The organism is Catalinimonas alkaloidigena (assembly GCF_900100765.1).
GTDB classification, from domain to species: Bacteria; Bacteroidota; Bacteroidia; order Cytophagales; family Flexibacteraceae; genus Mooreia; species Mooreia alkaloidigena.
The window spans coordinates 57,672-103,448 of record NZ_FNFO01000015.1; the positions used below are offsets into that span (position 1 = coordinate 57,672).

46 protein-coding genes (1 of these 46 cut by a window edge) are annotated in these 45,777 nt (G+C 51.9%); 31 read left to right on the forward strand and 15 right to left on the reverse strand.

From position 1 onward, the window contains the following. The 23 genes from BLR44_RS26345 to BLR44_RS26455 form a co-directional block, all read left to right on the forward strand. Positions 1-340, forward strand: partial view of an ArdC family protein gene (locus tag BLR44_RS26345; RefSeq protein ID WP_089688107.1) — the end only. Its footprint begins 830 nt before the window's first position; 340 of the gene's 1,170 nt are visible here — the last part of the coding sequence; its start codon lies off the left edge, out of view; the stop codon is at positions 338-340. 160 nt (positions 341-500) lie between these two features. Beyond that, complete coding sequence (locus BLR44_RS26350; RefSeq protein WP_089688108.1) at positions 501-782, forward strand: hypothetical protein; 282 nt, start codon at positions 501-503, stop codon at positions 780-782. A gap of 26 nt (positions 783-808) precedes the next feature. Then, positions 809-1,699 carry a hypothetical protein gene (locus tag BLR44_RS26355; RefSeq protein ID WP_089688110.1) on the forward strand — a complete coding sequence of 297 codons (891 nt, stop codon included), beginning with the start codon at positions 809-811 and terminating at the stop codon, positions 1,697-1,699. 489 nt (positions 1,700-2,188) lie between these two features. Then, positions 2,189-2,359, forward strand: a complete 171-nt coding sequence (locus BLR44_RS29000; RefSeq protein WP_176956226.1) for a hypothetical protein — start codon at positions 2,189-2,191, stop codon at positions 2,357-2,359. A 19-nt stretch (positions 2,360-2,378) separates the two neighbouring features. Next, positions 2,379-3,494: a hypothetical protein gene (locus BLR44_RS26360; protein WP_089688112.1), complete on the forward strand. Its 1,116-nt coding sequence runs from the start codon at positions 2,379-2,381 to the stop codon at positions 3,492-3,494. 925 nt (positions 3,495-4,419) lie between these two features. Further along, positions 4,420-4,851, forward strand: a complete 432-nt coding sequence (locus tag BLR44_RS26365) for a hypothetical protein (protein WP_089688114.1) — start codon at positions 4,420-4,422, stop codon at positions 4,849-4,851. A gap of 324 nt (positions 4,852-5,175) precedes the next feature. Beyond that, the gene (locus tag BLR44_RS26375) at positions 5,176-6,744 is read left to right on the forward strand and encodes a relaxase/mobilization nuclease domain-containing protein (RefSeq protein WP_089688118.1); all 1,569 of its coding nucleotides are present in this window, start codon (positions 5,176-5,178) and stop codon (positions 6,742-6,744) included. 36 nt (positions 6,745-6,780) lie between these two features. After that, complete coding sequence (locus tag BLR44_RS26380) at positions 6,781-7,413, forward strand: ParA family protein (protein ID WP_089688120.1); 633 nt, start codon at positions 6,781-6,783, stop codon at positions 7,411-7,413. Between the two features lie 92 nt (positions 7,414-7,505). Further along, positions 7,506-7,922, forward strand: a complete 417-nt coding sequence (locus tag BLR44_RS28765; protein WP_143017489.1) for a hypothetical protein — start codon at positions 7,506-7,508, stop codon at positions 7,920-7,922. A 3-nt stretch (positions 7,923-7,925) separates the two neighbouring features. Then, on the forward strand, positions 7,926-8,384 hold the full coding sequence (locus BLR44_RS26390; protein WP_089688124.1) for a hypothetical protein: 459 nt from the start codon (positions 7,926-7,928) through the stop codon (positions 8,382-8,384). Between the two features lie 37 nt (positions 8,385-8,421). Beyond that, the gene (locus tag BLR44_RS26395; protein WP_089688126.1) at positions 8,422-8,748 is read left to right on the forward strand and encodes a DUF4134 domain-containing protein; all 327 of its coding nucleotides are present in this window, start codon (positions 8,422-8,424) and stop codon (positions 8,746-8,748) included. An 8-nt stretch (positions 8,749-8,756) separates the two neighbouring features. Continuing rightward, entirely contained in the window at positions 8,757-9,068 is a 312-nt protein-coding gene (locus tag BLR44_RS26400) for a hypothetical protein (RefSeq protein ID WP_089688128.1), read from the forward strand. After that, positions 9,046-11,628, forward strand: coding sequence for a TraG family conjugative transposon ATPase (locus tag BLR44_RS26405; RefSeq protein WP_089688130.1), 2,583 nt, complete (start codon positions 9,046-9,048; stop codon positions 11,626-11,628). The genes BLR44_RS26400 and BLR44_RS26405 overlap by 23 nt, the downstream gene beginning before the upstream one ends. Beyond that, the gene (locus BLR44_RS26410) at positions 11,625-12,296 is read left to right on the forward strand and encodes a hypothetical protein (RefSeq protein ID WP_089688131.1); all 672 of its coding nucleotides are present in this window, start codon (positions 11,625-11,627) and stop codon (positions 12,294-12,296) included. The genes BLR44_RS26405 and BLR44_RS26410 overlap by 4 nt, the downstream gene beginning before the upstream one ends. Beyond that, positions 12,290-12,967: a hypothetical protein gene (locus BLR44_RS26415; RefSeq protein ID WP_089688133.1), complete on the forward strand. Its 678-nt coding sequence runs from the start codon at positions 12,290-12,292 to the stop codon at positions 12,965-12,967. The genes BLR44_RS26410 and BLR44_RS26415 overlap by 7 nt, the downstream gene beginning before the upstream one ends. A 4-nt stretch (positions 12,968-12,971) precedes the next feature. Next, entirely contained in the window at positions 12,972-13,598 is a 627-nt protein-coding gene (locus tag BLR44_RS26420) for a hypothetical protein (RefSeq protein ID WP_143017490.1), read from the forward strand. Between the two features lie 4 nt (positions 13,599-13,602). Next, complete coding sequence (locus BLR44_RS26425) at positions 13,603-14,592, forward strand: TraJ family protein (RefSeq protein ID WP_089688137.1); 990 nt, start codon at positions 13,603-13,605, stop codon at positions 14,590-14,592. A 10-nt stretch (positions 14,593-14,602) separates the two neighbouring features. Further along, a complete protein-coding gene (traK, locus tag BLR44_RS26430) occupies positions 14,603-15,217 on the forward strand; it encodes a conjugative transposon protein TraK (protein WP_089688139.1) in 615 nt (204 codons plus the stop codon). Between the two features lie 67 nt (positions 15,218-15,284). Beyond that, on the forward strand, positions 15,285-15,563 hold the full coding sequence (locus tag BLR44_RS26435) for a hypothetical protein (RefSeq protein WP_143017491.1): 279 nt from the start codon (positions 15,285-15,287) through the stop codon (positions 15,561-15,563). Beyond that, a complete protein-coding gene (traM, locus tag BLR44_RS26440) occupies positions 15,550-16,698 on the forward strand; it encodes a conjugative transposon protein TraM (RefSeq protein ID WP_089688142.1) in 1,149 nt (382 codons plus the stop codon). Before BLR44_RS26435 ends, traM begins: the two co-directional genes overlap by 14 nt. Before the next feature lie 12 nt (positions 16,699-16,710). Further along, on the forward strand, positions 16,711-17,643 hold the full coding sequence (locus tag BLR44_RS26445) for a DUF4138 domain-containing protein (protein ID WP_089688144.1): 933 nt from the start codon (positions 16,711-16,713) through the stop codon (positions 17,641-17,643). A gap of 197 nt (positions 17,644-17,840) precedes the next feature. Further along, complete coding sequence (locus tag BLR44_RS26450; RefSeq protein WP_089688146.1) at positions 17,841-19,847, forward strand: type IV secretory system conjugative DNA transfer family protein; 2,007 nt, start codon at positions 17,841-17,843, stop codon at positions 19,845-19,847. Beyond that, positions 19,816-20,202 (forward strand): helix-turn-helix domain-containing protein, encoded by a 387-nt coding sequence (locus BLR44_RS26455; RefSeq protein WP_089688148.1) that lies wholly within the window; start codon positions 19,816-19,818, stop codon positions 20,200-20,202. The genes BLR44_RS26450 and BLR44_RS26455 overlap by 32 nt, the downstream gene beginning before the upstream one ends. Here the strand turns inward: BLR44_RS26455 and BLR44_RS29450 are convergent. Then, positions 20,156-20,833, reverse strand: coding sequence for a M23 family metallopeptidase (locus BLR44_RS29450; RefSeq protein ID WP_410493133.1), 678 nt, complete (start codon positions 20,831-20,833; stop codon positions 20,156-20,158). The genes BLR44_RS26455 and BLR44_RS29450 overlap by 47 nt on opposite strands. Positions 20,834-20,908: 75 nt before the next feature. Between BLR44_RS29450 and BLR44_RS26465 the strand changes: the two genes are divergently transcribed. The 3 genes from BLR44_RS26465 (at position 20,909) to BLR44_RS26475 (ending at position 23,622) form a co-directional block, all read left to right on the forward strand. After that, on the forward strand, positions 20,909-21,922 hold the full coding sequence (locus tag BLR44_RS26465; RefSeq protein WP_089688153.1) for a DUF4099 domain-containing protein: 1,014 nt from the start codon (positions 20,909-20,911) through the stop codon (positions 21,920-21,922). 18 nt (positions 21,923-21,940) lie between these two features. Next, the gene (locus BLR44_RS26470; RefSeq protein ID WP_089688155.1) at positions 21,941-23,002 is read left to right on the forward strand and encodes a toprim domain-containing protein; all 1,062 of its coding nucleotides are present in this window, start codon (positions 21,941-21,943) and stop codon (positions 23,000-23,002) included. 155 nt (positions 23,003-23,157) lie between these two features. Then, the gene (locus tag BLR44_RS26475; protein ID WP_143017492.1) at positions 23,158-23,622 is read left to right on the forward strand and encodes a hypothetical protein; all 465 of its coding nucleotides are present in this window, start codon (positions 23,158-23,160) and stop codon (positions 23,620-23,622) included. Positions 23,623-23,738: 116 nt separating this feature from the next. Here BLR44_RS26475 and BLR44_RS26480 read toward each other — a convergent pair whose 3' ends face one another. From BLR44_RS26480 to BLR44_RS26490, 3 genes are read right to left on the reverse strand one after another with little or no spacing between them, the layout of a single operon-like run. Beyond that, positions 23,739-24,515 carry a LytR/AlgR family response regulator transcription factor gene (locus tag BLR44_RS26480; protein ID WP_218127201.1) on the reverse strand — a complete coding sequence of 259 codons (777 nt, stop codon included), beginning with the start codon at positions 24,513-24,515 and terminating at the stop codon, positions 23,739-23,741. 25 nt (positions 24,516-24,540) lie between these two features. Beyond that, positions 24,541-25,998: a sensor histidine kinase gene (locus tag BLR44_RS26485; RefSeq protein WP_089688161.1), complete on the reverse strand. Its 1,458-nt coding sequence runs from the start codon at positions 25,996-25,998 to the stop codon at positions 24,541-24,543. Between the two features lie 26 nt (positions 25,999-26,024). Then, complete coding sequence (locus BLR44_RS26490; RefSeq protein WP_143017493.1) at positions 26,025-27,077, reverse strand: GNAT family N-acetyltransferase; 1,053 nt, start codon at positions 27,075-27,077, stop codon at positions 26,025-26,027. 484 nt (positions 27,078-27,561) lie between these two features. On the opposite strand from BLR44_RS26490, the gene BLR44_RS26495 reads away from it, so the two are divergent. The 5 genes from BLR44_RS26495 to BLR44_RS26515 all read left to right on the forward strand — a co-directional run bounded on the left by BLR44_RS26495 (position 27,562) and on the right by BLR44_RS26515 (position 34,108). Continuing rightward, a complete protein-coding gene (locus BLR44_RS26495) occupies positions 27,562-27,894 on the forward strand; it encodes a LytR/AlgR family response regulator transcription factor (RefSeq protein ID WP_176956228.1) in 333 nt (110 codons plus the stop codon). Positions 27,895-28,170: 276 nt separating this feature from the next. After that, the gene (locus tag BLR44_RS26500) at positions 28,171-28,983 is read left to right on the forward strand and encodes an SDR family oxidoreductase (protein ID WP_089688168.1); all 813 of its coding nucleotides are present in this window, start codon (positions 28,171-28,173) and stop codon (positions 28,981-28,983) included. Positions 28,984-29,729: 746 nt separating this feature from the next. Further along, positions 29,730-30,257 carry a LexA family protein gene (locus BLR44_RS26505; protein ID WP_245706181.1) on the forward strand — a complete coding sequence of 176 codons (528 nt, stop codon included), beginning with the start codon at positions 29,730-29,732 and terminating at the stop codon, positions 30,255-30,257. Continuing rightward, on the forward strand, positions 30,250-31,545 hold the full coding sequence (locus tag BLR44_RS26510) for a Y-family DNA polymerase (RefSeq protein ID WP_089688170.1): 1,296 nt from the start codon (positions 30,250-30,252) through the stop codon (positions 31,543-31,545). Before BLR44_RS26505 ends, BLR44_RS26510 begins: the two co-directional genes overlap by 8 nt. Before the next feature lie 550 nt (positions 31,546-32,095). Next, positions 32,096-34,108: a copper-translocating P-type ATPase gene (locus tag BLR44_RS26515; protein WP_245706182.1), complete on the forward strand. Its 2,013-nt coding sequence runs from the start codon at positions 32,096-32,098 to the stop codon at positions 34,106-34,108. Between the two features lie 449 nt (positions 34,109-34,557). On the opposite strand, the gene BLR44_RS26520 is transcribed toward BLR44_RS26515, so the two are convergent. The 11 genes from BLR44_RS26520 to BLR44_RS26565 all read right to left on the reverse strand — a co-directional run bounded on the left by BLR44_RS26520 (position 34,558) and on the right by BLR44_RS26565 (position 45,413). Then, complete coding sequence (locus BLR44_RS26520) at positions 34,558-35,004, reverse strand: hypothetical protein (RefSeq protein ID WP_143017494.1); 447 nt, start codon at positions 35,002-35,004, stop codon at positions 34,558-34,560. Between the two features lie 196 nt (positions 35,005-35,200). Beyond that, positions 35,201-35,941: a potassium channel family protein gene (locus BLR44_RS26525; protein WP_218127202.1), complete on the reverse strand. Its 741-nt coding sequence runs from the start codon at positions 35,939-35,941 to the stop codon at positions 35,201-35,203. Positions 35,942-36,356: 415 nt separating this feature from the next. Further along, entirely contained in the window at positions 36,357-37,646 is a 1,290-nt protein-coding gene (locus BLR44_RS26530) for an amylo-alpha-1,6-glucosidase (protein ID WP_262482309.1), read from the reverse strand. A 44-nt stretch (positions 37,647-37,690) separates the two neighbouring features. Continuing rightward, the gene (locus BLR44_RS26535; RefSeq protein ID WP_089688178.1) at positions 37,691-38,308 is read right to left on the reverse strand and encodes a DUF305 domain-containing protein; all 618 of its coding nucleotides are present in this window, start codon (positions 38,306-38,308) and stop codon (positions 37,691-37,693) included. A gap of 562 nt (positions 38,309-38,870) precedes the next feature. Then, the gene (locus BLR44_RS29455; protein WP_410493134.1) at positions 38,871-39,182 is read right to left on the reverse strand and encodes a methyltransferase domain-containing protein; all 312 of its coding nucleotides are present in this window, start codon (positions 39,180-39,182) and stop codon (positions 38,871-38,873) included. A 145-nt stretch (positions 39,183-39,327) separates the two neighbouring features. After that, a complete protein-coding gene (locus tag BLR44_RS26540) occupies positions 39,328-40,017 on the reverse strand; it encodes a DUF2231 domain-containing protein (protein ID WP_089688180.1) in 690 nt (229 codons plus the stop codon). Positions 40,018-40,151: 134 nt separating this feature from the next. Further along, on the reverse strand, positions 40,152-40,484 hold the full coding sequence (locus BLR44_RS26545; protein ID WP_089688182.1) for a hypothetical protein: 333 nt from the start codon (positions 40,482-40,484) through the stop codon (positions 40,152-40,154). A 29-nt stretch (positions 40,485-40,513) separates the two neighbouring features. Further along, on the reverse strand, positions 40,514-41,752 hold the full coding sequence (locus tag BLR44_RS26550) for a hypothetical protein (protein WP_089688184.1): 1,239 nt from the start codon (positions 41,750-41,752) through the stop codon (positions 40,514-40,516). After that, positions 41,749-43,377 (reverse strand): DUF4396 domain-containing protein, encoded by a 1,629-nt coding sequence (locus BLR44_RS26555; protein ID WP_089688186.1) that lies wholly within the window; start codon positions 43,375-43,377, stop codon positions 41,749-41,751. Before BLR44_RS26555 ends, BLR44_RS26550 begins: the two co-directional genes overlap by 4 nt. 11 nt (positions 43,378-43,388) lie before the next feature. Next, positions 43,389-43,718, reverse strand: coding sequence for a hypothetical protein (locus tag BLR44_RS26560; protein WP_089688188.1), 330 nt, complete (start codon positions 43,716-43,718; stop codon positions 43,389-43,391). Positions 43,719-43,727: 9 nt separating this feature from the next. Beyond that, positions 43,728-45,413: a PQQ-dependent sugar dehydrogenase family protein gene (locus BLR44_RS26565; RefSeq protein WP_143017496.1), complete on the reverse strand. Its 1,686-nt coding sequence runs from the start codon at positions 45,411-45,413 to the stop codon at positions 43,728-43,730. Between the last annotated feature and the right edge of the window lie 364 nt (positions 45,414-45,777).

The window sequence follows — 45,777 nt, forward strand, 5'->3', positions numbered from 1 at the left end:
GCTACGCAACGACCGGAAGTTCTTGGTCGAGGCCGCCGGGAAGGCCCAGAAGGCAGCCGACTACATTCGCGGTCTGACTCCCCCTGCGGAAGCGGGCGCCCCTGCAGAAGGAACGACCGAACGCGCTACCGCGGCAAAAGCGGAAGATAAGGTTCCCTACGTACGCCTGGCGACCAACCAGCAAAAGGCGGATGTGCTTTTGCTGCTGAGCCATCGGCAAATCACGGCCGAGGAAAAACGGGACTGGGTGGCGGGCATCAACCGCCTTCCTTACGAGCGTGCCCAACAGCTGATCCGCAACCTGAAGGCGCTCATCCGGCAGCGCAACGGCGAACGGTGAAAAAATCGCCGCCCGCTCCGGCGGGCGGTTTTGCTTTTTACCCGGAAGGTCTTTCTCGCCGCTGGTTCAGCGGGCATTTTTCAGCAAGCCTGCGTCAGCAGGACCGTTGTGTGAGCGGAGCGTAATTCGTATCTTCACTTCAACAACCCTTTGAGCCCTCATGAGCCAGCTGTCTTTGCTTACCGGTTCCGCCGCTCCGATTCCACAGCGGTATCAGCAGATCCTCGACCTGCTCGATGGCTATACGAAAGGCACGGTCAGCTATGAGACGATCCTCAACCTGGATGAAGAGGAAAAACGCCTGGCTCGCAACTACCGCAGGCAGCGCATGAATGCCTGGGTCGAAGAATTCGTTCCGGAAGTCAAAGACCTGGATCAAGATGAGTCTCGTTTCCTGGAGGGGGGAGCCGATGCCGCCTTTGACGACGACGCTACGCAATAACCTACGCCGCTTCTGCCCCGTTCCTGTTGACCCGCTTTACCCTACCAGACGCGCTGAACGTCCCTTTTCAGGGTGGCCCGGACGACGAGCTGAACACGCTTCGCCTGCGCTACCTCAAAAAAGAGCTTCGAGAGAATCCGGCCGTTAAGGCGGGCTACATCCGGCAAGGCGTGCAGGCTTTTTTGCCAGGGATGCAGAAACTTATCGATCGTCTGCCGAAAGGAAGCCAGCTTCTGATCACGCCTTCTGCCAGTAATACCAACCGCATCCCTGTTTTACTGGCCGTGGCCATGCAGAAGCAACGACCTGATTTGCAGCTGATCAATCTGCGGGAAAAGATGGTACGTGTACTTCATGAGACGGAAAGCAAAGTAAAGGATAATTACGCCGTGCGGGCCGTTGATCCCCGGCGTTACCGGATCCACCAACAACTGGTGCAGCGGGCTTCCGTGCTGCACCAGGCCCCCCTTTATTTGTTGGATGATTCCATTTCAGAGGGCGATACAACGATGATGCTGCACCGGGAGCTGTCGCGTGCCGGCATCCACGCGCAAGGGGGCATCCTCACGGCGGTAGCCCGGGAGCGCTACCATGTACGTACGTCTGACCTGACCAGGCTGTACGAAAAGTTACTCCCCCATTGTCCCAAGGACTACTCCCGGGAGGCACTCGCACAGGAGCTGTACCAGGTGTTCGCCGGTTTTCCCCGTAAGAAACTCCTCAACTTCGAGCGGTCCTGCAGTATAGGGTCGCTGCGCAAGCACCCCCTCCAGGCATTTGATTTCCTGCGGCAAACGGCTACGTATCTGGTAGCGGCCTCACTCGACCCCCACCAGGTCGTGCAGCGACTGGCACAGTTTCAGGCTTCCCAGGTACGAGCGGAATCCCCCGAACGCAAAAGAGGAGTTGGACGCTGAAAACTCCCTAAAACTCCGTGCAGAGCGCTTGGAGAGTAAGACGCGTCTACAACCTGCGGGAATCCTTCTGCCTACGCGCTGATGCGCCTTAAAAACCTCTATTAGTTATGAGGTGTCACGTATTACATATTATTTCTTTTGTTCATCCGGATGCCGATGGGACACGAGCTCAGGGCGTAAGGTCGTACAAGCGTAACAAGAGAAAGACAGGGAAGGGCCGGTTCATCTTCTGAGGCGGAATCGTTGGTCGGCCTGCAGTAGGGAAAGCAGGTAGAGATGCGCTCCTCCCCCACCCTGGTGTACTTTGACACGGGGTTCGGGCATACAGGCCTGATCAACGGGGGGCCGCTTCGGCTTACCTCCCCCACACAGCGCCGTCCGGCTCAACCCGGTCAGTGGCTTCAGGTGTATCGTACCCCCGCGCCGCCCTTCCCACGTATAGTATCTTAAGACCGGATTGTTTACCTTATTGCCGTAGCCCGCTACGTAATGAACCTCTTCGTCCCCCTTTTCCTGATTACGCTGGGCTGGCTAGGTCATTACCTGCTGGAGCGGTATCGCCGGCTCCTTTCGCCGGGCGTGAGGGATGCCTTCAGCCTCATGATCATTCTCTGTATGTTTACGGGAGCCATGATGTGCCTGCAGCAACTCTTTTCGTAACGGGTTTACCTTTGCCGCTATGTCGAACACGAACACACGCTTCCATCAGAGTATTGCCAAAGAACCGTTTCGTCTCGCCGTTTTCCGGGAAGATGAGATGCTGGTGAAAACGTTTTTGGTATATGCGTGCTACAAGTTGGATACCGATGTGTTTGGCTTTCGCCGGATCGATCTAAAGGATTTTGCGCAGGAGATGGGTTACAGCACCATCAGCCATTTTCAGGAGCGTGTCCCGGATCCGATTCAGCTGCAAGGAAAAAGTGCGGAAGAGATCGCGGCCATGCGGGCAGACCCGGACGTGTTTATCTTCGAGACGCGCTTTGAAAACATGCTGTATAAACTTCACGACATCAGTGTGGACCTGATGCACCGGGAAGATTACGATGCGAACACCAATCGCTTTACCCTGCGGAAAGAGCGCCTGCTCCAGGAGGTACACGTGTATGAGGACAAACACAACCGCAACCGGAAATACTACGACGTCAAGTTCACCGAGTACTTCCTGACCAGCCTGTCACAGCGCTACTTGTTGCTGGACAAACGTGCTTACTCCAGTTTGAGTCTGCACACTAAGAAAATCAGAATCCAGGATCTGTACCTTCGCCTGGTGGAAGCCAAGCATTCCTTACGCCTGAAGGGCATCAACGCCTATGAAGAAAATTTCGATGCCCTGTGCCGCTGCCTGGGCATCGATCATTATACGACCCAGAAGCGCAAAAAGCAGAAGCTGAACGAATGCTTCGACCTGATTCAGACCCATTCCCCCGAACTCAATTTTGTGGTCCAGTGGGCGGCGAACGGGAAGCACCTGTACAAGCCGATTGTCTGTTACGGTGAGAACGTTCCCCTAACCAAGATGCAGCGCAAACGCCTGCGGATGTACATCTTCAACAGTCTGTTGCGCTACACCTTCCTGAATGCCTTTGTCGAACTGCATCGCCAGTACTACAACCAGGACGGACGGTATTACTTCGAGCAATGGATGAAAAATCCAGTAGCCAACGTTGAGGAAAAGCGACTGGCCTACCGGGAGGCGCATGAAATGTGCTTCAATAAGCCCGTGGAAAATACGGAAGCCATCGACTTTTATATCAATTACCAACGGCATCTGGGTATAGGTCCAGAAGAAACATAAAATATATGTTTTTAGGATAGGCTTGTACTAGCCGATAAACAGGGTTGGTTATATAATAAAAACTATGTTTAACAAGCGTTATGTCTCCTGTTCCCTATTTAACCCGAATGGATACTTGTGCAGGCCATAGCCCTCCCTATCCGGTACTTCAGGTGCTTCCGCCTAGTTCTTGACCCCTCCGTATCTGGTACCAAGACCACTCCCTATTTGGTACTGGTAAGCGGAGAGGGCCTCTTGGTCCTGCAAAACAATAGCTTGATAAATGCTTTTTAGGAAACAAAATATAATTTTATTGTAGAAACATATGATATTACCTGTTTGGTCTATCTGCCTTCACGTGCTATAGCCCCTATTCTCCGCATCCGGTACCCTAGCGATTGCAACTAAAACGCATCGCTCCCTATCTGGTACCAACCCCTCCCTAGCCGGTACCAACCCCTCCCCATCTGGTACCAGTGGCTTACCGCTCCCTATTCGGTACCAGCCAGATAGCGTCTGTGTGGATTAAAGGCTGATTTAAAAGGAATCAGCCGCCACCACCCTGAAAATTGACTTGTAACCGCTCCCTATCCGGTACTTAACGCATGAAAAAATCCTTTATTCTGACCACTGAGAAGCTCATGCCCTCCTTATCTGGTACCCTTTAAGTAGAATAAAATAACTACAACGCTGTAAGTATTTAAAATAGAGTACCGGATAAGGAGAAGACTTTCCACACAGCTAGCAAATGCCTTTTTTGCTAGGCGATCGATTTTTACTCTAGGGGAAGGGAAGAACATTGAAACGCTTCTACTCCTAAACAGGCTGCCGCTTGGGTTAGGCGTTCGCAAAAAAGCAAGATGTCTTTTGTGGTACCACAAAACAGGTAATTTACGGCATCACACCTCGTAGAGGCCCTTTCTCCTGTATTTATCCTTTAAAATCCATGTCCAATTCATCCCAGTCTAAGTCTAAAGATCCTGCCCGTCAGGGGCGTCCCCGTGTAGAAGAACCGAAACTTCGCCGCAATCTGCTTAAAGTCTACCTGAGCGATGAAGAAGAGAAGGCTATCCTAGCGGCTTTCGAGGCTTCTGGCAAGCAAAGTCTGAGTGAATACACACGCGACATCCTATTAGCACGTAAAACGGCGTATATCAATGTCAGGGAGCTTCTGACTACTCTCTCAAAGCTCGGCCAGGAAGTTAGTGGTGCCAAAGCGGAAGTCACGAAGATCGCTGATCAGATCCGGGAAACGGTCCAGCAGGGCAACATACTGGACGATACAACCGTGCAGGCGTTTACCTGCCAGTTGGAGGCATACGTGCGCATCAAGCGGTCAATAGACGCCTCATTCCGCAAGCTCATCCAGCTTAAGTAAAGCATACTATATGTTATGTATTGTATTAAACATAATGATTCTTATTATAAAACATAAAGTATATTATACATCACATATTATGCAAAATATAATATGTGGATTGCTATAAAGATGAAAACAAAAAACATATATTATTTACTACATACTACATACTACATACTACATACTACATACTACATACTACATACTACATACTACATACTACATACTACATACTACATACTACATACTACATACTACATACTACATACTACATACTATCTAATGAATGTTGTGTATTAGTTAATGTGTTTTCTTACTTTACGGATTAAATAAAATGTATTTATGGTGGTAAAGATCCTGGCCGCGGCCACGACCTTTCAGGGCGTACACTATAGCGAGCGAAAGAACGAACAAGGACAAAGTGCACTGTTACTCGCGGAAAATTTTCCAATGCAGGGCTTCGTGACGGATTTTGGACGCAAGGACTATATCCAGTATATGGAAAGTGTCTGTGCCACCAACGGAAGGGTGAAAAAGCGGCAGTTTCATGCAGTGCTTTCGGCCAAAGCCCATGATGTCAATTTTGCTGAGCTGACGCAACTGGCTAAAGCTTTCCTGGACGAAATGGGGTACGGCCGGAACCCCTACCTCGTGTACGGCCATACGGATACGGCTAACCACCATGTACATATGGTCTCTACCCGGGTTACGCCGGAAGGAAAAAAAGTAGACCACGCTTATGAGCGAATCCGCTCCCAGAAAGTCATTGCCTCTCTTCTTCAAACCAACCCGGCCCTGGCCGCGGCCCAGGCAGCTGAAAAAGCACTGACCTACACAGTTACGCAAAACGGGTCCATTCGCCAGCTGCTGGCACAAGAAGGATACCAGACCCGACTGACAATCGCTGGGGAGATGGAGGTCATCAAGTACGGTCTGGTACAGCACGTCATTGGCCAAGAGCAACTGGCCACCTGTCTCACCCAAGCCGATGCGCCCGAAACCCAGGCGCGGCTTTCCGGACGCTTACAGCAACTACGCTCCCTGTTCGCCAGGTATCGCCCTTTGTTAAACCCTGATGCTTTTCAGCGCTACTTGAGCGCACATCATCAGCTTGCCATTCTCCACCACACTTCCGCATACACCGTATTGGATCATGCCCAACGGACCGTATTTGCCGGTTCGGAGGTAATGCAGCGGGAAGAACTCCTGGCCCCGCTTACGACCGAGGCAAAGCGACAGGCCGCTCACTGGCATGCAACGCGTTGCCAGGAGGCCTGGGTTTCAGAGCATCGCGGGCGTACCCTGGCTGAAACCGTGTCTGCCCTGGGCTACCGACTGGATCCGCAGGGCGCCCTTTACCTGGGAGAAGAGGCCGTTGGAGTACAACTGACAGACGAAATGCACTGCGTTCAGCAGGCAGTCAACGTAAGGATTTCCCCAACCTTGGACCCTCAGCATAGCTGGCCCCTGCTGGTCGTTGCCTATGAACTAAAAGTGCAGGGGGGGGCACCTCCGCAAACTGGGCTGCCCACTGCTACGGCCGCGGATCTGCGCAATACCCGCTTCAAGCTCGAAGAAGTGGCCTATGCCTACGACCAGGGTGCGGCGCTGCAGGAACTGCGCCTGGTTGTGTTGCAGGATCCAGGCGGAGTTCACTATGTGCTGGATCAGGAGCAGGGGTGCCTGCATGCCTGGCAGGAGGTAGGCAATCGCTTCATCGCACCTGAAAAGCACAGCATGAATCCGATGCGCAAGGCCCAGGCGCATGCGCCCGGGCCGCCGGAGGGAACACCAGCTGTCCGGTCCGGGTTCGAAGGGGTGACTTTTCGGACATTGGGCTCTTTGTACGACGTAGATGACGGGGAAGAGCAGAAGCGGGCTGGTCGCCTGCGCAAGCGCCGTGCCCATTAATGAAAAACTCACGCTTTAAAATCGACAATACTTTACATGAACATCATCATTGCCAATCAAAAAGGCGGTGCCGGCAAGAGCACCCATTGTATCCTGCTGGCCAATTACCTGGTACTGGAAAAAAAGAAACAAGTGCTGGTGCTCGACCTGGATTTTCAATCCAGTGTCAAGGACCTGTGGGATCAGGATCGTGCCAATTATGCCGATACGCCCCCGCTGTACGAAGTCATCAACAAAGAACTCTCGGAGATAGGAGAGGTGCTTCAGATGCTTCAAGGCATAGGTGACGATCAGATCATCCTCTTTGATCTGCCGGGATACATCAATGATAACGCTCTGGTGCCGGTTTTCGAACAGGCGGACTTGGTGATCTGCCCTTTCGCTTACGATAAGATCACTTTCGAGAGTACTTACGTGTTTGCGCAAGTGCTGCGCAGGCTCAATGAGTCGGCTCCTGTCGTGTTTCTGCCCAACCGCCTGAAAAGCTCAGTCAAGTACGCCACCATCGAGCAGGTGAACGAGGCGCTAGGTACGCTCGGGGCTGTAGCCCCCGCCTTGCCGGATAAAGTCGCTTACCAACGCATTGACACTCAGACAATACCCAAAGATATTCAGGAGGAATTAAATGCTTCTTATGAATATATATTAGAAAAATATTCGAATAAGTAATATTTTTTAATTGGATTTAAGATTATTTGCCCGCTTTTTTGATTAATGTGGGCATATTTATTTGTTTTTATTCACACCTATATATATTTGCAATGAGTGGAACGAAAGATATTACGGCATTAGCTAGCCTGATCAAGGGTAAGAAGCAGGAAGTTACGGCCACGCCGCTTCCGCAGGAAGCTTCCCGACCCGCTGAGGCAGCGACGGAAACCACCGAGACGGGTGCGGCTCGCAAAGCATCACCCCGGAAACGTAAAACGTCTGATCCCTCATCCCTTACGCAGTTTATGACGCTGGTGGAAGAGATTAACCAAGTAGGGGAAGAGTTTGACAACACTGGTATTCTCTATGTGGACGGAGATATTCACGAAGTGCTGAAGCTGTTGAAAACCAATTGTAAGCTAAAAATTTCCTCGCTGGGGAATTACCTTCTCAAGGCGTGGATCGAAGAGAATCAGGCGGCCATTAACGCCGCGCTGGTGAAAAAAAGGAACAAATTTCTGGATTGACCCATGAGTTGGCTGCACTTTCTGTTCATTCTTACCGGAGGATACGGGACCTACTATGGTGCAGTCATCGCCTGGGATGTTCTCAAGAACAGAAGGGGTCGGCAAACGGAAGAAGATAGTTACTACTCTCTGGCAGAGCTGGACACCGAGCCGGTGGTGACGCCGCAGGATCCCCCGATGCCTGACAGTGCTCCTGTTTCGGAGGTGTTGCCGCCTGTTGCCGGTACCGAACTTTTGGGAGAGGAAGCCGAGAAGGCTGCGTCTGAGGAGTTCGACATGGAAGCGCTGCCGCTTTTTGGGGCGCCTGAAGAGCGACTCAATGGGGAGGAAGATGTGCTACCCATCGGGGGGGATCTTATGTTCCACCGGCCTCCGACGGGGCAGGGGCTTTCCCTGTCTGAGCTCATGAAGCAGGTAAAAGCGGAAGCCCAGGTGGCCAGCAGTCAGATTGAATTTTCGTGAACAGTCATATAGCAACTTTTACCAACTCCATATGTGCATGAATTACTCTTCTGACCGCTTTGCTAAGCGCAGACGCAACTCCTGGCGCTGGCTCCTGATCGGCTTGCTTTCTACCCACCGGGTGCAGGCCCAGGGAGGACAAAATGCAATTAATGCAGCGACGACGGAACTGCAGACCATGGTTGATCCGGTCAGCAACTTTATCCTGGTGCTAGGTGCCATCATCGGTCTGATCGGTGGCGTACGCGTGTTTATCAAGTGGAACAACGGGGATCAGGATGTACAGAAAGCCATCATGGGCTGGTTTGGCAGTTGCCTGTTTCTCATCATTGTCGGCGTCGTTATCAAAGCCTTTTTTGGCTGATCAGCTTAATGCAGGACACCCCTTTTGCCTACGCGGTCTACAAGGGGTTGCAACGACCCCTTGTGTTTCTGCATTTTAAAGGCGTCTGTATCTACTGGGGCATCGGCTCTATTTTTCTGGGACTGGTGGTCGGCATGCTCTTTTTTTCTCTACTGGGCTTCCTGTGGGGACTCCTGAGTATGATTCTGATCCTGGGCATCGGCCTGGGCATTACCTTAAAGAAGCAGAAACAGGGCCTTTATAACAAGAGACGTACGCGAGGGGCCGTCATGCTTCCTCCCACTTTCCATCGCTCCTATGGCCAAGGCAAAAACCTTTGAACTTCCCTACATCGGGTTTTCCCGTGACCCGATTCCCCTCGTTTTTACGCAGAATGCCGACTACTCCGTCGTGATCCGAATCCAGAATCCGGTCTTGCAATATGCCGCAGACCAGAGTCAGTACTTAGGATTTCACAAGTTACTGCAGTTGATTGCGAAAGGATTGGGCAGTGGCTACACCCTGCACAAGCAGGACGTCATTGTCAGGAAACAATTTCGGACAGAGGCATTTACTGCCCAGCAGGACTTTCTCAGCCAGGCGCACGAGCGTCACTTTCAAGGACGTATTTACACAGAAATTACGACTTACCTAACCCTGACCCGACAGGCGAAACGCGGGGTTTTCTTTACGTACGACGAACGCCAGTACAAACAGTTCATCCTGGACGTACAAAAGGTAGTCGAGCAGTTGAAAGCCCGTAAGATGCAGCCCGTTATGCTGGAGGAGCGAGACGTGAAACACCACTTGAAGCGTCTGTTGGCCGGTAATTTTGCAGATGAGCACTTTTCCCTAAGCAACTTCGACTGCAGTGACGAAGCCATTTCCCTGGGCAATGCCCAGATGAAAATCGTCTCCCTCGTGGACATCGACGAAGTCAACCTGCCGGGAACCCTGACTCCCTTCTCCGAGATGGACGAACTGGGCTATCCGTTTCCTATGGACCTGCTGACCTTCCTGCTGAAGGTTCCCGGTGAAGTGGTGATTTACAACCAGTACCTTCTCATTCCGGAGCAGCACAAAACCCTCAAGGGGCTGGAAGCCAAAAAGAAGCGGCACGAGAGCTTTCCAGGTCCGGAGAATGAGACCTGCATTCGCGACATCAACGCGATGTTACAAGATGTAGCCAGCATGGGGCAACTGGCCGTGTATGCGCACTTCAACATACTGATCAAAGACGATCCGGAGCAGATTCACCGCAGTGTCAACTACCTCGAAGGCGAACTCTTTAATATCGGCATCATCCCGAGTAAAAATGCCTACAACCAGCTGGAGCTGTTTCGGGCCATGCTACCCGGGAACGCCGGAGAACTGCAGTCCTATGACTTGTTTCTGACCAGCCTGGATGCCGCACTTTGTTTTTTTTTTAAGGAGCGACTGCCCTCTCATGAAGCGAGCAGCTTCCAGGTCTACTTTTCAGATCGCCAGGGTATTCCTGTGGCCATCGACACGCTGGACCGGCCCATGGAAACCGGACGCATCAACAACCGCAATATGTTTGTTCTGGGCCCGTCAGGCAGTGGAAAGTCATTTTTTACCAACCACCTGATCCGGCAGTACTTTCTTTATGACATGGACATTGTGCTGGTGGATACCGGACACAGCTATCAGGGGTTGTGCAGCTACTACGGTGGCCGCTACATCACCTACGAGGAGGGCCGCCCCATTACCATGAACCCGTTTCGGGTGATGCCGGAAGAATACAACGAAGAGAAACGCGAGTTTCTCAAGTCACTCATCGGGCTATTGTGGAAAGGGACCGAGGGCCAGCTTACGACGATTGAAGATACGGTCATCTCCAGCGTCATTGCCCGTTACTATACCCGCTACTTCAAAGCCGAGCGGCCCGACCCGTCCGGCCTTTCGTTCAATAGCTTTTATGAATTCAGTCTTCGGGAAATTGAGTCGATCCGGCTCTCTGAGCAGATTCCCTTCAACCTGGACGAATACCGTTATATTCTGAAGAAGTTTTACCGGGGCGGTGAATACGACCAGATTCTCAACAATGCTTTCGATACGAGCTTATTCGAGGAAAAATTCATTGTCTTTGAAATCGATGCGATCAAAGAACACCGGCTTTTATTTCCCATCACCACCATCATCATCATGGACGTGTTCATCCAGAAAATGCGTCATAAGACTAACCGCAAGGCCCTGATCATCGAAGAGGCCTGGAAAGCCATTGCCTCCCCCATGATGGCCGGTTACATTCTCTACCTCTACAAAACGGTCCGAAAGTTCTTCGGCCTGGCGGCGGTCGTTACCCAGGAATTGGATGACATCATTGGTAATCCGATCGTCAAGGATTCCATCATCAACAACTCGGACACCATTGCCCTGCTGGACCAGACCAAGTTTCGGGATAATTACGATGCGGTATCCCGGCTGCTCAGCATCAGTGAGGTAGAGCAGAAAAAGATCTTTACGATCAACCAGCTGACCAATAAAGAGGGGAGAGGACGCTTCAAAGAAGTATACATACGCCGGGGAAAAAGCGGAGAAGTCTACGGCGTAGAAGTATCGCTGTTTGAATACCTCACGTTCACCACGGAGCGGCGGGAAAAGGAGTTGGTGATGCAGTACGTCCGCCACTACGGCAGCTATCGGATTGGCCTACAAACCCTTATTGCCGACCTGGAACAGGCGCAGGTGTCCCTGGCCGAATTCATCGGCGTGGTGCAACGCGCGCTGGTGTTCTTTGCGCCTGCGGAAACCGCCCTGACTGCGTTCCTGGCGCAGCAAGCTCCTACGGGAACCTCCGTCTACCACCATGCTCAGGAGGTGGTACACCACCGTGGGGCGGCGTCTTCCCCTGACGCAGCAACGCGTATGGCCATATGACTCGTGCCCTTTTCATTTTTCTGATCATGGGAATCGGAGGGCGTTCGGCACTTCAGGCTCAAAAGGTATTTGACGCGTCCGTCGTCTCGGCACTTGTGATTACACACCGCCAGACACAGGAATCCCTGAAAGAAATCAAGAACAACGAAGGAAAGCTCTCCGGGATGCAAACCCTGATGGCCAGGCAGATGGAAGAAATCAAAACCATTGAAGAGCACCTGTTCCACCGTCTGGATCAGGTAAACGGATTGATTACCACCGGAAAGGATCTGCTCTACGCCACCACCCTGGTACAGCACATCGGGGTCTACCAGAAAGAAATGGTGGACTTAGCCCGAGAAGATGCCACCCTGGCGCTGGTCGCAGCCCGCACTGAACTTGCCCTGCTGAAACGCACCAAGCACTTGGTGCTTTACCTGAGCATCACGCTCTTCACCCAGGAAGGGAGTTTTGTCCTGCCGCTGATGGACCCGGGAAAACGCATGGCCCTGACTCGACACGTTCTGGATGAACTGCGCCTGATGCGGGGAATGGCCTATGGCGTGGTGCGTCGCATGCGGGTGGCCCGCCGGGCCAGCCACCTGCAGCAGCTTCTCGGCACGGCGGGCGCATTTCCAGATCGTGGTGGTGATCATGTCCGACAACTCTTACAACAACAAGGATGGTGAAAAACAACTTCTATCTCCTGATCCTCAGTTTCTTCTTCTGGTACGGGTACGGCACCCTGAGGGCTCAGACGGTCGTGATCGATCCTACCGTGGTCAGTGTCCTGGTGGCCAACCATACGCTGCAGCAGGCGACCCTAGAAGGCATCAAAGAGAAAGAGAAAAGTATTGCAAACTACCAGCAAGCCATTACCCTCAAGCTGGTAGAAATCAAAGCCCTTGAGCAGAAAGTCTTCAACTCCATGAAACAGGCAAATGCTTTGATCAAAAACAGCAAAGACATTGTATACGCCAGCACGGTTGCCAAGGACATTGCGCGCTACCAGCGTCAAATGCTTCAATTGGCCGGAGAAGATCCCCTCCTGTTGACCGTCGCGGCAAAAACGGAGCTGGAGTTGATTAACCGGACGGCGGATCTGATGCAGTACATCTACCAGATTGCCTTGAAAAAAAACCAGGACAGCGACCTCCCTTTTTTGTTGGACCAGTCCCAGCGAATGGAAATTATTCGTCATGTGGTCGATGAGTTACGCCTCATGCGGGGCATTGCTTACGGCATCGCACGCCGGATGCGCCTGGCCCGACAGGTGGGACTATGGCAAGCCTTAAATCCTTTTCAGATCCGGTTTCCCGACAACGGAGCCGCCATCGTACGTGATTTACTAGCCCGCTGACGTCATGAGACCCATTATATCTTTTGGGATGTGGGGCCTGATTGGTCAGCTGACCCTGACTTCGGTGGAAGCCCAGACGGTTGTGATTGATCAGGCCAAGCGGCGTCAACTGGAGAGCATGGTGTTCATGCGCTGGAGCAAATCCTACTTCCGACCCAAGTGGTATTACCGCCTCATGCATAACCAATACCGAACGGGCGAAGACCGCCGCACGATTCTGCAACTGACACCCACCCTGGCCTTTACGGAGATCAACCGGCTAAAATCCGAAGACGAGGAGCAATCGGTTGAGGTGATGCAGGAGCAGAGGGTTCGGGAAGCCCTGGATCGCTCGGCCAATTTGACCTACCAGCTGGTGTACCGGAAATCACTTGCGCAGCAGCTAGCCACCCTACAGCAGCTGGTGCAGGACTGCGCTGTGCTGGGGCTGGACCCCTCGTCCCTTCAACGGGTTCGGGACGAGGTCGAGCGTCACCGCGACCGGATCGATCAGATCCGGCAGGCCTATGTGGAAGAAGGTAGGAAAATGGAACAGTGGATGCAACTCGAAAACGATCTGTTCACCCTCACAAACCGTCTGATTAAACTCAGACGTCTTTGTCAGCTTCGTCAACGCTTTACTAACCCCTGACACCATGCGGAAAATCATTGATCAGCACATGCTGGACCTGTTACAAGGCCTTTACCAGCACCTGGATGAGAACCTCAGCACGTTTGTGGGGGATGCGCAGGCGGTGTGCGCAGTTTTCATGCTTCTTTATTTTGCTATCAAAGCGTATGGAATGATGTCCGGTGACCGTAAACTGGAAATCATGCCTTTGCTGCGTCCCTTTGCCCTGTCTTTGGTCGTGATTTTCTGGAGTGATTTCATCACCCTGATCAATGTGCTCCCCGGTGTGGTGACCGCAAAATCTTCGACCCTGTTTGATCAGCAGGTAGCGCTTGTCGATGCAGTCATGGTCCAGCGTTATCAGTTGCTGCAACAGGTAGGCACTGAATTGATCGAACGAAGCGCGGAAATTGAAGAGTTGCAGGCGGGAAAACAGGAGAGCGAAACAGTTGCGGTCCTGGGCATTGACCTCTCCCCGCTGATGGATACCATGAAGGGCTATTACATCATTGTCATGTCCAAGATCAAATTCTGGGCCGTCAACCTGATCGAAAACCTGATGGTAGCCCTTTTCCAGGCGGCCGTCTACGGCGTGTTTTTTCTTCAGGTGGTTTTTTCCGGGATTCTGATTTCTCTCGGTCCTTTTGCATTCGCTTTCAGCATTCTGCCGGCGTTTCAGGATGCGTATGTGCAGTGGATCGCCCGCTACCTGTCCGTCAGCTTTTATGCGGCACTGGCCTATCTGGTGCTCAGTCTGGCGTTCATCATTTTACAGTACGCACTGCTGCAGGAAGTAGATGTGCTCACCTACATTACCGAGCAGGGGAATGAGGCGGCTTTCCTGGCTTATGTTACCGCTACGGATACAACAAGCTACTTTACCGTTGCCCTGCTCATGGGAGGGCTTTCCATGCTGGCCATTCCGATCATTTCTACCTGGATTATCACCACCTCGGGTGTAGGCAGTGCGTTGAATGTTGCTACCCGTACGTTAACCGGTGTTTCCGTAGGCTAACTTCCAGAGCATGAAAATCAGAGACATAGAAAAAAAGATGAAGCTCACGTTGTGGACCTCCCTGTTCAGCTTCATAACGGCCGTGCTGCTGGTCGTGGCCACCCTGCTTTTTAGTTACGACCTCATTCAGCAGGAGCGCCAGCAGGTCTACGTCCTGGATCACGGCGTACCCCTGATGGTACACTTGTCCAACCTGGAATCTAACCGGCAGGTGGAGTATGAATCCCATGTCAATATGTTTCATCTTCTGTTTTTTACGTTGCCGCCGGATGATGACTACATCAAATACAACATAGAAAAGGCCATGTACCTGGTGGACGAGTCCGGCCTGCAGGAGTATAACAACCTTCGTGAAAAAGGCTATTACAATGCCATTCTTTCCAGTTCGGCCGTGCTCAGCATCCGAACGGATTCCATTCAGGTAGACCTTGGCCGGAAACAGTTTACCTATTACGGCACGCAGCGCATTGAACGGGAAACGAGTGTGCTGACACGCCGTCTTGTTACCTCCGGTCTGTTAACGGATGTACCCCGCACGCAGAACAATCCTCACGGCGTGCTGATCTCCGGATGGAAAACGGTGCTGAACGAAGACCTGAAACAGGTACGTAAACGTGAATTTTAATTTGTCCTCACTGCGCCAGCCGCTCGCCGCTTGGGTCCGGCATCACCCCAGGCAGGTGGTTCTAGCCATGTTGGCTCTCCTCTGCTTCGGGGTAGTGCTCGGCGTGTACCGGCGCTACCAAGCACATAGATCGTTGCAGCAGGAACGGCTTCCTAGAAAGGAGCTGCTGGAGACGTGGCCGCTGGTGGACGTGCCCACCTTGCGCAAAGGGCAGCAATGGCTGGAGTGGGAGTCACGGCTGGAAGAAATCATGCAGAAAGACACGCTTTCCCGGGAAGACAGCCTATTCCTGCAGCACGTAAACGAATCGCTTAACCGAGAACTCTATTCCGATGAAAACAATTAATTTTCGTCAACCCAAGTACGTATTTCCTCTTTTTGCCCTGCCGCTTTTCCTGGTTCTGTTCTATGTGTTCGGCGGAGAAGCGCCTGTGCCGCAGGCACAGGCGAGTGCGCACGCCCGACTGGATTCGCTGAATTTTAAGCTGCCGGCAGCGGTGCTGGACCGGCGTACCGTCAAAAACAAGCTGGAAAGCTTTACAGAAGCGTACGCCCGGCGCGAAGATTATACGGCCATGCTGGAGTTGGAAGAAGAAGCGAGTGGCAAGCGCATTATCGCGAGTGCCTACAACGAAGAAGAAAAGCGACTGCTGGATAGCTTGCAAACGCAACTCCTAAAAGGAGAAAAGGAAGATTTTCTCACCAGTGTGGCCCGCCGCGCCCAAGAACCTACTCCCGCCGTTTCGTTGCCTCCTTCGGACCTCGCCCGGAGCAATCAACCCCGACGGGAAACGGAAGAAGAACGGGAGATGCGCCTTTTCCGTCAGCAGATGCTGTTGATCGACAGCCTCAGCAAAGCTCCACCGACCGGGAAAGGGCCTGCTGACGTGAGGCCCGAACAGCCTGCCCCCCCCCAAACGCCCCCTCCGGTCGATGTACAGCGGGTCGCCTCCTCCGTCCAACGCACCCGGGGGGCGTTCCATACCATCCAGGTACGGCCCAACGATAGCCGCATCAAGGCGATCCTGGACGAAACCCTGAAGGTTGAGGAAGGAAGCCGCATCCGAATCCGGCTCATGGATCAGATCCTGGTCGGCGAGTACCTGATGGAAAAAGGCGAGTACGTCTACGGCCGTGTGACTGGTTTTGCCGCTCAGCGGGTCCTGATCACGGTGAGCGATGTGCTCCTGGGGGACACGCCTGTGCCGGTGCAATTAGAGGTGTACGATCAGGACGGCATGCCGGGACTGTATGTGCCGGGAAGCCGTTTTCGAGAGTTGACCAAGGAGATGGGGGCCAACCTTGCCAGTGGCACCGGTACGCAGGGCCGGTTACAGGATGCCCCCGATAACCAGACAGAGGTTTTTTACGAAATCGCTGATCAGCTGCTGCGTACCTCCTCCCGTGCTGCTTCCCACGCTGCTCGCCGGAACCGGGCAGAATTAAAATACAATTCCGTTCTCTACCTCGTGCATAATTAAATCCAGTGATCCATGATGCGCTTTCTACTCGCACTCCCCCTCCTTCTCGCTTGCTGGCTTTCCGGGGAAAGTCACGCTCATCCGGAAGCATTTCCCAATGCTGCGCAAACCCGGCCCCCGGAAAAGCCCCGGACGAGGCTGCGTACCATCTACCTCCACGAAACCATCACCACCGTTTTTATCTGCTCTGAGCGCATTCAGAAGGGTGATTTGAGTACTTCTTACGTCGAAGGAGATTTACTGGCTCCCAACATCCTGCGTATCAAACCGGTCCTGCAACACCTCCCTGAGCAACTGTTGGCGCAATCGGCTGAAGGCCGCGCGGTGGATGCACCTCGCAGTATTGACGCTTCTCTGCCCGCCGGCACTTCCCTGGGCATGGTCACCATTCTGACGGAAACGTATCTGCTCCAGTTCAACCTCGTGTATGCACCGGCGACAGAGGCAGACAAACAGGTTTGCGTAACGCAAGCAGATGGCATTCCCCTGCTCACCGGAGAGATGAGCTTATCTTCTCAGGAAATGAAAGCGTTTTGCCTGCAGATTCTGCGGAAAAAACCTCGGCCTGATGCTGTAAAGACGAAGGCGTATAAGATGGAACTTCGGCTCAATAACCTGTATACAGTGGGAGATTACTTCTTTGTCGATGTCACATTGCTCAACCACACGCACATTCCCTATGACATTGACCAGATTCGCTTTAAGGTGGCGGACAAACGCATCACGAAAGCTACCAACGTCCAGGACATTGAACTCTCGCCCGCATTTCAGCTCTACGCAGCCACGCATTTCCAGGACCAGTATCACAATGTATTTGTGTTCAAGAAGTTTACATTCCCCGCGGATAAGGTGTTCACCATCGAGTTTGCGGAAGAGCAGCTTTCCGGTCGAAGGATTGAGTTAAAAATCGACTACCAGGATTTGCTCAGCGCCGATCTGTTATGAGAAGAGAGCAACTACCTCGGTGGGTCGGTGGGGGGAGTGGATACAAAACTCTCTTCGGAAGAGGAACCTATACCTCCCTGGAGTGGGTCCTTGCTTTTTATCCCCACGTCTGGCTTTTGGCAGAATCATGGTACACCCGTTCAGTAGTGCGTTTAGTGTCACCGGTAGGGCACTTGGCCTGACCCTCCTCTGAAACCATGGAAGAAACCAGTGAGCTGAAAAAGCTTTACGCTCTGCTTCAGGCAGCCGTTTATGTACTGGTCCTGCTGGATGCGGCCGTATTTGTACTGGCGTTTAAGCCCTTCATGCCTACGCTTCTTGTAGCGTTGTTGCACCGGCTGGCCCGGATTCCTGTGTTTGACAATGTACTCTACATTCGACTCAGCTTGCTGGTGGTCATCGGCATGGTCAGCGTGGGAACAAAAGCCAGAAAGAATCTCCACTTTCGAACGGGCCGGTACGTGGTGGCACCTTTGGTAATAGGGCTTCTGCTTTTGTTCGGTTCGGTTCCTTTTTACCACCCTGCGTTTGCAGCCGAGCCCGTGCTGGCTGGCTTTGCTTGGTCTGAGCTGGTGTACATGCTGGGTGGGGCAGGGGGGGCACTGCTAACGCACCTGGCACTGGACAACCTGAGTAAACGCGTTCAGTCCTCACTTCTGAAGGATAAATTCAATGTAGAGAACGAAAGTTTTCAGCAACCCCAGCGGTGTGAGCGAACCGAATATTCGGTGAACATTCCGATGCTTTTTTACTGGAAGGGAAAAGTCAGAAAGGGGTGGCTCAACGTGGCCAATCCCTTCCGGGGACTGCTCCTGTTTGGTACACCGGGATCAGGCAAAACGTTCGGGATCATCAATCCGTGTATTAAGCAGATGTTGAGCAAGGGGTTTTCGCTTCTGGTCTACGATTTTAAACATCCAGATCTGGGCAAAGTAGCCTATCACCATTACCGCTTGCACCATCAGCAAGGCAAGCCTTTGGCCCACCATGCCTTTCACGTGATCAACCTGGATGAGGTTGAAAAAAGCCGACGGGTGAACCCGTTGCGCGCTGATTACATCCAGACGATGGCAGATGCCTACGAATCTGCGGAAGCGCTGGTGGAGGCCCTGCGGAGGGGAGACCGGGCCCGGGGAAGCGATCAGTTTTTTACCCAGTCAGCCGTCAACTTCCTGACGGCGGTAATCTATTTTCTGGCCCGCTACCAGCAGGGAAGGTATTCCACACTGGCGCATGTGCTGGCTTTTCTGAACCTGGGCTACGAGGAACTGTTTTCCACCCTGTTTCAGGAAGCAGAGCTGGAATTTGTGCTCAGTCCCTTTGAGAGTGCCTACCGGAACAAAGCCTACGAACAGTTGGAGGGGCAGATCGGGACGGTACGCGTGCAAACCAGCCGACTGCTCACCAAAGAAAGCTGCTGGGTCTTCACCGGAGACGATGTGCCTCTGGCCTTAAATGATCCTCGTCATCCATCGGTGCTGATCCTGGCCAACAACCCGGCGACCCAGAGCATCAACAGTGCCTGTTATTCTGTGGTGTTGAACCGCATCACGCGTCTGATCAACAGGAAAGGAGGTTGCCCTTCCGGCATCATCGCTGATGAGTTTCCCACGGTCTATTTTCACAAGATCGAGAACCTGATAGCAACCGCCCGCAGCAACCGGGTGGCGACGGTACTGGGGCTGCAGGATCTGCCCCAGCTCAAAGCACAGTACGGAAAAGAGACGGCCGATGTGCTTACCTCAGTGCCCGCGCATGTGCTCTCCGGGAAGGTCAATCACCGGGAAACGTTGGATTGGCTAGAGAAGCTCTTTGGCAAAGTAAAACAGGTGCGAGGCGGGCTTTCGATTGACCGGAACCGGACCACCAGCAGTCTTAACGAACACAGCGATGCCCTGATCCCGGCACACAAAATTGCAGATTTGAAAGCGGGTGAATTGGTCGGTAAACTGGCCTACGAATCGGATCGGTATACCGGACAGTACCAGACCAGTAACCTGCATTGCAAGGTCAACCTATCGCTCAAGGAGGTGGCAGAAGAAGAACAGAAGTACCAGGATCTACCCAGGTATTATAACTTTGGAGACGCCCAGCAGAAGCAACAACGGTTGTTGGCACACCTGCTGCAGGTGAAACAAGAAGTAAAACAGATCACACAACAGGCACAGAGCCATGCAAATTACGCAGGAAATGCTGGGCAGTAGGCTACACGCGTTACGGAAAGCACTTGGGAAAAAGCAGACGGAAGTGATGGAGCAGACGCAAGCCACCCAAGCAGCCATCAGCCGCCTGGAGGCGGGCAAAGGCGGCAGCATCGAGGTGCTGCTGTCCATGATCAACTATTACAATCGGTACTTTGTCATGGATCAGCTTTTTGAACCGGAATTTACAATCCTGCGCCGTGGCCAAAAGCGTATCGAGCTACATTTTGATCAGCTGATCCTGCAGGAAGTATCGGCCCTGGAAGGGGAGATCAACGAGCGCCTCAACCAGATTCGGAAGATGGTGCAATCTACTTCTTCACAGGTTCCGACGAGTCTGGACGATGAGATTGTTTAACGATCCATTGCAGGTAGGGAAGCGGGTCAACGTAGTGCCCTCTGTACCGGAGTGCGAAATGTAAATGATTTCCGGTGGCACGCCCGGTGTGGCCGGTCATGCCCAAAAGATGACCCGCCGCAAGAAACTGCCCTTCGCGGACAAAAAAGCAGGAAAGGTGTCCGTAAATGGATTCATAGGCTGGCGCCGCCCGTTGCTCTGATGCATCGGCGGGAAGAGGGTGACGAACTTTTACATACATGCCCAGGCGGGGATCATAGGCCACTTTGGTGACCTCACCAGCCATCCAGCACCGTACCGAATCACGACCAGCCTGCAAGTCGAGACCGGCATGAAACTGTACCCCGGGTTGGGCCTTGCCTGGATCCCGGCGGTAGCCGAAGGGACTGGTTACCCGCAACGAATCCAGAGGCAGACGGGCGGCCGTGAAGGCCGTTGAGGATACAGTGGTGCTGGGTCGGACGGGAACAGGAGGGGCGTCTGGTGTGCGCTGCCCAGGGTTGGCGGGTAGTGAAAGGGAAGCACGGCGCACCCGAATGGGCGTACCTGTTGGTTCAACGGAGTGAAAGGGAGTGGGGGGGGCGGAAGGCGGCTGGGCATACGCGGATGAAGAAAGAATGCCGAGGAGCACGAAAAACCAATGTATGGTATGCAAGAGGAATATATTTTTTGTAAAATAGACGTTAAATATAAATAGTAAGAATAGATGGAGTACGATCTGAACCGGCTGCCCTTTGTGAAACTGGAGAAAATAGGTATATCCAAAGATGATATATTCGCTTTGCCATTGGATGATATTCAGGCGTTAAAAACCGGCCGCACCACCAGCCTGTTGGATTTACACCTTCAGGAAGCGGATCTCAAAATCAAGGGGAAGTTGAGTGTCTATCCCCTGGCCGATGGATCGCTGGATCTGAAAGTACATCCTGTACGTCAACAAATCCAGAACGATGATCAGCTGGGACCAAAGCAGTTGCAGCAACTGCAGGAAGGAAAGCTGATCGTCTCTGAACGCATAAGTCTGAACGGGGAAAAGGAAAAATACCTTTTTCAACTGGACCGGGAGATCAACGAGATCAAGAAAATCAGGGTGGCTGACATTCAGGTACCCAGTAGTAAACTTTCAGCACAGCAACAGGCGGATCTGCTGGAAGGAAAGAAGATAGTGATCAACACCCACCAGGGGGAAAAAAGCTTAAGGCTCGATTTGATCAACGCCAAAGGCTACACACTGGAATTGATGGAACAGCCGCGGCAGGTGGAGCGGAAAGCAGCCCAGGTAAGCCGGGAAGCTTCACCGGAAGTTCAGCCTTTTCACACGTTGTATGCCGGAGAAAAGAAGGAGAAACTTTTAGGAAAAGATGCCGAAGGGCAGCTGTATGAAGGAAAACAGACCGGAGAGACTGTCCAGTGGAAGCCGGCAGGCCCACAGGCGCAGGCTTGGGTTCGTGAGAATCAGATTGTGATCCCGTTCCTACCAAGTACCCGAACCGGACAGGATACGTTTTACGGCAAAGACCTGAACGGGAATTACTATGTGACAGAGAAGCGGGAAGTAGCCAGCAAAGGCCTGAAAGAGGGCTGGCTGAAAATCGATCGGAAGGAGGGGATGGCCCTGGAAACAGGGGAAATGCAGTCTCTGGAACGAGCGGCTTTGCCCGGGAAAGAGATTGTAGGCGAAGTACCAGCCCCGGCGCGCTCCGCCGGTCACCGTCGTTAATGGGGAAGAACGGCTCAAATGGCTTACGATTTTACCTACTTTAAGCAGCGCGTTTCGATTATACAGGCCGCAGAAGCTTTGGGATATCGTCACAATCCTCATGCCGGACGCAATCCGGTCGAATACTGTCATCCGGAACATGCGAATGTGATCATCCGCAATCCGCATGATCCTGTCAAACAACTCTATTTTACCAGGCATGACGATACCAACCGTGGCTCTGTGATTGACTTTGTTCGGCACCGGCTTCACTTGTTTGGTGTTCGGGAATCTAGTGAGATGGCTGGCGTCAACAAAGTATTGCACCAGCTGGCTCAGGTCGATTATCAGCCGACTGCTCTTTTACCAGAGGTAGGTGCTAAAAAGACATTCGTCCGGGAGCGCTACCACTGTCGTCCGGCCCAGCTCCAGGACCTGGGTTACCTGCAACGGAAGCGCGGACTTTCTGAAGAAACGCTACTTGCCTTCTTGCCTTACCTGCAAAAAGTGGTGGACCTGGAATCAGCAAAGAAGTGGGAAAACATTGGATTTCCGTACCGGGTCGTGGAAGAAAGTCAGTGGCGGGGCCTGGAGCTGGTCAACTACCATTTCAAGCGGTTTGCCGCCGGTAGTGACCGGCAACACGCCTGTTGGTTTGCAGGCTGCACGATGGTCCCGGAAAAAGTAATGTGGGCCGAAAGTGCCATTGATGCCATGAGCTTTTTTCAGCTCTCCCAACGTACTTCACCCACTCGCTTCTCACTGAAACATACGCTTTATGTAGCCGTAGGAGGTGCCCTGGCCCGTGCTCAGGCAGAACATGTATTGCGCTTATATCCCTATGCTCGACACTATACCATTTTTGATGCCGATCTGGCGGGTCGGCTGCAGACCATACGCTTGGCGGCTTACCGGTTGGGCGTATCCCTTACGCTCCGCCGCGAGCAGCATCAGGTCCATTTTCAGCTGCCCGACCGGACGTTTGCAATCCCCATCGATGAAATCTCTCTGCACCGATTCCGAACGCTCTCACACTTAAATGTGCAACTCGTGGAATACCGGCCCCGTGGGAAAGACTTTAATCAGATGCTCACAGAATAATCTCAGATGCGTGCTTCCACCTTCTGGCTGCAGGGCAGAAGAGACAAAGCAGCCAGATGGGAGACTTTCCAACCGGTAGACTGCGCCAGACGGACGGAGGTTGGCAGTTGCCCTAGACCTCCTTGCGTGATGACCCTATCGTAATGATGACCGAAATGATGAAACAAATTTTAGGAGTATGCCTTCTACTCGCGGTCGCCGCCTGCACCGCTACACGCGGCGACGAGCCGGTTCCCGTTGAAACTACAGCCCGATTCCGCGTACGTTTGGAGCAGACCGGCGATACGGCCGTCTTTTATCGGGTGATGCAGGTTACCGAAAACCTGCAGTTTACCGGTACGCAGCAGCCCGCGGAAGGGGAGTGGGACAGTGCACAGGAAAAGCTCAAAACGGCATATGATGTAGAGACCATTGTGCCCGTCAAAAGTATCGAGGTGCATACCAAAGCTCTGTTTCTACCGACCGCCGTCTGGCAAGACTCAGTGGATCGGGCGTACAGGGTCACCACCCGGATTCAGGTATGGCGGGACGGGGAAATCCAGCAAGACACCACCTTGTTGACACATGATGAGGACTTGGCGGGCGAGGGCATTTTCGATGCAACTTACCTGGCGGAATAAGAAGGGGTTAGCCTTGTGCCAGAGCGGTGGTTCTGCGTACCTAAGACAGCAGTTTCTGGTTCCATTCCCTGCTGCCGAAGTGGTAGGAGGCTGCAGATGGGTAATACGATGCGGCCTTATGCTCCAACATCATTTTTGTCTGTTAAGTAGTCATACAGCTGCTTCCGATAAGTCAGTCCGATACTGATGCGTTTCGGGTCTCCAGCACTGTTGCTCATCCAGAGAAAGTCGCCATTGAAGCTGGTTACCTGATGCAGGTTGATGATGGCACTTTTATGCACCCTGATGAAAGGAGGGGAGGGGAGACTGGCTTCAATGTTGGCAAGCGTATTGCGCACAGTATAGGTCTCGTGCGCCACGGTGGTAAGCACGACCTGATTTTTATAGTCCGCGTTACGGCTTTCCACACAGATCAGTTCTGCCAAGGGGATGCGGACGTTGCGCTGTCGTTTTTCATGGCGTCCGATGATAAACGGAGTACCTTCTTCATCCGTCCGCAAGAGTTGAAGCTTCTCTTCCACCTGCATCAGTTGTTTGCGTTTTTCTACCCTGCGCAGTGCTTCGCACAGTGCCGCCTGGCGGACGGGTTTGAGCAGGTAATGTAGGATCTCCGGGGCTAGTTCGTAGCTTTCATGGGCATACTCCTGGTAGGCGCTGACCAGCACGTAGAACTCCACTTGCCGGGTGTTGAGCATGGCCCGGATCAGCTCCAGTCCTGAGAGCACTGGCATCTGTATATCGACAAACAGCACGTCGACGGATTGATCTGGATGTGCGGCAAGATATTCAAGCGCTTGGAGGGGATCTGTGGTCGTAAAGATCACCTGAACCTCAGCCTTTCGTAACAGAAACACGAGAGCATCAATGGCCGGTGGTTCGTCGTCAACGATCATACAGGTAAGCGGCGTTTTCATCGTCTCATTCATGGATCAGAACAAAGGGTGTAGCTAAGGGTTGCAGGGTGAGTTGTACTTCGTAGCGCTCACGTTGGGATCGCGATACAAACGAAAAACCCTCCTGGTAAATCAGTTCAAGCCTTTTTGTTAAGTTCTTCAACCCGATTCCCCCGGCACCGCTGGTAGTGCGGGTGGTGCCAATCTTGTTGCAGACCCGAATGTGGATGCTGCCGTTTTCTTCAGCTGTCACGTCGATGGTCAAGGGCTGGGCAGGATCCTGAAGGTCACCGTGCTTAAACGCATTTTCAACCAGCGTTGTCAACAGAAGGGGGATCAAACGTGGCTTTTCCAGGTCACCCTGGTAACGGGATTGTACCGACAGGTTATGAAATCGCGAAGACTGTAACTGCAGGTAATTCTCTACGTGGTCGATTTCCTGTTTTAGTGTCACCAGCGAACGGTGATCGCTTTCCAGGGCGTAACGCATCAGGTCAGACAACTGGCCAACAGCGGTCGCCAATGAATCAGAGACCGGCAGTGCCCGAGCATAGATGAAGTTCAGCGTATTGTGAAGAAAGTGCGGATTAATTTGGTTACGCAGGTGGTAAAGCTGCGCTTTCAACACTTCCTGTTCAGCTCGCTCCCGTTTCAGGTCCGCTTCCTGTAAACGGCGGTTCATCTCTACGCTGTCCTCGATGACGACTTCTACCTGGCGTACTACCTGAGGAAGCGCGTTGAATAAGTCGAAGGTGATGCCCCCAAAGAAATAGGCCGCAGCGAACGAGACTAATATAAACACCGTCCATTCGTGGAAGTACCGGTTGGCCTGCGGATCGCGCATGCCGGCTTCTTCCAGTGCCGCTTGCCGCTCTAGGGCCCAGGCTCTCTCTTCGAGTAAGGCTTTCTCGTAGTGGGTCGCTTCCGCAGGCGTGAGGTAGTGGAAGGTATAGTGATAGCCCAGCCGGAAAAAGACGGTCCAGAGCAGCGTTCCAAAGACAAGAACAGTCCATACGGCGGTAGCCCTGCGCCCCAAGACGACGACGGTTCCGATGATCAGGCTGTGAGCGAGCGCAAAATCGGCCACCAGTGAATCCCGTGAGGGATTACCCACACCCAGGATGTTGGCAAAGCTCATGGCCAAAACGGGTAAAAAACTACTCCAGCTGGTGAACTGGTCCAGAAGTTCCTGATGGGGCAGCGCCGTGGAGCGCAAAGCCTGCAGGCGAGGCGATTGCGCTCCTGTTGGGGCATAGATGAGGAAGTTATAGGCAAAAGAGAATAAGTTAGCCAGCACAGCCGGAATAATGAACCAATACAAAATCGGATCCGGAACAAATCTGCCCGTGGTCAGGCGCTCTGCGCTGAAAAAACCAAGGGCGAGTAATACGCATGCACCATTGAGAATGAGAATTAAACGTCGTCTTGCCAGGGCAAAAGGCGTACTGAGCTGCTGCTTGATGCGAAAGAGAATTTCCTGCATGGTGTGTCCGAAAATCAGTCGGGAAACTAACTATAGTCGAAAGCCGATAAATAGAGCGGCTGCCCTTCGTAGGCCAGCAGATCCTGCCGATCCAGCCCGACGGGCTTGACCAGAATGTCCGTGAGGATTCGCTGCTTGAAACGACTCAACCAGCCTAAGTCCATTGCTTGCAGGAGAGCATAAAACGGACTGTGAACATCCAGCATCCAAAGCGCCGATGTGACCTCGAAGTGGGACAATACACTGGTCAGGAGCGTGGTGAGCTGTGCTGCATGACCGGGTTTTACGTAGGCTGCATCCAGAGAGACGAGACGATGCTGATGCGGTCGGAAGGAACTGAAGCGGGGAAGTACATGCAGGGCCATCCATCCGCTCAGCCCCGGCATCTGAACAAAGTCCCATTCGATAGGGTACACCTGGATGCCTGCTAGAATCGTATTTTTTTCTTTCAGCACATAGTAGTGATCCTCATGATAGAGGTGTGTTAAGTCCACCAGGCCATGGGATGCATACGTTTCAGCAAGCAGGTGAGACATGGTGGCTTTCTCCGCGTCAGGAAGTTGCATAAACGAGGCGGCTCGACGGGGAGAAGACCGGCTGAAGAGTAACGGTTCCGCTCGACCCAGTTGAGTAAAGCCGGCACCTTGGGAAATTTGCGTTGATCGCGTATTGGAAGTCTCGATGTAGGAATAGAACAGGTAAGGCTTCTTTTGTTGTGTAGCGATGTAAGCCAGCGCCTGCTCTTTTAGAAGTTTCCCCAAGCCTTTGCCCTGAAATCCGGAAAGTACCGCCAGGTAACGTCCATAGTAGGCCGAGGCATTACCTGAGGCTACAGATACCTGCCTTGCGGCCAGGCAGTAGAGACCGGCCAGTTGCGTACCGACATATAAAAGGAAAACATAAGGATTAGCCAGCTGCTGACTTCGTTTGGGAGCAGAAAGCTGTCGGTAACGGGGGCCCGTGGTCCCATAAACGATGTGTGACAAGCGGGCCGATAATGCACGGCTAACGTGCGATTGAACTTGAATCGTGATGCTGGCCTCCTGGTAGATAACAGTTGATACCTTGTCGTCAATCATGAAAAAAATCAACCTAATTCAGGTAAAAGAGGGAGTATGGCAGATGAATAGGGTATGAACTCGTATAAACTATTTTGATGAATTGATTGAATTGATTAAATTGTATTTTTTTGTTGTGCTATTGGTTTTAAGATTGCTTGTTAGTGTTGGCATTGTAATTATGCTGTGTTTGTTCCTTGCTTTGAAATTACGTCCCGCAAAGTAATGCATACATCCCGGATTGCTTCCCTTTCAATTATGAATCTTCTACTTTACATGCCTGAATATGGGCATTCGTGCTGCAAACATTTGCTCATGTCTTTGTTAATTAGCGTTTTATCGAAGTGAATCGCTGTTCAAAATAGAGTTTGTCTAGTTTTTCTGGTCTAGTGTTATAAAGATGAATTCCCTTGAGTTATCGTCAGAAGGTTTAAGTGAAGATAAAGTTGCCATCAATAGGAGCGTTGTCAGGAGCAGATCTTCTTCCTGTATACGTTCTGCGTCTTTGCCCCCCTCACCTACTTTTCTGCTGGTACGGGTGGGATCGGTATTAGAGCGGGTGGATTTCGATCACCTGATTTTGGTAAAGGCAGAACGCAATAACGCACTTCTAAAAACGTACGAGAGAAATCTTCAGGCCTTAGCCTCCATTAAATCCTTTGAGAAACGGTTGCCTGACCAAAACTTCACGCGGGTACATCGCTCATTCCTAGTGGCCATACATCAGATCAAGCAGGTAAAAGACAATACCATAGAACTGTTGACGGGTGAGTTTATCCCCATCGGGTCCCGTTATAAAAAGAAATTCATGGAGGCGATTCGCCATCGTATTTTATAATGAACGCTATGCCACCATGTATGTCTAAACCGCCAAAGTATTTCTGGGTACTGACGCAACGTTTGAGCCACCAGACAGACTGTGGTCCAACGCTTACGCTGTCAAAGGAAGATTCTACGTTCAACGTTCATTTTCAGCGAGCCCCGCAGGGGCAGGGCGTGTCTTTAACAGATTATGTGGCAGGTACTGCCCGGGAAAAAGGCTAGCTATTTTCTAAACGTGTGTAATCTATCCGTACGTGTGGTTTCCCTTGTCTTTTAACAATCACATTTCACAATGTTTTTCAAGAATAAAGTAGTTATCATAACCGGAGGTTCCTCCGGTATTGGACGCGCTTGTGCGCAGGCCTTTGCTCAGGCCGGAGCGCATGTAGTCATCACGGGTCGAAACGAAGCCCGCCTGAACGCCACCGCTTCAGTGCTGAGACAAACATCCGCTCAGGTACTTCCGCTCGTAGCGGACGTCAGTGAGGAAGAGGACTGCCGGCGTGTCGTAGAAACGACCCTCCGCAAGTGGGGAGGAGTTGATGTGCTGATCAACAATGCGGGCATCTCCATGCGGGCGCTTTTTGCTGACCTCGACCTGGAAGTGCTGCACCGCTTGATGAACACCAACTTCTGGGGAACCGTTTACATGACCAAGGCGGCTCTTCCTTATCTGTTAAATAGCCAGGGATCTGTGGTAGGAATCTCTTCTATTGCAGGGTACCGAGGATTGCCGGCTCGCACAGGCTATTCGGCTTCCAAAGCGGCCATGCAGGGCTTTTTTGAGTCATTGCGCACCGAAACACTTCATCAGGGGCTTCACGTACTGGTGGCTTGTCCTGGGTTCACAACCTCTAACATTCGCAATGTAGCGCTGGCGGCAGACGGTCACCCACAGGGTGAGACGCCACGAGACGAACAGAAAATGATGTCGGCGGAAGAAGTGGCCCAACGCCTGGTAGAGGCTGTGCAGCATCGGCGACGCGATCTGATTTTAACTACGCAGGGTAAAATGACCGTGTTTATGAATAAGTGGTTACCGGGATGGATGGACAAAATGGTCTACAAACACTTCGCAAAGGAAGCAGACTCGCCCTTAAAGTAAGTGGTTCCTGAAATCAGTAGGACACTTCTAATAAGCCTAAAAAAATTAACTGAATCGGACGCAGATAGTTTATGACGTATAGTAAACTTATATTACTATCGCACTTGAAGAAAAAACACCTGTTTTTGAAGCTAACCTCTACTCACCCGTCAACTGGAAAAAAGGTGGCCCGCCACTGCGGCTATGCGCCGAGGAATATCGCTATCGACGCATGACAGCAAGTGGGCGACCGGCGTTCCGGTGCCGCCCAGCGGGGTGCCGCCCAGTGAAAAAATGGAGATCATCCCCTAGTTGAACGCTCATCTCGCTCCGTGGAGGATATTTTGCAAGAATTAGGTGTGAACTATCTTCTACAAGTGGTACAAACAAGTCACGTGGTGATTGGGTGGCGACATAACAATCATTATTTGTTTGAGCGAGCTTTGCGCTGTCGGTAGCGACAGTAACCACACTCCTGGCGCTCTTCTTGAAGCGCCCCTGTCAGCGCATACCGGTCTACACGATAATGACACCTTATCAGCCCTTCACAGTCTCCATAATGATGATAGGCGTAAGCGGCTGGGCCGGTACAAAGGTAAACGCTGTCTACCGCCGGCGGGAGGGTATCCGGCGGAGAAAGAATAAGGCTTAACCACAGAAGCGAATGAACCATTGCTTGAAGCTACACCAAACCTGGCAAAAAGGTAAAGCCGCGTAAGAATTACGCAAAAAGAGCATGCACAGCACCAATCGCATCTTACTTTGGTTTGTTCTGGTTTGTTTTGCTGCAAAAGGAGCCGTATGTTAACGGCATGTTATTTCATCGAACCCTGCCCACACCGCAAAAGTGGCTGATGCCCCCCTCCTCTGAACGACTGACCTTCATTCGCACCACCCAAGAAGTGGCCCTGCAGTTGCCCCTCTACGCCTGCGGGGTAAGTGCGGGCTTTCCTTCCCCGGCGGATGATCATCTGGAAAACCTCATTGACCTCAACCGCTTTCTGATCCGCAACGCTCCCGCGACTTTTCTAGCCCGGGTCAAGGGTAATTCCATGCGCGACTGTAATATCCACGAGGGGGATATTCTGGTAATTGATCGCTCGATCACTCCACGGGAAGGGCATCTGGTGCTGTGCGTTGTTGATGGAGAATTTACCTGCAAATGGGCACGCGGGGAAGGCAAGCAGCTGCGGTTGATTTCCACGACGGAGGATGTTTCGACCCTTCCCCTTTATCACGCCCATGAAGTTACGCTGTGGGGCGTGGTGACCTACACCATTCACCGCAATGCCTGACGGTTCGGCGCCTCGTGCGGTCGCCTTAGTAGACGCCAACAACTTTTACGTTTCCTGCGAACGGGTTTTTGATCCCCGCCTGATCGGGCGACCCGTTGTAGTGCTCTCCAACAACGATGGGTGTGTGATCGCTCGCAGCAACGAAGCCAAAGCGCTGGGCATCCCCATGGGTGAGCCGGCCTTTAAAATTGAGAAGATGGTAGACCAGCACCACATCGCCGTCTATTCCAGCAACTATACGCTGTACGGGGATCTGTCCCGTCGGGTCATGGAGGTGCTCGCGCAGTATACCCCGAACCTGGAGGTCTACTCGATTGACGAAGCCTTTCTTGACCTGGACAACCTCATCGGCAGGGACCTGCAGGAGTACGGCAGAGAAATACAACGGACTGTCGGGCAATGGCTCGGCATACCTGTCTCGATCGGGGTAGCGGAAACCAAAACCTTAGCCAAGATCGCCAACCGCCTGGCCAAGAAGTCTCCCAAAGCGCAGGGCGTACTGGCGCTGTTTGATCCCCGCCATGTGGAAGCAGCACTGGAACGGACCCCGATCGGGGAGGTGTGGGGCATCGGCCACCGCTATGCCGACTTTTTGCATCGGAACCACATCCAGACAGCCGCTCAGTTTCGGCGCACGCCGCCGGACTGGATCAAGAAGCACCTGAAGATCATCGGGCTCCGGACGTGGAAAGAGCTATGGGGCTATCGTTGCATTGGCCTGGAGACGCAGCCCGCCCCCAGCAAATCGATCTGCACTTCGCGCAGCTTTGGCCATCCGGTACAGGAGTTGAGCCCTCTCCAGGAAGCCGTGGCCACCTACACGGCCCGGGCCGCGGAGAAGCTACGCAAGCAGAGTTTGGTAGCGGGCATGATCGCCGTGTTCATCACTACCAGCCGTTTCAAGGAGGAGGGATACTATTCTAACAATATGTCTGTCACGTTGCCGGAAGCGACCTCGTCGACGATCAGTCTGACACAGCATGCCCACCAGGCGTTAACCCGCATCTACCGACCAGGACTCGACTACACGAAAGCCGGAGTGTTGCTGCTCGAATTGCGTCCGGAGGGGATGGTGCAGTTCAATTTATTTGACTCCAAAGAACCGGATGAAAAGGCCAAGCGCCTGATGCAAATGATGGACCAGATCAACCAAAAGTTGGGAAGGGACTTTGTTCATCTGGCTGCCCAGAAGGCCCGACAGGGGGGCAGTGAGTGGGTACAGCAGCGCTCGAAGCTGTCTCCTAGTTATACGACGCAATTGGATCAGCTGTTGGAGGTAGGAAGATGAAAAGAATATCCACATTCAGTCTTGAAAATTGACTAAAAGAAGAAGCGATGACCAAGCTCCTTTCGCCATAATTGCGCCTTTTAGCTGTGGATCGCTTGGTATAGTTGGGGCCTTTCCTGATAAAATGCCAGCCACGGTAGCTCACTGAATTTTCTTTTGCGACCTCTAATGACGAATGTATAAAGGCGTATCTTGCTTAAGAAGGCTTAAAATGACTTTACTTGTAACGCGGAGAGGCTCATCAGGTATCCGCTGAAAGCGAATAAAGCGCGTGGATTGGTCAACCTCTGGAATTCGATGTGCTAACGCCATCAACTCAATGGGTCATCTTTCACTTGAAATACAGTGACACTCAATCATGACGAATAACTAGCAACAGTTTTTAAATATAGGTATTAGAGTTATGGATTCTACCCACAAACACCGACATGCGTCTAAAGACCAGGCCGCTAAGGTATTGCAAGGTGCCTCTGCAAAAGAAGCTGCGCTTGAGCAAAAACTCACTGAAAAAACCTTACATGGGCACGAAGCCGCTATGGATCATAGGGCGATGGAGCATAGAGGACAACACGCTGGCCATGACACGATTCCCATGGGCATGCCGGGGCATGATCACCACAAGATGATGATTGAAGATTTTAAAAAGCGTTTGTGGATCTGCTTAGTGCTGACCATCCCGATATTGATCTTTTCCCCTATGATCCAAGGATTTATTGGGTATGAGTGGCGGCTGCCTGGCAATGCGTATGTGATTTTCGGACTAGCCTCTGTTGTCTATTTCTGGGGTGGATGGCCTTTCTTGAAAGGCTTTTACAGTGAGGTGAAGGCCAAAGGACCCGGTATGATGACGCTGATCTCCATGGCCATCAGTGTCGCTTATTTTTACAGCTCAGCAACCGTCTTTGGGCTTAAAGGAATGGATTTCTTCTGGGAATTGGCCACGCTGATCGACATTATGTTACTGGGACACTGGCTGGAGATGAAATCTGTACTCGGTGCTTCCAAAGCACTACAACTACTGGTAAGCATGATGCCTGCCGTGGCGCACAAAGTACAAGGAGATCAGGTAGAAGAGGTCAAACTGGAAGACTTGGCCATAGGTGACGTGATCCTGATCAAGCCGGGCGAAAAAGTGCCGGCCGATGGAAGCATTATTGAAGGGGAAAGTTATCTAAATGAATCCATGCTGACGGGCGAATCAAAACCAGTAAAGAAAGGACTTGACAGTAAGGTCATCGGTGGCTCACTCAATGGCAACGGCTCACTTAAGGTAAAGGTAGAGCATACGGGTAAGGACAGTTACCTGACTAAAGTGATTACCCTGGTGCAAGAAGCACAAAAGTCCAAGTCCAAAATGCAGAACCTCTCGGATCGAGCCGCCAAGTGGCTAACTTATGGAGCGCTAGCCATCGGGTTCGGGACACTAGCGGTGTGGGTACTGCTTGGCTTTCCCTTTGTCTATGCGTTAGAACGCATGGTGACTGTGATGGTGATTGCCTGTCCACATGCGTTGGGATTAGCCATCCCTTTGGTCGTAGCCATATCGACGGCGGTCTCTGCACAGAATGGCTTGCTTATAAGAAACAGAACTGCCTTTGAAGAATCCAGAAAGATCTCAGCCTTGCTGTTTGATAAAACAGGGACGTTGACCAAAGGCGAATTTGGCGTAACCCGGATAGAAACCATAGACGATCATTACAGTGCTGATGAACTCCTGCGATTGGTTAGCGCCTTAGAGCAAAGTTCTGAGCATCCGATTGCAGTGGGCGTTGTCAATAAGGCAAAGGAGAAAAACATTACCATCCCCACCCCAGAGAATTTTCAGGCCATTACCGGGAAAGGAGTGAAAGCCCAAGTGGATGGAAAGGAAATAAAAGTAGTCAGCCCGGGCTATCTGAAGGATGAAAAAGTAACTGTCCCGGAAGCCGCTTTTGGGAGTGCAGCCGAAACGGTTGTGTTTGTCTTGATAGATGATAAGCTGATAGGCTACATAGCTTTAGCCGACACAATCAGACCAGAAAGTGCCCGTGCCATTCACGTATTTAAAAAAAATCATATCAAGGTGATGATGGCAACAGGTGATAATGAGGTAGTCGCCAAAGCCGTAAGTAGTGCGTTAGGTTTGGATAATTATTACGCCGAAGTGTTGCCTCATCAAAAAGTAGAGGTGGTTAAAGCGTTACAAGCTAAAGGGGAGTTTGTGGCCATGACTGGCGACGGAGTTAACGACGCGCCTGCCTTGGCGCAAGCTGATGTGGGCATTGCTGTCGGCTCAGGTACGGACGTTGCCGCTGAAACCGCCGACATTATTCTGGTCAACAGCAATCCTCAGGATATTGCCAATCTCATTCTGTTTGGCAAGGCAACTTACAGCAAGATGATTCAGAATTTGATTTGGGCTACCGCCTATAACGCCTTTGCTATTCCGTTGGCCGCCGGTGTTCTTTATAGTACTGGCTTTGTGCTGGGTCCGGCAGTAGGCGCAGTTTTTATGAGCCTGAGCACGATTATAGTAGCCGTCAATGCGCAACTGTTGCGGCGAAAAATCAGTGGTAGTCGATAAAAAGTTACACTGTTGGTCACGTAGTAATTCGGTGAAGAGGGACAATGCCACTCTCAGTGAAGAACAGAACAAGGGTTTTTGTCAAGCAGCGGTGAACCTCACCTGATTTTCTAGATGCACTCTCAGCCAAATATTCTGTAGCAAACAAGTGGGCGACGTGCGTGCTCTTTCTCGTTAACAAAGTAGTGGGCGCGGCGTGGGCATAATTGCCTAAAAACTCACGATAGAAATACAAGCTAGTGGCGGCGATGAGCGCTGGTTTGCGGTCGGATAGCAACTTGCATCGAGAGGATACTTAGACAGGCCTGAAACGGATTTTAGTCAGCATAAACATTCTACTGCGGTACCTGGCTCAGCCTGTGTATCTGGTTGAGGCCCCTTCCAGCTTGAGCGAGATCCTTAGTGCAGACACAACATACACTTTTTTTTCAGGCTATTATAGCCTGTGATTATTGAAGTTTATTTTGTAAGTATAACCTGTCTGCTATTATAAAGGAGCTTAGTGGAATTACAATGATGGCCAGCCAGGGCGAAAGACCGATGCCCAATAACGGAACGAGGGGCATCTTATCGGTATAGCGCCACAAGTTCAACAGAAGCGAAGTTTTTTCTGCAAAGTACGAAAGCGTTGCCGCTACTATGGTAGCAACGCTGTAACTCATCCGAGTTGCCTGTCTACCCCAAGTGGGGTTGTGTAGTAACCAGGCAGTAGTTTTCCAAATAATCAGTACCAAGACGACATCTGCCAGGCTACAGCCTAGATAAGCTAGCTTAGCCATTTGCGGTGCGAAGTCTTTATAAAGTCCGGCGTGCAGGTTCTCCCAAAGAAAACTCATTACCCAGGCAGTGATGCCTAGCACCAAAAAATACTGTTTGGATGTGTTTTTCGGCTTCATGTGTAAAAAATGGTATACGGAAACGTGAGCACTCCAGCGCCGCCCCAAGAAAGTAATTAGCCAGGTGCGTCGCTTACTTGGTATCCCAATGGCTATCGCCCTAGGATAGATAAACTACGCAAGTGTAGTTGGAGCATCATCCCACGCGTGCTTACTACTATTTTACCATCTGCTAGCTAGGTGGTGGAATAGAGCATCAGGATTCTGGATAGACATCCGTCCAATTCCATCCGTCGTCGTAGAGAAGTGCGGCCAGCATGGCCCGTCGTGACGCCGCTAGAGCCCACTTTTTGGCCAGCGCTCGTTCGTCCATTGTTATCCAGCCCGCGGATTCTAATTCGTGCATTTGGGGGATAATGTGCGTCTCCGCTTGCGGTTGGATAAATTTCTGGCCAAGCACATCCAAATAGTTGTTGATGGCATGGCGGAGGGGGAGAAGTGCCTTAACGTCAGCTTCAACTATGTATTCAAGAAGGGTCAGCGCTTCGTCGAGTTTAGTCATCTGAAGGGCGATAGCGTCCTGCTTTCGTCCGCTATGGAAGTAATGGGCAATGGGATAGGACGTGTGGTTTTGGGTGTGCCGGTTGATCATGTTTTGTAAGGCAGTAGCGACTGACAATAGGCCTTCAACATGTTCTTTATCGCCAGTGCGGAGCAACAGGTCTTGTGGGGTTTCTCCTAAGTTGGAGATAAACAGACTTAGACTTCGCTTATGAATAATGGCTGAGGAAACGGAAACCAGATAGGTCATGGCCGTCGTGATAAATACAAAGCCTATAAAAGAAAAGGCAGCGATGAGAAGCTCCCAAGCCTTGCTGCCAGGCTTAAAGTCGCCGTTTCCCATGGTTGAGAGTACATACCCGCTAAAGTAGACTTTCTCCAACATGCTGGCGGCGGTATGTTGAGTAGAACTGACGACTGAACCTGTTTCACTCATGAGCAAGAGCCATAGACCTATCCACAACAGTAACATCCACATGGCCAGCAGAGAAAGTAGAATGGTAATTCCGGAGAACTTCAGTAGGTGGCGGACGCCAGTGACACGGCTGAACCAGAGAACAACAGACCACAGTAGGCGCGTGACACTATGCGTAAGCCTCCCGGCGCCATTAGAAGACAGAGTGGTGTAAAAAAAGTCATAGAAGGTAAGTAAGAGGAGGATGCTTCCCAAGAGCAAATACAACACAGGCATAGAAGAGGATAAAATCAGTGAAAAGAACAAGCGAAGTAAACTAAATGTACCCTGGGCTATTACCAGCCGCGCCAAACAGTTGGTCCTTATTGCACATAAATATGAGGTGAATTGTGATGATACACAGAAATCTTATCCCCCATGTCAGAGGCTGCAACAGCTAGGTTCTTTCATCAACCATGTCTAGGATCAGACCTGCCCAAGTGAAGTTCTGCGCCCCCATTCCCTTCCCGGTGAAAGGGTGGTAATACTCGCGAAACCCACTCTTCTCAAGTAAGGCCTTTACGGTTTCAACCAAATGCAGAGCGGCTTCTTTATAGCCGCTCTGCCGCAGGACATCATGTAAAAACCAGTTAAGGTAAATCCAGGTGGGCCCACGCCACAGGAAGAGCGATGAGTCCGGATTAAAGGACGGATGGTTCACCGCTACGGAGGGCATGGGGTACGTAACAGCAAACTCATCCTGATTAAACCAGTGGCTTGCCATCACACGTGCAACAATAGAGGGATCTATCTTTTTGATCGCCAAAGGAAAAAAGATAGTAGGCGTCAGGATGTTGATTTTTTTATTTTCCGGGCCGTAGAGATCGAGGAATGCACCCTTGTCCGCATCATACGAAAGGCGTATTAAACTTTCCAGTGCCTTGTCAGCCAACTGGTCGAAGTCATCCGCGTCAGGGTCGTTAATTTCTCGGCACAGAGAAGCAAGAACATATAGGTTTTGGATGTAAACAGTGTTCATGCCCACTTCCTTCACCCGGAAATAGTTATGCTTCCTAATCTTTTTTAGATCGTAGCGGAAGCAAAAGTTTCGAAAATCAACGCTTACTACCTTCATGAACAACTGCCAATTGGCTTTCCTGCTCCGAAACCCCAACACTGGGTCGAACGTCGGTTTCCAATCCATACCAGATTCAAAAGGTGAGATGATGGTAATCAGTCCGTCTCCATCAAAATCACGGTTTTGAGCAATCCACTGGTAATAGCGCTTTAATTTTTGAACAACCTGTTTAAGAAAAGCGCGATCTCGGTTGGCTTCGTAGAGTCGAGCTGCCACCTGGGCCACGAAAGGGGGCTGGATGAGAGCGCTCATGTGGGTTTTGAACAGGTTTACTCCCAATCCGGGGCGAGATTGAAAAATGTCAGTAGCTCTGCCCGGCAATACGTTGTTCCAATAAATGATGTGTCCCACAAATCCATCTGTCTGTTGTAAGGCGAACAAACTCATCAGGTGTTGCTTCGCCATTTCCGACTCACCCAGCGCGCATAGGATGAAGGCATGGAAACACGTGTCCCAAAAAAACTGAAACGGGTAGGTTTTAGGAGAGGGTTTGGTATAGTAGTAGTCGGTTCGCGCCTCGTTGGAATAGCCATGCACCATGTTTGCGCGCATCAGGGTGCCTACTTTTTCGCGTAGTGTTTGGTGACTCATAGGCTTTTTTTTACCCAAAAGATAACCGGCGGCGGAGTACCTGCCACCACCACCGATTACGGTCAGTACGATTTGTTTTGCAAAAGCCAGGTTTGTAGCTCGTCAATTTCTTTTGCTTGACTTGCAACAATGTTCTGGGCCAGCTCTCGGGTTACTGTCGCTTCTCCATGATCTAACAAGGCCTGAGATACGTCGATGGCACTTTGATGATGGTCAATCATCAAAGCCGCAAAGTCTTGATCAGCATCACCAGTTAGCACCCTCAGATCAACGGCTTTGCCCATTTTTTCCATCGCCTGCATTACCGCCATGGCATATGCAGCATTGGTCTGACCGTCAGGCTGATAGGAAGTTAGAAACGCGGTAAATTCACTGATTTCTATTTGCTGCTCGGCAATTACTCGTTGGGCAATGGCTTGAATAGTAGTATCATCTCCATTCTGTAACTCATACTGGGCCATATCTATGGCCGTTTGGTGATGCATTGGCATCATCATGGCGAAGTCATAATCTGGATCTCCTGTGGTAGACATGGTATCCATTTGTTCCATCATCTGATGCATGAAGCCCATGTAGGCATTTTCATCGTGAGGTTGTACTTGCAAGCCTGCCTCTTCCTGATCACAGGCGGCCAACCAGACAAACCCGGCTAAGCAAGCGGGTAAGAAGAATCTTTTCATGTAGCGTTAAACTAAAGCGTTAAAAAAAGTGGAAGTGCTGTTTTTACTAGTGGCGCGAGATGACAGTGCCTGGTACCGACGGTTCTCGAATTCTTTGCGTTGATGTTTGCCTTTAAGGATGCGGGTTTAGCGTGAAAGTGCCTCGATCAACTTCTCTACCCGCTCAGCACTTAACGAGAAACAGGATAGTAAGCATACTGCACATAAGGCCCTACTGGTCTGGCCTCAATTCTACGGATGTAGGTAGAAGCTGTTTTACATGGTTGTTAGAATATTTTATAACTACCCTATATCTGCACAAATAAGCGCATACACGCAAAGAGAAGAGTCACGCCACGCTGCCCTAATTTCGGCTAGCATGCTTCTTGGCCTCATACAACGACAGGGATCCAAAGAAGGTCTTAAACTGGTAAGTTTCCCTCATCCGTTCAAAGCCAGCGTTTTCTAAATAAGTGGGTAATAATTCATTGATATGGTCGGTGGTGGTAGCAAAGCTGTCTACCCATTGAATCAAATAAAATGCAGCATGCATCGTGCCGTGATCGTCGGGGCCTTACCCCAATCAGCCAAGAGAACTTCCCCTCCCGGACGGAATACCTGGTAAATTTCCTTCAGGATCACTCCTTTCTGATGCGCATCCAGGTGATAAAAGATCAGGCGCTACCCGATCGAGGAAAGTATCCTGATAGAGCAAATGCGTTCTATCAAAGGTGTGCAAATGGATCAAGATGTGACATGATCTTGCTTTGCTCCGAGCGCTCTGCAGTATCCTGGGAGCTACGTCCACACCAAATACAGCAGTTTGAGGATAGGTCCGCTTAATCAGACGTGTCAGGGCGGCGGTGCCGCCACCAAAGTCGTATTTCGGATGTATGCTTGATGCACGAGTGTAGCTTTAAACCGCTTTCCAGGCATTGGCCTGCGTAATACCTAGTTATAAGCAGGAGTAAGCCAGTCAAAGCGGAGGGCGGGAATAAATTTCCACAGGGATTGGAAAGGTGAAGGTGAGTACATCGCGTTTAGTGCTTATGTTCACCAGTTTCCTGATGGCCTTCTTCGCCCTCCTCTTCCTGTGATTCTAGGAACCGACCTTGTGGTCCGACGCCTTCCAGGTATGCTAATTGTGAGCCGTGGTGACCCGCCATCGACACGCTATAAGCGGCTCCGATCAGCACCAAGGCGACCACGGCCTCGCCCCACACTTTGTAGCGGGGCAGCCAGAACGTACCCGCTTTAAGCAGCACGGCAATGCCACTGAGCCAAAGCGTGAAGCTGGCGTACTGATCATGTTCTTGCAACACGGCGCGGGCGTGCTCGCTGAGGCCATGGGTGTGCGGGTGCGTGAAGGAAGCCGAAATATAGGCCGTGGCAAATCCAAGCGCGAGCAGCACCAGCGTAACCCAACTTAATTCGCGGCGGAACACCACAAACTGTGCTAACTGCGTTAGCGCAGCGATGAGCAGTAGTACAATCGGAAAATGGACAACCAGTGGGTGTAATGTAGGGAAATCAGAAAGCTCAGCGGTCGTAGGGGTATTCGCCGTTGGCGCTGGCTGGAGATGCGCCGCTTCCGGATCAGCGGTGGGAGCAAGTCCTGTAGTAGAGGCGACGTGAGCGGTGTCGTGTTGTTCGCCTTCATGGGCCTTGGCCGTCGTGACAAAAAGACTTCCTAGCAAAACGCCTACGAGAAATAAAGACCAAAAATTCATGGAAAGGGTTAGTTTTAGTGATACAGTAGGCAAGAAGAAGAGCGCCAAAAAATCTCTCTTTTAACGTTACCGGGTAGCGCTTCTGACATAGGGTGGGTGTCGTGAGCGGATAGTAAGGCTAACCGCTAGAGAGCTTAGGATTTCTTCGGTGCGTGTATGTCTATCTTCCGGAGTCCGGCCAATGCACCCGTCAATCCGCCGAGGCTACTGCCTACTACGAATCCAAAGAAAGCCGCTACGCCTTCGCCGCCAGCGGCCAGTTGGCCTAAGCCGGCGACTGGCCACCACCCCGCCGCGAGACCCCACGTCAGTAGGGCCATCAGCAGCCCTCCGAGTAGTCCCCCAACTACAGCTCCTTTGCCAATAGCAGGGTGGTAGATACGTTGCTGATGCGGGTCGTAATCGAGAAGAGGTACCAACAACTGGGCATCCATGGGTTTCTTGTTGACGTGAAGAGGCTCTTTCATGATTGAGTATATTTGGGTAGTTATGCACGTTATGGCGCTTTTTCGCCTAATGGATCCGTATCTGATACGTAAAGGGTCGTATCTACCGGCATGGGGAAGGGGGAAAGCAGGCGATCCACCGTTTGTTGCACGTGGGCTGTCAGTCGGCTCGTATCGCCGATAATCCAGGCGTAGTTCAGTACCGTTTCCTGGGATCCGGTGGGAGACGGCTTTACCATCGTCAGGTAATCCCGTACCGAACTTGGGACGCTGTCACGCTCTACCAGTAATATCGGGCCATGCTTGCCCATATGACCAAGCACCGCAGCAGGAATAATGAACAGCAGGTCGTCCGGCGTCCCGATGATGTAATTATGACCCGATTGGGCAATGCCCCACCCAAACGCGCGTCCGTCCCAGTCCCACCACCAAGCGTAATTACGGCCGTAGTCTTTGTAGCCAGCGTTGAGGGCACTTGTCGCTTGTGGAGTAGGTCCGATCAGCCGCCGGGCGATGCCATACTGGGCCAGCTCGCGCACGACCCGGTCCGACACCATCGTTGTATCACCTACTACATACAAGTATGCTTCACCATAGCGGCGCTCCAGCATCCGTCGGGTAGCATGTGGGATGGAGTCATGGTATACCCAGGCAAAGCCTTTACCCATGTGCGCATTCCAGCCCATCGGACCCACGCCATGGGCGATGCTGGCCGGATGATCTACGGCCGACAAAACGACTTCGTCAGGATGATCAGCTTTTAACGCGCCTGCCCATCGATCCAGCAATTCGGCCATGGACACGGGGTCAGGTGCCTGAAAGTTGCGGACTTTGTAACCGAGCAGTTCCTCTACTCGCTTTACCTCAGTGGCAGGGACATTGAGACCGTACACATCCGTGCGATGATCGCCTAATACACCTTCGGGTTGTAACCGTTTCATTTCACGCAGGGTTTGCTCGGAAAGCCGGTCGTTTTTGTCCAGATACAGCAGCGGAGCATTGACGGGCATGTGCGTGACGCGGTGCATAGCCATATACGCCAGTTGAGGATCTTGCGGGCACAAAATGATCGCTCCGACTGCGTTATCTTCACGGGTAGCCGGATACACCGTTTGTGTGAGCAGAATGGCCTGTTCCTCAGGTGAATGGCCGGGAAGTCGAACGGTATACGCGGTGGCCAGAGCTTCCTGCTGAAGGGGGTGACCCCCGGCGCCGGGTGGGCCCTGCGTAGTGCCGCAGGCGCTGAATAAGAGCGACGACGTCGCAAGGAAAAGCAAACTAGATTTCATAGGTTTCCGGGTTTCAGGTGGCGGCGAATCATGATCCAGTTCAGAGGCCAAGCCGCCAGAAAGCCGATAAAGGAGGCCAGCCAGAGGCTGCCGAACCACAGCAAATCATCTTCTTTGGGCATCATCGGGATGTGGTCCATCAGCATGTACCAGGCGCTGGTCATCATGCCTAGACTAACGGCCAACATGCTGAAAAAAGTCGTGATCAAGGCCATACGCCATATGTGAGGGCGAGGCATAGAGCTCATCATGCTCTGCTTCATGGGATACTGCACCAATACCCAGGCGGTTCCGATGGCCAAGACCAGCATGAAAAACATCATCAGGGGCATACCCGCTCCCAACCAGGCTTCTGCGCCATCTAGCCAAGCTGGAAAGAAAATAGGGAAGCCGAACCAGACAAACAGAAAGCCAATAGCAATCATGAGAGGCGCGCCATAGCCAAACCCCATAGCAGTAGCTGCCGCGCTCTGTAGGCTATGCGACCGCAGCCAGTGCCAGCCTCCCTGTTCGTCTTGCCAGGCGGGGCGTCGGTAAGCATTCAGATAAAGCACGGGGCCTAACACCGGTAGCAGCAGTGAGGACAGCGCCCAGGCTATTTTTAACGGCATCTTCACCATGGGTAAGGTCAGCGCGGCATGTACCCACACAAAAACGGCTGATGCAAGGCCCCATCCGATCAAAAGGGAAAGCAAGGCCTCCAGAGGACCTAAAGCAATAGCGCCCATGCTGGGGTATTCGGCTTTTTCGACGGCAAAGTCCAAGCGAGCGGCCGTGGAATAACTGATGCGATTGCTAACCAGCCAGAAATGGCGAAAGGGGCCTTCCGAGGGACTGACAAACCAGTCGGCACGTTGTGCCCAGACGTAGCGATCGAGCGCAGCCGGCAAACTGCCGTCATCCTGCGCGTAAAGAAGCGAAGCATTGTTACTGCGGGCATAAGGTAAGGCAGCAAGGCCCAGAAGTGCATCGTTCGGGGTCGTGACTACATAATGAAAATAACCGCTTCTGCGCCAGTGCGTGCGTCCCCAGCCAAACTCGGTCTCTTCGTCTCGGTACTCAGCCAATTGTACGGCCAGTGCCTGAGGGGTAGCGGCCGCGATCCGTTCGGCCTGCCTGAAACCCTCGCCCAACGAAGCGGGCACTAGTTCCGAAGGTCCGATCAAGAAGGCTTTGCGGTCGGCATAACGGGTACTCAGAACAGGGTCAATAGCCCCTTCGTGTACAAAAACGATGGGGGAACCATAATAAAATGCGTAGTAGAGGGCCGGCAGGGCCCATCCTAGTGCGCGCCGGTCACCCCCGGGGAGGACGAGTACATGTTTGCCGACAGGATCCACTGAAATGGAGTTCTGCGCAAACGTCTCCCAAGTTTGCTCCGTGGGCGCTTGCAACGCGGTTGCCGCCTGCGGATAAGGGATAGTCGTTTTCAGGTACGCATGCAGGTCCGACGCATCTACCGCCACCAAACGGGTTACGTTCTTGGTATGGGCCATCAGGCGCCCTTCTTCGGCCCCTTGTTGCGCCCAGGGGGCTACCTGAATGCTCTCGCGCAAGGTGTTGACTAATCCAAAGCCAATCACCAGCATACTACAAAATGCTACTATAGGATAAGACCACTTCATAAAGAACGTAGTTACGTGGTGGGAATCAGGTATGTCAGTAGCCACAGCACAGCAAATCCTCCTGCCAGTGCGTAGGCGATGATCCAGGGGAGACGGGGGGTCCGCCACACTACGCCCCCTAGGAGTGCCGCGATGCTGAGCAGGGTCAGCGTGTCGCCATGTTTGTGGGGCTGGTCGGTGCTTATGGCGTAAACTACCAGCGCCAGAAAACCCAGTACGGCAAGGCCTAAGTGGACCCCTACCAATCTCCGGGGAGGTTCATGGTGCTGATGTGCGGAGGTCAGTGGAAAAAGGCCTACCGTGGCGGCAGCCAAGAGTAAAATACCGGCAACAATATCCATGTACTTAGGTTAGGGGTTCGAGGAAGAAGCGACACGCCAGATCACACCGGTGAAGGGATGGGCACTCATGCCACCGTCATCGAAGTCGACCACCCCGAAGTCTACGATGTAGAGACTCTGGTCAGGGCCCCAGGATAGTTGCAAGGGGCGTTCCAACCCGCCACTGCCATCAACAGAGGCCGGCAGGTGCGAGCGATTATAGAGGTAGTCAGCAACTTCCCCGGTGTTGAGATTAACCCGCTGTACGCGAAAGCCGGGCCAATTGTAGCGTACGCCTTCGGGGGCTTGTCCCTCAGGAGGTACCCCGGTTGGACGGTGCGGGTGGTATTGCTCTCCTTTAAAGAATGGGACAATGGCGCCGAATTCGGCCACTAAAATGTCGGTATCCGGAAGGCCAAAAGGCTGCCCGAAAACCATCCCTTGGGCAGCACTATGAACCGGCAGGCGTACCAAGGGCTGGCGGGGCCGTTTTTCGCCTTTGAGAAGTTTCTGGTGGGTTTCCGGGGTGAGGACAAAGCCACGCTCCTCCGGCTTCACGCCAAAGCGTTCGTCCGTGATGGGCAGGCCGCTGTAAAAATCAGGCCATCCATACCACTCGCCCTCCACTATTTCATAGATGGGTTCGTAGTCAAAGTACATGCCACGCGGCGGCATGGGATTAGCACTGTTCATCGTCGCGATCAGCCTGCCGTCAGGACTATAGCGGTACCCGAAACTGGAGCGCAGTCCCCAAGCCAGTCGTTCAACGTCAGAACCGTCGGGGTTACACCGGAAAAAAGCCCCATTGCAGATTAACTGTCCGGGTACTGCCTGACCAGCTTTACTTTCAGTACCTAACGGTAGGTAGGCTCCTGTACGGAGCGAGTCAGCCTCTACCAAGGTCACCTCATGAGTAGGAACCCAAAAATTTTGCCCGGTTAGGGTAATGTCTTCGCCTGGAATTTCATGGACATCCGGTTTGTTGAACTGGTCCATCACCTTCACCCAGTGCTCTTCAATCACGCCACTGTTGCCTTGTGAGGAGAGGAAGAAGACCATCTTACCGTCTTGAAATATGGGTTTGCCGTTCAGAAATTCACCCCAGGAAGGCAAGCCGTTGACGATGGTCTTAAATTCACCGGTGCTCAAGTCATAGACGGAATAGCGACTGCGGTGGGAAATGAAGAGTTTGCCTTCGTGATACGTGATCCCTGTGATTGGGGGAATGAGCCCCTCGTCCATCTGATCAGAGCTTGCGTTTGCTTTGATGTTGGTCATGGATACTACCTTATCGTACAACACCTGTAACGTGCCATCGGTCTGACGACGCAGGATGCGTGCCTTGGGCGCACGACCAGAAGAGGTACCATAGGTATGCCCACCTGCCTCGGCAATGTAAGCGGTTCCTTCCGAGTCAAACGCTACGTCTACCGGATAAGTGAGTCCTTGTGCGAAGGGGGTGATCTGTAGGCCGTCGGGAGTTGCGATGTCGGCTGGCCGGATCGGACGCTGACTGGTTTGTGTTACAACGGATTCGACCGAATCTACTTCGGTGTCTGCCAAACCCCTTTGTTGCGTAGGGCTGCTGCAATCAATCAACGACAAAATCAACAGGGTTGCGCCTGTGTACAAAAGTGGTTTTTGCATGAAACTCAGGATAAAATGAAAAAAATAGCTGAAGAAACGAGCCTGAGAGCAAGCACTGCTAATCGTCATGTAAAACCAAGTGAAATACAAGTGGGATATATGTCTGAATGTTTTTGTCTCAACGCTAAGACAAGAGACATAGATTTACATTTTCAAATAAAAAATTTACAAATTGAGTGGTATTTTTTTTGCGTATATTATCAACGTATTTATAAAAATTTAGAGAATTCTGTTTAACTTTTTTATGCCTTGGTCGTTGCAATAAAAAGATTGTTTTTGGCTTTTTACAGCCTTGTGTTGAGGCTGTTTCTAGATTACAGATTACGAAGTGAGGCATTATGAAAAAACACGACCACAGCGGCATGGCCATGCGCGGCGTGACCCGTCCGATGGCCGAACAGGAAATCAAGAAAAAATTCTCTCCGTCAGAAGA

Bases quoted from the DNA above. Each gene is read 5' to 3' on its own strand.
- BLR44_RS26350 (WP_089688108.1), top strand. From the start codon at position 501: ATGAGCCAGCTGTCTTTGCTTACCGGTTCCGCCGCTCCGATTCCACAG.
- BLR44_RS29000 (WP_176956226.1), top strand. From the start codon at position 2,189: ATGAACCTCTTCGTCCCCCTTTTCCTGATTACGCTGGGCTGGCTAGGT.
- BLR44_RS26360 (WP_089688112.1), top strand. From the start codon at position 2,379: ATGTCGAACACGAACACACGCTTCCATCAGAGTATTGCCAAAGAACCG.
- BLR44_RS26365 (WP_089688114.1), top strand. From the start codon at position 4,420: ATGTCCAATTCATCCCAGTCTAAGTCTAAAGATCCTGCCCGTCAGGGG.
- BLR44_RS26375 (WP_089688118.1), top strand. From the start codon at position 5,176: ATGGTGGTAAAGATCCTGGCCGCGGCCACGACCTTTCAGGGCGTACAC.
- BLR44_RS26380 (WP_089688120.1), top strand. From the start codon at position 6,781: ATGAACATCATCATTGCCAATCAAAAAGGCGGTGCCGGCAAGAGCACC.
- BLR44_RS28765 (WP_143017489.1), top strand. From the start codon at position 7,506: ATGAGTGGAACGAAAGATATTACGGCATTAGCTAGCCTGATCAAGGGT.
- BLR44_RS26390 (WP_089688124.1), top strand. From the start codon at position 7,926: ATGAGTTGGCTGCACTTTCTGTTCATTCTTACCGGAGGATACGGGACC.
- BLR44_RS26395 (WP_089688126.1), top strand. From the start codon at position 8,422: ATGAATTACTCTTCTGACCGCTTTGCTAAGCGCAGACGCAACTCCTGG.
- BLR44_RS26400 (WP_089688128.1), top strand. From the start codon at position 8,757: ATGCAGGACACCCCTTTTGCCTACGCGGTCTACAAGGGGTTGCAACGA.
- BLR44_RS26405 (WP_089688130.1), top strand. From the start codon at position 9,046: ATGGCCAAGGCAAAAACCTTTGAACTTCCCTACATCGGGTTTTCCCGT.
- BLR44_RS26410 (WP_089688131.1), top strand. From the start codon at position 11,625: ATGACTCGTGCCCTTTTCATTTTTCTGATCATGGGAATCGGAGGGCGT.
- BLR44_RS26415 (WP_089688133.1), top strand. From the start codon at position 12,290: ATGGTGAAAAACAACTTCTATCTCCTGATCCTCAGTTTCTTCTTCTGG.
- BLR44_RS26420 (WP_143017490.1), top strand. From the start codon at position 12,972: ATGAGACCCATTATATCTTTTGGGATGTGGGGCCTGATTGGTCAGCTG.
- BLR44_RS26425 (WP_089688137.1), top strand. From the start codon at position 13,603: ATGCGGAAAATCATTGATCAGCACATGCTGGACCTGTTACAAGGCCTT.
- traK (WP_089688139.1), top strand. From the start codon at position 14,603: ATGAAAATCAGAGACATAGAAAAAAAGATGAAGCTCACGTTGTGGACC.
- BLR44_RS26435 (WP_143017491.1), top strand. From the start codon at position 15,285: ATGTTGGCTCTCCTCTGCTTCGGGGTAGTGCTCGGCGTGTACCGGCGC.
- traM (WP_089688142.1), top strand. From the start codon at position 15,550: ATGAAAACAATTAATTTTCGTCAACCCAAGTACGTATTTCCTCTTTTT.
- BLR44_RS26445 (WP_089688144.1), top strand. From the start codon at position 16,711: ATGATGCGCTTTCTACTCGCACTCCCCCTCCTTCTCGCTTGCTGGCTT.
- BLR44_RS26450 (WP_089688146.1), top strand. From the start codon at position 17,841: ATGGAAGAAACCAGTGAGCTGAAAAAGCTTTACGCTCTGCTTCAGGCA.
- BLR44_RS26455 (WP_089688148.1), top strand. From the start codon at position 19,816: ATGCAAATTACGCAGGAAATGCTGGGCAGTAGGCTACACGCGTTACGG.
- BLR44_RS26465 (WP_089688153.1), top strand. From the start codon at position 20,909: ATGGAGTACGATCTGAACCGGCTGCCCTTTGTGAAACTGGAGAAAATA.
- BLR44_RS26470 (WP_089688155.1), top strand. From the start codon at position 21,941: ATGGCTTACGATTTTACCTACTTTAAGCAGCGCGTTTCGATTATACAG.
- BLR44_RS26475 (WP_143017492.1), top strand. From the start codon at position 23,158: ATGATGAAACAAATTTTAGGAGTATGCCTTCTACTCGCGGTCGCCGCC.
- BLR44_RS26480 (WP_218127201.1), bottom strand. From the start codon at position 24,515: ATGATCGTTGACGACGAACCACCGGCCATTGATGCTCTCGTGTTTCTG.
- BLR44_RS26485 (WP_089688161.1), bottom strand. From the start codon at position 25,998: ATGCAGGAAATTCTCTTTCGCATCAAGCAGCAGCTCAGTACGCCTTTT.
- BLR44_RS26490 (WP_143017493.1), bottom strand. From the start codon at position 27,077: ATGATTGACGACAAGGTATCAACTGTTATCTACCAGGAGGCCAGCATC.
- BLR44_RS26500 (WP_089688168.1), top strand. From the start codon at position 28,171: ATGTTTTTCAAGAATAAAGTAGTTATCATAACCGGAGGTTCCTCCGGT.
- BLR44_RS26510 (WP_089688170.1), top strand. From the start codon at position 30,250: ATGCCTGACGGTTCGGCGCCTCGTGCGGTCGCCTTAGTAGACGCCAAC.
- BLR44_RS26515 (WP_245706182.1), top strand. From the start codon at position 32,096: ATGGAGCATAGAGGACAACACGCTGGCCATGACACGATTCCCATGGGC.
- BLR44_RS26520 (WP_143017494.1), bottom strand. From the start codon at position 35,004: ATGAAGCCGAAAAACACATCCAAACAGTATTTTTTGGTGCTAGGCATC.
- BLR44_RS26525 (WP_218127202.1), bottom strand. From the start codon at position 35,941: ATGAGTGAAACAGGTTCAGTCGTCAGTTCTACTCAACATACCGCCGCC.
- BLR44_RS26535 (WP_089688178.1), bottom strand. From the start codon at position 38,308: ATGAAAAGATTCTTCTTACCCGCTTGCTTAGCCGGGTTTGTCTGGTTG.
- BLR44_RS26540 (WP_089688180.1), bottom strand. From the start codon at position 40,017: ATGAATTTTTGGTCTTTATTTCTCGTAGGCGTTTTGCTAGGAAGTCTT.
- BLR44_RS26545 (WP_089688182.1), bottom strand. From the start codon at position 40,484: ATGAAAGAGCCTCTTCACGTCAACAAGAAACCCATGGATGCCCAGTTG.
- BLR44_RS26550 (WP_089688184.1), bottom strand. From the start codon at position 41,752: ATGAAATCTAGTTTGCTTTTCCTTGCGACGTCGTCGCTCTTATTCAGC.
- BLR44_RS26555 (WP_089688186.1), bottom strand. From the start codon at position 43,377: ATGAAGTGGTCTTATCCTATAGTAGCATTTTGTAGTATGCTGGTGATT.
- BLR44_RS26560 (WP_089688188.1), bottom strand. From the start codon at position 43,718: ATGGATATTGTTGCCGGTATTTTACTCTTGGCTGCCGCCACGGTAGGC.
- BLR44_RS26565 (WP_143017496.1), bottom strand. From the start codon at position 45,413: ATGACGATTAGCAGTGCTTGCTCTCAGGCTCGTTTCTTCAGCTATTTT.